We start from the raw sequence: 55,388 nt of genomic DNA, 5'->3' as shown, positions 1-55,388 counted from the left end.
CTGACCGACTCGCGGGTCATCCTCGACCAGCCCGGCGCGGAGAAGCTGATCGGCATGGGCGACGGGCTGTTCCTGCCGATGGGCGCGGGGAAGCCGACCCGCATGCAGGGCGCGTTCATCACCGACGAGGAGATCGCGGCCGTCGTCGACTTCACCAAGAATCAGGCCGAACCCGAATACACCGAGGGCGTCACCACCGCCAAGGCCGCCGAGAAGAAGGACGTCGACCCCGACATCGGCGACGACATGGACGTGCTGCTGCAGGCCGTCGAGCTGGTGGTGACCAGCCAGTTCGGATCCACGTCGATGCTGCAGCGCAAGCTGCGGGTCGGGTTCGCGAAGGCGGGGCGGTTGATGGACCTGATGGAGACCCGCGGCGTCGTCGGGCCGAGCGAGGGGTCGAAGGCGCGCGAGGTGCTGATCAAACCGGATGAACTGGACGGTCTGCTGTGGTCGATCCGCGGCGGCGACCCGGACGAATCCCCGTCCGACGACTGACCTGCTCGTTCGTGGCGAGCGGCCGATGCTGTGATTGAATGGGGAGGCTTTGGAGGGGAGTATCCCCGTGATCCGTGGCAACCTCGTCAACACGATCGGCGCCGTCGCCGCTCCGGGGTTGTCGGTCGATCGACCCGGGGCGGCACGCGGTGACGCGGCCGGCCGGTGACGTTCGGCGGGAGAGACCTCCGGTGTCCTGATCGACTACCGGAGGTCTACGAGTGCACATCACACCCCTGATCTGGATCGTCACCTGCGTGGTGATCCTTGGCCTGTTCGTCTTCGACTTCTTCGCGCACGTGCGGACACCGCACGCACCAACCCTGCGGGAGTCCGGCTTCTGGTCGGCCGTCTACATCGGCATCGCGATCCTGTTCGGCCTGTTCGTCATGTGGCAGTGGGGAACCGGCGCCGGCGGTGAGTATTTCGCCGGGTACATCACCGAGAAGGCGCTCTCGGTGGACAACCTGTTCGTGTTCGTCATCATCATGTCCAGCTTCGCGGTGCCCCGCGAATACCAGCAGAAGGTGCTGCTGATCGGCATCGTGATGGCGCTGGTGCTGCGCGGTGTGTTCATCGCCGTCGGCGCGGCCGCGATCAACGCCTACAGCTGGGTTTTCTACCTGTTCGGTTTCTTCCTCGTGTACACGGCGATCAAGCTGGTCAAGGACCACGGTGACGAGGCAGACGCGGAGGAAAAGCGCGAGAACCGGATGGTCTCGATCGTGCGCCGGTTCGTGCCGGTCAGCGAGGTGTACGACGGCGACAAGCTGGTCACCAAGATCGACGGCAGGCGTTTCGTCACCCCGCTGCTCCTTGCCCTCATCGCGATCGGCTTCACCGACATCCTGTTCGCGCTCGACTCGATTCCGGCGATCTACGGTCTGACCAAGGAGCCGTACATCGTCTTCACCGCGAACGCGTTCGCGCTGATGGGCCTGCGGCAGCTGTACTTCCTGATCGGTGGCCTGCTCGAACGGCTGGTGTACCTGTCCTACGGTCTGTCGATCATCCTGGCGTTCATCGGCGTCAAGCTCGTGCTGCACGCGCTGCACGAGAACACCCTGCCGTTCGTCAACGGCGGCGAGCACGTCACGGTCCCCGAGATCAGCATCGCGTTCTCGCTGACCGTGATCATCGGCGTGCTGATCGTCACGACCGTCGCCAGCCTGATCAAGACCCGTGGCGACAAGGACAAGGAGCCGACGACCACGGCGTGATCGCTTGTCCGCCCCGTCCCGCGTCCGCGGGGCGGGGCGCACCTGCGTCAGGCGAAGGCGCCCATCACCGGCGTCCACTCGGTGAACCGGGCACGGTCGACGAGGCCCGCCCGCCCGAACGGATCGTCGGCGAACAGGGCGCGGGCGGCGTCGACGTCCACGGCTCGGACGAGAATCAGCGCGCCGCTGCCGTCGGCGTACGGGCCGGTGCTCAGGACGGTGCCCGCGTCGACGAGGCCGGCGAGCCACCCGCGGTGGTCGGGGCGGATCTCGTCGCGGGCCGCCGCGGTCGCGGCGGCATAGCTGTATTCGACGGCGATGACGGGCATCGGAACTCGCTTTCGTTGGGGGAGGCAGGGGCGGGTCAGAGGGTCAGCAGCATGCGGGTGTTGCCGAGCGTGTTCGGCTTGACGTAGCTGAGGTCGAGGAACTCGGCGACACCGGTGTCGTAGGACCGGCACATCTCCGCGTACACCTCCGCGGTCACCGGGGTGCCCTCGATCTCGACGAAGCCGTGCCTGGCGAAGAAGTCGACCTCGAAGGTGAGCACGAAGACCCGCTCGAGTTCGAGTTGCCGCGCAACGCCGACCAATCGGGCGACAACGAGGTGGCCGACACCACGTCCCTTCACCGTCGGGTCGACCGCGACGGTCCGGATCTCACCCAGGTCGCCCCACAGCACGTGCAGCGCGCCGCAGCCGACGACCTCGCCGCCGATCTCGGCGACCCAGAACTCCTGCACCGCCTCGTACAGGGTCACCAGGTTCTTTTCCAGCAGGATGCGGCCGGCGTAGATGTCGATCAGGCGCTTGATGTCCGGGACGTCCGAGGTGCGTGCGCGGCGGACGAGCAGCGGGTCCGGGTCGGACTGGGCAACGCCTGAAGTCATGGGGTGAACAGTAGTCGGGGCACGAAACGATATTCTGGGCGATGTGCCGTCCCGTCTTATCTCCGCCCGCGTCGCTGACGCCTCGGGCGTGCGCCCCCGTTGCGCCGGTCGCGGAGCCCGAAAATGACCGCGCAGCAGCGGGCCTCGGACGGTCTCGCGGTGTCGTCGACCGAGGGCTCCGACGCGGCGGCTGGGCGCCCCGTCCCGGTGCTGAACATCGCGAACGTGCTGACGATGCTCCGGATCCTGCTGGTCCCGGTGTTCCTGCTTCTGCTGTTCGTCGGCGACGGGCACGAGACGCCGTGGCGGATCGCGGCGGCCGCGGTGTTCGCGATCGCGGCGATCACCGATCGGATCGACGGCCAGGTGGCCCGCAAGTACGGGCTGGTGACCGACTTCGGCAAACTCGCGGACCCGATCGCGGACAAGGCCCTGATCGGCGCGGCGCTCGTCGGCCTGTCGATCCTGGGTGACCTGAGCTGGTGGGTGACCGGCGTCATCGCCGCCCGCGAAATCGGCGTCACCGTCCTGCGGTTCGCGGTCCTGCGGCACGGGGTGATCCCGGCCAGCCGCGGCGGCAAGGTCAAGACGTTGGTGCAGTCCGTCGCGATCGGTCTGTATCTGCTGCCGCTGTCCGGTGCCGTGGCGACCGCGGCCGCCGTCCTGATGGGTGCCGCGGTGTTGCTCACCGTCGTTACCGGACTCGACTACGTGATTCAGTCGATCCGGCTGCGCGCGGGCGTGCACACCCGCCACCCGGCGCCATGACCGATCCGCTGACCGACGGCACCGAGGTCGTCGCGCTGGTTGCGGCGCTGACCGAACGACGGGAAACCGTCGCGACCGCCGAATCCCTGACCGCCGGGCTGCTTGCCGCGACGATCGCGGGCGTGCCCGGCGCCAGTGTTGTGCTGCGTGGCGGACTGATCGTGTACGCCACTGACCTGAAGGTAGGCCTGGCCGGGGTGTCGGCGGCGACGCTCGCCGCGGACGGCCCGGTCGCCGCGAGCACCGCCGCCGAACTCGCCACCGGGGCCGCCGCGCGCTGCGGCTCGGACTGGGGGATCGGGCTCACCGGTGTCGCCGGACCCGACCCGCAGGACAGCACCCCGGTCGGAACGGTGTTCCTCGGGGTCGCGGGCCGGGACGGGGTCGCCGTCCGGCGGCTGACGTTGCCGGGTGGTCGCTGGGAGATTCGCCGCGCGGCCGTCGCCGAGGCCGTGTCGGACGTCCTCGGTCGCGTGCGTTCCGGTGCGGCGGGATAGGGTCGGGAACCAACTCGACATGGCGGCTCGTTGAACCAACAGGACTCGTCGTACGACCCGTCGGGGGCAAGTGAAGGAGGTGCCAGATGACCGTGTTGTTGCGAGAAGCGCTCGGGGACAGTCTGCGGCGCACGAGGGTGGCCCAGAGCCGCACGCTGCGCGAGGTGTCGAGCTCGGCGCGTGTCAGCCTGGGATACCTTTCCGAAGTCGAACGGGGGCGGAAGGAGGCGTCGAGCGAACTGCTCGCCGCGATCTGCGACGCGCTCGACGTTCCGCTGTCGGACGTGCTCCACGACGTCAGCGAGACGCTGTCGGACGCGACCGCGGTACGTGCCGGGGCCGTCACCACCGAGACCGCGGGCTCCGCGATGCCCGAGGTCGTGCACGCGGCGGCGCCGCGCATCGACGGGGACACCCGGGTGGTGATTCCGGCGCCGCAGGCGACGGCATTGGCCGCCGCCTGACGGTCCGCTCGGGGGCGGTTCGGTCGGTCCGCTCGCTTCAGCCGGACCGGATTCGGGTCGGCGCGGATGGTTCGCGGTGGTGCCGGATCGCTGTAGATTCGACGAGGACAGTGGCGCAAGGCGGTGTGCGACGGTCGCGCACCGGGTCGCGGATGACGCGGCGCATCAGATGGAGGCAGGATCACACCCATGGCTAACCCGTTCGTCAAGGGCTGGAAGTACCTGATGGCGCTCTTCAACTCGAAAATCGACGAGAAGGCGGACCCGAAGGTTCAGATTCAGCAGGCAATCGAGGACGCGCAGCGCCAGCACCAGGCACTCTCGCAGCAGGCCGCATCGGTCATCGGCAACCAGCGCCAGCTGGAGATGAAGCTGAGCCGCCAGCTCGACGAGGTGGAGAAGCTCAACGCGAACGCTCGTCAGGCCGTCACCCTGGCGGACCAGGCCGCCACCGCGGGCGACAACGAGAAGGCGATCCAGTACACCAACGCCGCCGAGGCCTTCGCCGCACAGCTGGTGACGGCCGAACAGTCCGTCGAGGACCTGAAGGTGCTGCACGACCAGTCGCTGCAGGCGGCCGCGCAGGCGAAGAAGGCCGTCGAACAGAACGCGATGGCGTTGCAGGCCAAGGTCGCCGAGCGCACCAAGCTGCTCAGCCAGCTCGAGCAGGCCAAGATGCAGGAGAAGGTCAGCGACTCGCTGCGGTCGATGGACGCCACCCTGTCCGCGCCGGGCAACACCCCCAGCCTCGACGCGGTGCGCGACAAGATCGAACGCCGCTACGCGGACGCGCTCGGCTCCGCGGAGCTGGCTCAGAACTCCGTCCAGGGACGGATGATGGAGGTCCAGCAGGCCAGCGTGCAGATGGCAGGCCACAGTCGTCTCGAGCAGATCCGCGCCTCGATGAAGGGCGACGCGCTTCCGTCCGGGGGCGGTGCCACTCCGGCGGCAGCGCCGCAGACCCCGGCGGCTGCCCCGAAGACCGAGGGTCCCGCCGCGCAGTAGTTCCACACCGACGCCAGGCCCGGTCCGGACATCGTCCGGGCCGGGCCTGGCGTCGTTTTCCGACCCGCGTTCGTCAGTCGTCGACGCCGCGCGCGGCGAGGGCCTCGCCCATCGCGTCGGCCGTGCGGACGGCACCGATCACGACCGGGACGGCCAGGGCCCGCAGGGAGAAGCCGAGACCACGGGCCTTGCGGGCCTCGGTCACCTCGGCGACCAGCCCGGCAAGCAGCGGGATGCAGCGGATCGTCATCGCCAGCACCAGACCGACCCGGTTGGGGTCCACCCCGAACCGCCGGAACGGCCCGAGGATCCGGTGCAGCGCGTCGAGCATGTCCAGTACCCGGGTGGTCAGGGACACCAGTGCCGCGACGGCGACGGACAGCAGCAGCACCCCGCACACCACCAGCGCACGTCGCCACCCGGTGAAGACGACCTGAAACACCGCGATGAACGCGAGCATCCACAGCACCGGACGCAACTGGGCGAGCACCACCCGTGCGGGGATGCGGGCGATGCCGAACCCGGCGATCACCACGACCGCGGCGGGCGCCAGCTGCCACGGCTGCCGAACGAACGCCGCGAGCCCGATGAGGAACAGCACCAACCCGATCAGCTTCCCGCCCGCGGGCAGCCGGTGCAGCACGGACCGCCCCGGTCGGTACAGGCCGAGCGTCGTCACCCGGCGAGCCGTCGATAGAAGCCGATCGCCTCGGCGGGCGCGCCGTCGGCGGCGACGCCCCCGGAGTCGATGACGATGACCCGGTCGAAGTCCGCGAGCAGGTCCAGATGGTGGGTCACCGCGATCAGCTGCTGCGGCAGCGCCGCGAAGGTGTCCGAGACCAGCCGGGTGTTGCGCAGGTCCAGCAGCGTGGTCGGCTCGTCGGCGACGATCACCTCGGGCTCGGTGACCATGATCGCCGCGAGCGCCAGCAGCTGCTTCTGCCCGCCGGACAGCTGGTGGGTGGGGTGGTCGGCGTGCCCGGCGAGCCCGAACCGGCCGAGCACGCTGGCGACCCGCGCGTCCCGGGCGGCGGCGGGCAGCCCCGACCGCTTGAGGGAGAACGCGATGTCCTCGGCGACGGTCGGCATGATGATCTGATGGTCGGGGTCGGTGAACACGAACCCCACCTTGCGACGCACCTTCCTGCCGTCGCGGGCGGTGTCGAGTCCGTCGACGGTCACCGTCCCGGCGGTGGGGACCACCAGCCCGTTGATCATTCGTGCGAGTGTCGACTTGCCGCTGCCGTTGGCACCGACGATCCCGATGCGGGATTCGGTGAGGGTCAGGTCCACCTCGCGCAGGACGGCGCGTTCCCCGTAGCGGTGCGCGACGGACCGGAACCGGATCTCGGTCATCGGCGGGGTCAGGCGGCGTCGGCGGCGGGCGCCGCTGGCGCCCGGCAGCCGGTCAGCAGGGCGGGGTACGCCCGGTGCACCTGGGCGGCGACGACGGCGGCGACCACCGCCTTGATCGCGTCGCCGGGAAGGAAGGTCACGTTCGCCGACAGCGCGGCCACCAGCGTCAGGTCGGTGCGCAGCAGCATGCCCGCGATCCCGCAGGCGTACAGCACGACGATCCCGCCGAGCAGGTTGATCAGGGTCCCGACGATCGCGTTGTAGCGGGGCAGCGCCTTGACGGTCAGCCACCCGATCAGCGCGGCGGTCGGGATCCAGCCGATCAGGAAGCCCGCGGTCGGGCTGGCCAGCGCGGTCAGGGTGGTGCGCCCGCCTGCGAGGACGGGCAGGGCCATCCCGACCGCGATCACGGTCAGCACGGCCAGCGATCCCTTGCGGGCGCCGAGGAGCGCGCCCGCGACCATCACGCCGAGACTCTGCAGGGTGATCGGCACGCCGGAGGTGCCGATGGTGATGGTGCCGGGCAGGCCGAGGGCGATGATCAGCGCCGCGAAGACCGCGACCTGGGCGAGGTCGCGCGCGGTCAGTGCCGGGGCGCCGGAGATTCGGGAGGACACGGGTGGTGCAGAGCTCCTAGGTGGCGGGGACCGGTCGAGCTTATGTCAGGCGCGTCGGCCGATGGGCTCCTCCACCCGGTCCGGGCGGCCGCGGGGCATGGGGGTTCACCCTGATCTTTCCCTGATCTTGCCGTTGAGCTGGTGATTTACCGGCGCGATCCTGTCAGGCTGGACGGCAGCGGACCGCCAACTCGTGGTGGTTCGGCCCGCAAGAAACGGAGAACCATCGTGTTCTGGAAGATTCTCGGTGTCGTTGCGCTGGTGTGGATCGCACTGGCCCTGGTCGGGGTGCTGGTGAAGGGCCTGTTCTGGATCCTCGCCGTCAGCGCCGTGGTGTTCGGTGTGTACCTGCTGGTCAAGGCGTTCTCGGATTCGGACTCGCAGAAGGTCACGAAGATCTAGGCGTGCTGCCCGGGCGCGTCTCGCCACCCGAACCGGTATCCGGCGGCATGCTCGTTGGCATGGAGCCCACGATCGAACCGATTCCCGAGGACTGGCAGCGCGGCGTGGTGATCGTCGCGCATCCCGACGACATCGAATACGGCTGCGCGGCGGCCGTTGCCCGGTGGACCGCGCAGGGCAAGGACGTCCGCTACGTCCTCGTCACGCGGGGGGAGGCGGGGATCGAGGGGGTCCCGCCCGCCGAGTGCGGACCGCTGCGGGAGGCGGAGCAACTCCGGTCCGCCCGGGTCGTCGGGGTCACCGAGGTCGAGTTCCTCGGCCTCCGGGACGGCACCGTCGAGTACGGCCCGGCGCTGCGCGCCGCGATCGCCGGGGCGATCCGCAGGCACCGGCCCGAGATCGTCGTCACCCTGACTCATCACGAGGCCGTGGTCCCCGGACGCCGCAACAGCGCCGACCACCGGGCCGTCGGGTTGGCCGCACTGGACGCGATCGCGGACGCCGCGAACGAGTGGATCTTCCCGGACCTGCCCGAACCGCGCTGGTCGGGTGTGCGGTGGGCGGCGGTGACCGGGCCGTCCGGGCACACGCACGCCGCTGACGTGACGGCAACGGTCGACCTCGCGGTCGCGTCCCTTGCCGAGCATGCCCGCTACCTCGCCGCGCTCAGCGACGTCCCGGTCGCGGAGCAGGCCGCCGCGCAGGTGGAGATGGCAACCGGTCCGAAGCCCGGATTCCCGGCGCCGCGGGCGGTTGGGTTCGAGTTGTTCTCGTTCTGACCCGCCCGCCGCGATGCGGTGAATGGGGGTTCATGGCGCATTTCCGGCGGCACGGTGGCACCTGAACCCCCATTCAATCCTGGGGCGTGGGTCAGTGGACCGGAGCGCCGACGATGACGCGCCCGGCCCCCCGAACGGTCTGGACGTCGATCGGCAGCGGCGCGATCCGTTCCCCGTCCGCGTACGCGGTGATACCCGCCGCCTCCACCCGCACCGAGGCGGAGCGGAAGACCCGCACCTCGTCGAGCGACACGTGGGTCCCCTTGTAGACGGTGGGGAACAGCCGGACCAGCTTCCATCGGCTGCCCGGAGCGATGACGACGACGTCGAACAGTCCGTCGGTCAGGCTCGCGTCCGGCGCGATGAGCATCCCGCCGCCGTACGAGGTGCCGTTCCCGATCGAGACCATCGCCGCGTCCAGATCGAGGGTGCGGTCGTCGAGCACGATCCGATACGGGATCGCCCGCAGGCTCGCCAGTTCCGCGAGCATCGCGAGGTTGTAGCGCATCGGGCCCCGCGGCCAGCGCATCCGGTTCGCCCGTTCGGTGACGAGGGAATCGAAACCGCCGCACAGCACCGTGCCGAACCAGTGCGCGGCCGCGCCGACGGTGACCCGTCCGAGGTCGACGTCGGCCGTCTCGCCCTCGGCGACGATGTCCGCCGCCGCGACCGGGTCGTCGACCGGGATGTGGAACAGTCGGGCATGGTCGTTGCCGGTCCCGCCGGGGATGATGCCCAGCGGCACCCCGGATTCCGCGACCGCCTGCCAGGCGATGTTGATCAGCCCGTCGCCGCCGACCGCGACGAGGGCGTCGGTGCCTGCCTCGACCGCGGCGCGGGCCAGCTGCAGGGCCTCGGCAGGGGAGCCGCCCTCGATCGCGGTGATGTCGATGCCCCGCTCGCGCAGGCGCGCCGTCGCGGCCGCGGCCACCTCGTGCGGGTGTCCGCCGCCGGCGTGCGGGTTCGTCAGCACCGTCACCGATCTCATGGGATCAGCTTGCCGGGGTTGAGGATGCCGACGGGGTCGAGCGCGTCCTTGACCGCCTGCAGGACGCTCGCACCGAGCTCGCCGACCTCGTCCGCCATCCACGGGCGGTGATCCCGGCCGACGGCGTGATGGTGGGTGATCGTTCCGCCCGCCGCGACGATGGCATCGCCCGCGGCGCGCTTGGCCGCTGACCACTGGACCAGCGGATCCGCGGCCTGCGCGCACACGACCGTGAAGTACAGCGACGCGCCGGTCGGGTAGGTGTGCGAGATGTGGCACATCACGAGGGGCGCGGTGCCCTGCGCGGTCAGGGATTCGGTGAGGGCCGTGGTGACGGCGTCGCGGAGGGTCGCCAGGTTGGACCAGGTGGTCGCCGTCTCCAGGGTCTCGACGACCGCGCCCGCGTTCAGCAGTGCATCGCGCTGGTAGGGGGCGGAGAAGCGGCCGTGCTCCCAGGATCGGGCGGGCCCGTCGCCGAGGTCGGTTCCGCCTGCGGCGGCGAGCAGGGCGCCCGCCTCCTCGGAGCGGGCCCGCACGTGCGCCTCGGTGCCCTCGAACGTGGTGATGGCCAGGCATCCCGACGTGGGGCTCTCGCCACCGATGTCCCCGGCCAGCGCCAGGTTGATGCCGGTCTCCGCCTCATCCGACAGGCGCATCACCGTCGGTGCGGCGCCGGTCTGGACCACCGTCCGCAGTGCGTGCGCGCCGGTCTCGAAGTCGGGGAACGACCAGGCGCGGTAGGCGGTGGTCGCGGGCACCGGGTGCACCCGGACGGTGACCTCCGTGATGACGCCGAAGGTGCCCTCCGAGCCGACGAGCAGCTCGCGCAGGTCCGGTCCCGCGGCCGACGCCGGGCCGCGGCCGAGGCTGAGGGTGCCTGCCGGGGTCGCAACCCGCAGGTGCTGCACCATGTCGTCGAACCGGCCGTAGCCCGCGGACGCCTGCCCGGACGAGCGGGTCGCGGCGAATCCGCCGATCGTCGCGAACTGGAAGCTCTGCGGGAAGTGGCCGAGCGAAAAGCCGTGCACCCCGAGCAGTTCCTCCGCCTGCGGTCCGGTCACACCCGCCTGCAGGGTCGCGATCCCGGACACCGGATCGAGGTCGACGAGCGCGTTCAGGCGCCGCAGATCCACCGCGATCACCGTGTCGAAGCCGCCGCGGACCGGGTCGAGTCCGCCGACGACGCTGGTGCCGCCGCCGAACGGGACCACCGCGACCGTGTTCCTGGCACACCACTGCAGGAGGGCGAGGACGTTCTCGTGGGAGGCGGGCAGGACCACCGCGTCCGGGGCGTCCTGCGCCGCGGTGTCCTTGCGGCGCAACAGGTCGGGTGTGGACTTTCCGCCCGCGTGGCGGAGCCGGATCGCGGAGTCGGCGCGGACGTTGTCGGATCCGAGCAGGTCCTTGAGCGCGCGGCGGTGCGCGTCGGTGAGGGAGCTGGGCCGCAGCACGACGTCGGACTCGGCGGGGGCGGCGGCCTGCGCCGCGTCGACCCCGAGCGCCGCCCCGAGCAGGGACAGGACCTGCGGGGAGAGTTGCTTGCGGAACTCGCCGACTCCCCAGGCGTCCCACTCCATGACGGGGGCCTCGGTCGCCGGGTGCTCGGGTGCTGTGAAGTCGATCATGCGTTACAGTGTTACACACAATGTCTATTCGTAACGCTGATCTCGACCGGGGAAATGTGAACGCGTGAGCAGTGACACCGCGGCGGCCCGGTGCGTCGACGACCAGATCCTCGACGCGGCCCGGACCTGCGTCCTCGAGTTCGGCCTGCGGCGCACCACGCTCGCGGAGATCGCCCGGCGGGCCGGCGTGAGCAGGCCGACCGTCTACCGGCGCTGGCCCGACACCCGCGCAGTGGTGGGGGATCTGCTCACCCGCGAGATCGGGCTCGCGGTCCCGGCACCGTCCGGTGCTGGCCCGATGCGCGCCCAACTCGTTGCCGCGGTCGCGCAGATGGCGGACGCGGTGCGGCATCACCCCCTGTTTGTGAAGATCCTCCGATCCGACCCCGAACTGCTCATCACCTACATTGTCGAGCGGCTCGGCACCAGTCAGCGCGCGATCATCGACCATCTCGTCCCCGCGCTCGTTGCCGGCCAGGCGGACGGCTCGGTCCGGGCAGGCGACCCCGTCGCCCTCGCGACGATGCTGCTGTTGATGACGCAGTCGGCGGTCCAGTCCGCCGGAATGGTCGCCGACCTGCTCCCGCCCGACGCGCTGATCGGGGAGCTGACCGTCGCCGTCGACGCCTATCTGACCGCACCGTCCGTCTGACATCCCGGATCAGGAGTTCACCGTGCACCTCAACGCCCCGACCGCCCTCAATGCCGACCGCCGAGCGCGGGAACTGTCCGAGCTCGGTGACGGGGATCCGATCGACCTGCTGGTGATCGGCGGCGGGATCACCGGGGTCGGGGTCGCGCTGGACGCCGCGTCCCGCGGACTGCGGACCGTCCTCGTCGAACGCCGTGACCTGGCCTTCGGGACCAGTCGATGGAGTTCGAAGCTCGCGCACGGCGGACTCCGGTACCTCGCGAGCGGGAACGTTGGCATCGCCAGGGAGAGCGCCGTCGAACGCGGCATCCTGATGACCCGGACTGCGCCGCACCTGATCCGGGCGCTGCCGCAGCTGGTGCCGCTACTGCCGTCCGTCGGGCGATTCGAGAAGGCGCTGGTGCGGGCCGGATTCCTCGCCGGCGATGCGCTGCGGGCGACCGCCGGCACCCCCGCGTCGGTGCTGCCGCGCTCCCGGCGCGTCGGGTCGGCCGCGGCGATCGCCCTCGCGCCAGCGGTGCGCCGGGACGGCCTGCGCGGCGGCCTGCTCGCATACGACGGCCAGCTCGTCGACGACGCGCGACTGGTCGTCGCGATCGCCCGCACGGCGGCCGGGCACGGCGCGAAGATCCTTACCCGGGTCGGGGCGTACGACGTCACCGGTGATCGTGCGCGGCTCCGGGACGAGCTGACCGGGGAGGAGCTCACGGTGCGGGCCCGCGCGGTCGTCAATGCCGCCGGGGTGTGGGCCGGGCAGGTCGACCCCGACATCGCGCTCAAACCCAGCCGCGGCACCCACCTGGTGCTCTCCGCGGAGCGACTCGGGAACCCGACGGCGGCGCTCACCGTCCCCATTCCCGGCGAGACGAACCGCTTCGTGTTCGCGTTGCCCGCGCAGCTGGGTCGGGTCTACCTCGGGCTGACCGACGAGGCGGCACCGGGGGAGATCCCCGACGTCCCGGTGGCCACCGAGCCCGAGATCGACTTCCTGTTGACCACCGTCAACACTGCGCTGGGGGGCGACCTGACCCGCAGCGACGTGCTCGCCAGCTACGCGGGCCTGCGGCCCCTGCTCGACACCGGGGACGGTGCGACCGCGGACCTGTCCCGCAACCACGCGGTCCTCACCTCGGGCGCCGGGGTGATCAGTGTCGTCGGCGGGAAGCTGACCACCTATCGGAAGATGGCGCAGGACGCGGTCGATGCCGCGATCCTGGCCGGGGGCCTCGCGGCCGGGGCGTGTGTCACGAGGAATCTGCCGGTGGTCGGTGCGGGTGCGGCACCGACCGGGTTGCCCGCGTCGCTGATCGACCGGTACGGAGCCGAGGCGGGCAGCGTCGCCGCGGCCGGGCCCCTCGATCGGGTGGCCGACGGGATCGACGTCAGCCACGCCGAGTTGGTGTTCGCGGTCCGCAGCGAAGGGGCGCTGGACGTCGACGACCTCCTTGACCGCCGAACCCGGATCGGTCTGGTCCCCGCCGACCGGGACCGCGCACGGGACGCGGCGGTGGCCGCGCTCGGCTGAACATTGTCGGTGCGAGGTCGTACGGTGGGGCGTCCGGTTCGACACGGCTGTACCGACGTTCGGGAGCGACGCACACCATGACCACCGATCCGCAGAGCACTGCCACGACCGACATCCTCGACCTGCTCGCCGAGCAGCGCAGCACCTTCCTGATCACCTTCCGGGGCCTCGACGACGCGGGGGCCCGCACCCGGTCAACGGCCAGCGAGTTGACGCTGATCGCCCTGCTCAAGCACGTCACCGGCACCGAGCGCGGCTGGATTCGGACCCTGGTCGAGCGGGACGAGGCCGCCGAGTTCGACATGGACTCCGCGATGCAGTCGTGGACGGTCGGGTCGGACGAGACCCTTGAGGCGCTGCTCGCGGACTATGTCGTGGTGGCCCGTGAGACCGAGGCCGCGGTCCGCGACCTCGACCTCACCGAGCCGGTCCCGCTGCCGACCGCGCCGTGGGCGCCGCAGCGTCAATGGTGGAGTGGGCTGAAAATCCTCATGCACATCCTGCGGGAGACGGCCCAGCACGCCGGGCACGCCGACATCATCCGCGAGAGCCTCGACGGGGCGAACACCACCATGCAGATGGGCGCCGACGCGGGCATGGAGATCTAGCGTCGGCGACGACGAGGCGGGTGCCGCCGCCGAATCGCCTGCCACAGTCGGCCCACTCGTCACGGGCTGAGCGGGGCCTATGGCACCCTGGTCGGATGCGCGTCGCCGTCGTCGCCGGACCCGATCCCGGTCATGCCATCCCCGCCATCGCCCTGTGCCTGAAACTGATTGCCGCGGGCGATGATCCGGTGCTGTTCACCGGTGATCGCTGGCTGGACACCGCGCGCGCGGCGGGGATCTCGGCGCGCAGGCTCAAGGGTCTCGCGCCGCGGCCGGAGGACGACGACCTCGACGCGGGGGCGCGGATCCATACCCGGGCGGCGTACATCTCCACCGAGATCCTGCCCGAGCTGAGCGCGATGCTGCCCGAACTGGTGGTCTCCGACATCCTCACCGCGGGCGGCGGGATGGCCGCCGAACGGCTCGACGTGCCGTGGGTGGAGTTGTCACCGCATCCGCTGTACGCGCCGTCGACGGGCCTGCCGCCGATCGGCAGTGGCCTGGCGCCGGGGGAGGGGCTGCGTGGTCGGGCCCGCGACCGGCTGATGCGGGCGGCGACCGGCCGGTCGATCAAGCAGGGTCTGCGGCAGCGCTCCGAGGCGAGGGTCGGCGTCGGTCTGCCCGCCGAGGATCCGGGGCCGGTCGCGCGGCTGATCGCGACCCTGCCCGCCCTGGAGGTGCCCCGGCCGGACTGGCCAGACAACGCGCAGGTGGTCGGGCCGCTGCTGTGGGAGCCGACCGCGGACCTCCTCGCCCCGCCGCCCGGCGACGGGCCGTTGGTGATGATCGCGCCGTCGACCGCGCACACCGGAGCCGAGGGCATGCTCGAGATCGCGCTGGCGGCGCTCGACGGCACCGGGGTGCGGGTGGTCGCCTCCATGCTCGACACCCCTCCTGCGGACCTGCCGTCCTGGGCCAGCGCTGGGCTGGGGCGTCAGGACGCGCTGCTGGCCGACGCGTCGGTGGTGGTCTGCGGCGGCGGTCACGGCATGCTCGCCAAGACGCTCCTCGCCGGGGTGCCCGCGGTGACCGTTCCCGGCGGCGGGGACCAGTGGGAGCTGGCGAACCGTGCGGCCAGGCAGGGCAGCGCCCTGGTGGTGCGGCCGCTGTCGGGCGATGCCCTGCGCGGGGCGGTGCTGAGGATGCTGGACGACCCGTCGTTCGCGGCGGCGGCGGCCGCGGCCGCGGCGACCGCGGGCGAGGTTGCCGACCCGGTCGCGGTGTGCCGGGCGGCCGCCGCCGCTGGATCGACCCTGCCATGATCGCGCGGCGGGCGGGCGGGCCTGATGGCCGGACGGCGGCACGCGTTACCGTTGGTCCGTGCGACTGACCGAGTTCAATGAACTGGTACACGGCGAGTTCGGCCGACTCTACGGCGAATCCCTGCTGGTGGACCACGTGCTGCTCAGCCTGGGTGGCAGGACCGCCGCGCAGGCCATCGAGGCCGGTCGGGAACCGCGTGAGGTGTGGCGTGCGCTCTGCGTCGAGTTCGAGGTGCCACGAAGCCGCTGGTAGTTGCGGCGTTGGCGCCGACACGCCCATCCCGGGCCATTGACTCGAACAGGTGTTCCCCTATGCTGGGGGTGTGCTCGTCAGGTCGCGTCGGCAGAGTTTGTCGGTGTCCCCGTCTACGGTGACCACAACACAGTGAGACCCCGCTCGAACATCGGGCCGCCCGGAAATCGGGCCGCTCGACACGCGAGCTCCTGACGACACACGAGTTCCTGACTAAGGAGAACCGATGGCACCACAGGCACACGATCGCGACAAGGCGCTCGAGCTCGCACTGGCGCAGATCGACAAGAACTTCGGCAAGGGCTCGGTGATGCGTCTCGGTGAGGAGGCGCGCCAGCCCATCTCGGTGATCCCCACCGGGTCCATCGCCCTCGACGTCGCGCTCGGGATCGGCGGCCTGCCGCGCGGGCGCGTCGTCGAGATCTACGGCCCGGAGTCCTCGGGTAAGACGACCGTCGCGCTGCACGCGGTGGCGAACGCGCAGGCCGCAGGCGGTGTCGCGGCGTTCATCGACGCCGAGCACGCGCTCGACCCCGAGTACGCCCGCAAGCTCGGCGTCGACACCGACGCCCTGCTGGTCTCGCAGCCGGACACCGGTGAGCAGGCGCTGGAGATCGCGGACATGCTGATCCGCTCCGGCGCCCTCGACATCATCGTCGTCGACTCGGTGGCCGCGCTGGTGCCCCGCGCCGAGATCGAGGGCGAGATGGGCGACAGTCACGTCGGTCTGCAGGCCCGACTGATGAGCCAGGCGCTGCGGAAGATGACGGGTGCCCTGAACAACTCGGGCACCACCGCCATCTTCATCAACCAGCTGCGCGAGAAGATCGGTGTGATGTTCGGTTCGCCGGAGACCACCACCGGCGGCAAGGCGCTCAAGTTCTACTCGTCGGTGCGACTGGACGTGCGCCGTATCGAGACCCTCAAGGACGGCGGCGACGCGGTCGGCAACCGCACCCGCGTCAAGGTCGTCAAGAACAAGGTCTCGCCGCCGTTCAAGCAGGCCGAGTTCGACATCCTCTACGGCCAGGGCATCTCCAAGGAGGGCTCGCTGATCGACATGGGTGTCGAGCACGGCTTCATCCGCAAGTCGGGGTCGTGGTTCACCTACGAGGGTGACCAGCTGGGGCAGGGCAAGGAAAACGCCCGCAAGTTCCTGCTGGAGAACACCGACATCCGCGACGAGATCGAGAAGAAGATCAAGGAGAAGCTGGGCATCGGCGCCGACGTGACCGCCGAGGACGCGGGCGACGCACCCGCCGACTTCTAGGACACCGCCCATGGAACAGGACGACCGCCCGCGGGCGTCCCGTCGCCGGGCCGATGAGTCGCGACGATCCGGTGCCGGCGCGGCGAGACGCGCCGCCGCCGACGTGGGCTCCCGCAGTCCTGCCGAGCAGGAGGCGCAGGCGAAGGACCTGTGCCTGCGCCTCCTGACCGACCGCGCGCGCAGCCGCACGGAACTGGCCACCAAGCTCACCGACAAGGGCTACCACCCCGACGTGATCGTCGGGGTGCTCGACCGGCTCACCGAGGTGGGTCTCGTCGACGACGCCGCGTTCGCGGCGCAGTGGGTGCACTCCCGGCACACCTATTCCGGCAAGGGCAAGCGGGCGCTGGCGATGGAGTTGCGCACCAAGGGGGTCGCGCCGGACATCGCGGCGACCGCGCTCGACCGCATCGACGTCGACGACGAACGTAAACGGGCCACCGAACTGGTGCGGCGCAAGCTGCGCACCGCATCCCTCGACTTCGAGGTCGACGGACCGGGCGGTCGCAGCAGCGACCGCGACCGACTCGTCCGGCGGCTGGTGTCGATGCTCGCCCGCCGCGGCTATCCGCAGGGCATGTGCTTCGACGTGGTGAAGACCGAACTCGCGCGGGCCGGTTCGGATGACGAGGGTCTCGACGCCGGGTGACGGTCCACGCCGCGCGGGCCCGGCGGGCCGTCCCCGTCCGCCGGGTCAGAACCGGACCAGGGTGAGCGCCAGCCAGACCGCACCCAGGATCATCAACGCCCACCCGGCCAGCGCCACGAACGGGAAGTAGACGACCGGCGGCACGAACGCCCACAGGATCACCGCGCAGGCCGTCGCGACGAGCACCGACACCGCGGCGACGGTCGCCCGCCACCACCGCGGCGGGACCGGCCGCGCCGCACCTTCCCCGGTCATCACACCTTTGCGGTCAGGTCCATGCCCGGCGCGGCGGGCGGTACCGCAGGCGTGGCCGCCGGGCGCCCCTTCCGTCCGCTGCGCAACCGCCTCTCGACGTACGTCGCCAGTGCGGACAGCGCCGAGTTCAGCACGATCATGATCGCCGCGACCACCAGCAGTGCGGGCAGGTAGTTGCCGTAGAACGCGCCGAGCTGCTGGCCGGACCGGACCACCTCGACGTACCCGATGAGGTAGCCGAGCGCGGAATCCTTCAGCGCAACCACCATCTGCGAGATGATCGCGGGCAGCATCGCCGCGATCGCCTGCGGCAGCAGGATGCTCCGCATGATCAGGCTCTTGCGCATGCCCAGCGCCCGCGCGGCCTCCGACTGCCCCTTCGGGAGCGAGGCGATGCCCGCGCGCACGATCTCCGCGATCACCGACCCGTTGTAGAGGGTCAGGCCGGTGATGACCGCGGCCAGCGCCAGGTAGGTCGACTTGAACACCTGGTAGTCGGCGAACACCTGGTACGCGAAGATCATCAGGATCAGCACCGGGATTGCCCGGAACACTTCCACGATCACCCCGGAGACCACGCGGACCGCCCGATGTTCCGACAGTCGCCCGACGCCGAGCAGGACGCCGAGCAGCAGCGCCAGCACGATCGACACCGCCGCCGCGATCAGGGTGCCGCGGATGCCGGGGACGAGGTACGTCGTCCACGACGAGGACTCGAGGAACGGCTCCCACTTCTCCGCCGTCAACTGCCCCTTCCCGTCGAGGGCGCGGTACACGAGGTATCCGACGGCGACGAGCACCGCGGCGGCAACGACCGACCCGAGGCGGTGGAGCCTGCGGGCCCGGGGACCCGGCGCGTCGTAGAGGACCGTTGCCCCGGTGCTCATCGGGCCACCTCCAACCGCTTGCCGAGATACCCGAACAGCAGACCCATCGGCAGCGTCAGGATCACAAAGCCGAGCGCGAAGATGCCGCCGACGACGAAGATCGCGGCCTCGTTCTCGATCATCGTCTTCATCAGCAGCGAGGCCTCCGCGACGCCGATCACCGAGGCGATCGTGGTGTTCTTGGTCAGGGCGATCAGCACGCTGCCGAGCGGTGCGATCACCGCCCGGAACGCCTGCGGCAGCACGATCAGCCGCAGGTTCTGCCCGAACGTGAGACCGAGGGAGCGGCCCGCCTCGGCCTGCCCGACGTGGACGGTGTTGATGCCGGCGCGCAGCGACTCGCACACGAAGGCGGCGGTGTAGACGCTCAGGCCGAGCACCGCGAGCCGGAAGTTGTTGTCCACCAGGAAGGTCGGTGAGTTCTCCGGCGAGAGTCGAACACCCATCGTCTGATAGAGGCCGAACGAGCAGAAGATGACGATCAGCGTCAGCGGGGTGTTCCGGAACACGGTCACGTACGCGGCCCCGAGCCACCGCGCCACCGGCACCGGCGACACCCGCATCGCGGCCAGCACGGTGCCGATGACGAGGGCACCGATCGCGGCGAGCACGGTCAATTCGATCGTCGTCCAGAACGCGGAGATCAGCTGATCCCCGTACTTGGTGAGCAGGTTCACGGACGTTCCTTCTTCGTCCCCGCGCACCGTGCGTGATTTTTACCCCCATCGGGGTGAAACTCACGCACGGGCGCGGAGCGCCTCCTAGTAGCGGTCGACGGTCGGGGGCGCGGGGATCGGGTATCCGGACGGGCCGACGTTCTTTTCCAGCGCCGCCTGCCACGATCCGTCCGCGATCATCGCCTCGATCGCGTCGTTGATCCTGGCGCGGGTCTCGTCGTCGCCCTTGGCAAGGCCGATGCCGTAGTTCTCGGTGGTGAAGGTGTCACCGACCACCTTCAGCTGGCCCGGGTACTGGGCGGCGTAGCCGGCGAGAATGATCGCGTCGGTGGTCACCGCGTCGACGGCGCCGTTGCGCAGGGCCTCCACGCACGCCGAGTACGTGTCGAACTCCTGCAACTGCACCTCGTTGGCGTAGGTGTCCTTGACGTTCTGCGCCGGGGTGGAGCCGGTGACCGAGCACAGCTTCTTGCCGCCGTTGAGCGAGTCGGGCCCGGTGATGTCGGTGTTGTCGGCGCGCACCAGCAGGGACTGCCCGGTGGTCAGGTAGGGCCCGGCGAAGTCGACCTTCTCCTTGCGGGCGTCGGTGATCGAGTAGGTCGCGACCACGTAGTCGACCTCGCCGTTCTGGATCAGCGTCTCCCGCTGCGCGGACGGGGACTCCTTGAACGTGATCCCGGACGGCTGCACACCGAGCTTGCCGGCAACATAGGTGGCGACGTCGACGTCGAAGCCGCTGAACGTGCCGTCCGGGTTGCGCAGGCCGAGGCCGGGCTGGTCGAACTTGATGCCGACCGTGAGCGTGCCGGACTCGGCGCTCTGCACGGCGCTCCTCTGCTCGTCGCCGCCGCAGGCGGTCGCGACGGCGGCGACGGCGAGCACGCCGACCCCGACTCGCAGCGCACGGGTGATCCTCATGTGTTCCTCTCCTTCGGGTCGGGCAACGGGAAGTGCGGTCGGGTGCTCGGTCCGTGCTGTCAGTGACCGAGGATCTTGCCGAGGAAGTCCTTGGCGCGGGCCGATGACGGTGCGGTGAAGAACGTGTCCGGGTCGGTGTCCTCCACGATCTGGCCGTCCGCCATGAACAGCACCCGGTCGCCCGCCTTGCGGGCGAAGCCCATCTCGTGGGTGACGACGAGCATCGTCATGCCCTCCTTCGCGAGGCTGGTCATCACGTCGAGGACCTCGCTGACCATCTCGGGATCCAACGCCGAGGTCGGTTCGTCGAACAGCATCACCTTCGGGTTCATCGCCAGGGCCCTGGCGATCGCCACCCGTTGCTGTTGGCCACCCGACAGCTGGGCCGGGTACTTGTCGGCCTGGTTGCCGATGCCGACCCGGTCGAGCAGTTCGACGGCCCTGGCCCGCGCATCGGACTTGCTCATCTTCCGGACCTTGACCGGGGCGAGCATGACGTTCTCGAGGATCGTCTTGTGCGCGAACAGGTTGAACGACTGGAAGACCATCCCGACGTCGGCGCGCAGCGCGGCAAGCGCCTTGCCCTCCTCGGGCAGTTCGCGACCGTCGACGGCGATGACCCCCTCGTCGACGGGTTCGAGCCGGTTGATCGTGCGGCACAGGGTCGACTTCCCGGAGCCGGACGGCCCGACCACGATCACCACCTGCCCGGTGGGGACCTCGAGGTCGATATCGCGCAGCACGTGCAGATCACCGAAGTGCTTCTGCACCCCGGACATCGAGATCATGGCCCGTGCGGTGGCGGTGGGTGCGCCCGCGCCCGATTCACCCGCGTTCGTCATAGTCGTCGACCCTAGGTGCTGGGCAGGCGGAATCCGGGTGTTTGCGTGACGTCGGCCCGTCGACGTAACGGAACCTTTACCAAGGCAACGGATTGGTGGGGCTGCGCGAAATCCGGCCCCGAAGCCGGGTGGGGATCGCCGGACGGGTGTTTACTGGATCGGTACGACCACGGCCTGCCGAGGGGGCTTCATGACGTACGCGTACCCGAGTTCCGATCGACTCCGCCGGGCGGGGCGGCGGCGATGACCGCGGTGTCCCCGACGCCGGGTGTCGCGGCGTCCCGGCCGTTCCCGGCCCGCCTGGGGCCCAAGGGGTCCTATGTCTACCGGATGATCACCACCACCGACCCGAAGATGCTCGGCGTCATGTACCTGGTGACGTCGTTCGCCTTCTTCCTCGCCGGCGGCCTGATGGCGCTGCTGATGCGCACCGAGTTGGCCTTGCCCGGCATGCAGTTCCTGTCGAACGAGCAGTTCAACCAGCTGTTCACGATGCACGGCACGGTGATGCTGCTGCTGTATGCGACGCCGATCGTGTTCGGTTTCGCGAACTACATCCTGCCGCTGCAGATCGGCGCCCCCGACGTCGCGTTCCCGCGACTGAACGCGCTGAGTTACTGGCTGTACCTGTTCGGCGCGTTGGTCGTGATGGCCGGCTTCGTGACTCCCGGCGGTGCCGCCGACTTCGGCTGGACCGCATACAGCCCGCTGACCGACGCGGTGCACTCGCCCGGTGTCGGCGCGGACCTGTGGATCATGGGTCTCGCGGTCGCGGGTGTTGGCACCATTCTCGGCGGCGTCAACATGATCACCACCGTGGTCTGCCTGCGCGCCCCCGGCATGACGATGTTCCGGTTGCCGATCTTCACCTGGAACATCCTCATCACGATGATCCTGGTGTTGCTCGCGTTCCCGATCCTGACCGCGGCGTTGCTCGGGGTGTTCGTGGACCGGCATCTCGGTGCCCACCTGTTCGATCCGGCTAATGGCGGGAACCTGCTGTGGCAGCACCTGTTCTGGTTCTTCGGGCATCCCGAGGTGTACATCGTTGCGCTGCCGTTCTTTGGGATCATCACCGAGGTGATCCCGGTGTTCAGCCGCAAACCGCTGTTCGGGTACACCGGGATGGTGTTCGCGACGATGTCGATCGCGGCACTGTCGATGGCGGTGTGGGCGCACCACATGTATGCCACCGGCGCGGTGCTGCTGCCGTTCTTCTCGTTCATGACGTTCCTGATCGCGATCCCGACCGGCGTGAAGTTCTTCAACTGGATCGGCACCATGTGGAAGGGGCAGTTGACGTTCGAATCGCCGATGCTGTTCTCCGTCGGCTTCATCGTCACGTTCCTGTTCGGCGGCCTGTCCGGGGTCCTGCTCGCCAGCCCGCCGCTCGACTTCCACGTCACCGACTCGTACTTCGTGGTCGCGCACTTCCACTACGTGCTGTTCGGCACCATCGTGTTCGCCACCTACGCGGGCATCTACTTCTGGTTCCCGAAGATGACCGGCCGGATGCTCGACGAGCGCCTCGGCAAGTGGCACTTCTGGCTGACCTTCCTCGGCTTCCACGCCACCTTCCTGGTGCAGCACTGGCTCGGCAATGAGGGCATGCCGCGTCGCTACGCGGACTACCTGCCGTCGGACGGCTTCACGACACTGAACACGATCTCGACGCTCGGCGCGTTCGTGCTCGGCGCCTCGACGCTGCCCTTCCTGTGGAACGTGTTCAAGAGCTACCGCTATGGCGAGGTCGTCACGGTCGACGACCCGTGGGGCTACGGCAACTCCCTCGAATGGGCGACGACCTGCCCGCCGCCGCGGCACAACTTCACCGAGCTGCCCCGGATCCGCTCGGAGCGGCCCGCGTTCGAGTTGCACTACCCGCACATGTCCGACCGGATGCGCGCCGAGTCCCACGCCGGTGTCCGGCACCGGACGTCGGCGTCAGAGGTCGAGCGCAGTCGCGCGTGAGGGGGCACCGATGCAGGGAAATCTGCCGAACCTGCCGTACATGGGATCGGACTGGGAGTTCTCCTTCCCCACGAATCTGTACATAGTGTTCATCCGCTGGTGGAATCCGTTCTGACGAGCGGGCACGGTGACGGCGGCCAGCATCGTGAAGGGGGAGTGCCGTGCGCGCGGACATCGCTGACCGAGCCGACATCGGCACCCTGCTGCGCCGATTCTACGGCCGTGCCCTCGTCGACGAGTTGCTCGCGGAACCATTCACCGAGGTGCGGGAGCAGGGGCTTGAGTCGCATCTGCCGGTGATGTGCGATTTCTGGGAGACGCTGCTGTTCGCGGCGGGCACCTACCGGGGCAGCCTGTTCCGGATCCATCAGAACGCGCATGACCGGCACCCGTTCGGGGCCGAGCACTTCGACCGTTGGCTCCAGTTGTGGCACGAGTCCGTCGACGAGGCGTTCACCGGGCCGATCGCGGACCGGGCGAAGCAGCAGGGCGAGCGGATCGCGGTGGCCATGCACCGGCGAATGACGCACGCCCCGAGCCTGGCCGCGGAGGCCGTCCGCACCGGCGTTGCGGCGGCGCCGACGATGCGGCAGGGCGGAGCCGGGTCGGCCTGACGGTGCCGTTCGGTGCGGCCCGCGCGGGCCCGTACCCTGGACTGGTGGACACGATCGACCAAGACACCCCCGCATCGCGCAGCTATGAGGTCCGCACCTTCGGCTGCCAGATGAACGTGCACGACTCGGAGCGGCTGTCCGGTCTGCTCGAGGACGCCGGGTACACCAAGGCCGCGCCCGGCTCGGACCCCGACCTGCTCGTGTTCAACACGTGCGCGGTCCGCGAGAACGCCGACAACAAGCTGTACGGCACCCTCGGCCACCTGCGCCCGACGAAGGACGCGCACCCGGGCATGCAGATCGCGGTCGGCGGCTGCCTCGCGCAGAAGGACCGCGACACCGTGGTCAAGAAGGCGCCCTGGGTGGATGTGGTGTTCGGCACCCACAATATCGGGTCGCTGCCGGTGCTGCTGGAACGCGCCCGCCACAACGACGAGGCGCAGGTCGAGATCATCGACTCGCTCGAGGCGTTCCCGTCCACGCTGCCCGCCAAGCGGGACTCCGCCTACTCCGGCTGGGTGTCGATCTCCGTCGGCTGCAACAACACCTGCACCTTCTGCATCGTGCCCGCGCTGCGCGGCAAGGAGGTGGACCGCCGCCCCGGCGACATTCTCGCCGAGGTGCAGGCGCTGGTGAACGAGGGCGTCCTCGAGGTCACCCTGCTCGGCCAGAACGTCAATGCGTACGGCGTCTCCTTCGCCGACCTGGAGATCCCCCGGGATCGGGGCGCGTTCGCGAAGCTGCTGCGCGCCTGCGGCGAGATCGACGGCCTCGAGCGGGTCCGGTTCACCTCCCCGCACCCGGCCGAGTTCACCGACGACGTGATCGAGGCGATGGCGGCGACCCCGAACGTGTGCCCGCAGCTGCACATGCCGCTGCAGTCCGGGTCGGATCGCGTCCTCAAGGCGATGCGCCGCTCGTACCGCGCCGCCAAGTTCCTCGGCATCATCGAGAAGGTGCGGGCCGCGATGCCGCACGCCGCGATCACCACCGACATCATCGTCGGGTTCCCCGGTGAGACGGAGGAGGACTTCCAGGCCACCCTCGACGTCGTCCGGCAGGCGCGGTTCACCAGCGCATTCACGTTCCAGTACTCGAAGCGGCCCGGCACCCCGGCCGCCGAGATGGACGGGCAGCTGCCGAAGGCGGTCGTGCAGGAACGCTACGACCGGTTGATCGCACTGCAGGAGCAGATCACGCTCGAGGAGAACCGCAAACTGGTCGGCACCGAGGTCGAGCTGCTCGTGGCGGCAGGCGAGGGCCGCAAGAACGCCGAGACACAGCGGATGAGCGGCCGCGCCCGCGACGGCAGGCTGGTGCACTTCCGGCCGGACGGCAACCTCGACGGCGGAATCCGTCCCGGTGACGTCGTCACGGTCGCCGTCACCGGGGCCGCACCCCATCACCTGGTCGCCGACGACGCCGTCCTCACCCATCGGCGCACCCGTGCCGGCGACTCGCACGAACGTGGCATCACCCCCAAGACCCCGCCGATCGGTATCGGATTGGGGCTCCCGCAGATCGGTGCGCCCGCACCGCTGCCGACCGTGACCGGATGTGGAGCATGAGCGACAACCAGCCCGCCGACCCCAGCGAACAGTTCCGGAAGGACATCGACGCCGCCGAGAGGAAGGTGGCCCGCGAGATCGACCCCGGCATGCGGGCCCTGGTCGTCGCCGTCGGCGTCCTGCTGCTCGCGGGTACGTTCGCGCTCCCGCACACCGGTGCCGCGAAGGGATGGGACGTCCTCGCGGGGAACGAGGTGGCCCTCGCCGAGGACATTGCGCTGCCGTCGCGGGTCTTCGTGTGGTTGACGCTGGTGTTCGGCGTGGTGTTCGCGATGCTCGCACTGGCCACCCGCCGCTGGGCGCTGGCCTGGGTCGCGGTCGCCGGATCTGCCGTCGCGAGCGTGTTCGGGATGTTGGCGATCTGGTCCAGGCAGACCCTGGACGCGAACTCACCCGGCGCCGGTCCCGGGATCGGGCTGATCCTCGGCTGGATCCTGATCATGGTGCTGACGTTCCACTGGGTGCACGTGGTGTGGCAGCGCACCGCGATCCAGCTGGCCGCAGAGGAGGAGCGCAGGCGGCAGACCGCGGAGCGCGGCGACCAACTGCTGTGGGGCGATCGCTGACCCCGAGCGGGAGCGGCGACCCGACACGGCGCGGCGCGCGTCAGTCATTCGGTCCGGCCGACGACGGTGAGTCGTCGGCCGGACGCGTGACCTATTGGCAGGCGCCGTCTATCGGTCGCTGACGGCGGTGCCGTCTATCGGTCGCTGACGGCGGTGCCGTCTATCTGTCGCTGACGGCGCCCTCGGCGGCGTCGGCCCATTCGCGCCACTGCTTGGCCTGGGCGAGGGCCTTCTCCGCGTCCTTGGCCTTGCCTGCGGCCGTCGCCTTCGCTGCCTGCTCCTCGAACTGGGCGACCCGCTCCCGGAACTGGGCGGCGCGGGCCATCGCCTCGGGGTCGGTGCGCCGCCACTGGGAGTCGGCGGCGTCGCGGACCGTCTTCTCGATGGCGTGCAGTCGACCTTCGAGGTCGTGCATCTTCTCGCGGGGGACCTTGCCGATCTCGTCCCACTTCTCCTGCAGGTCCCGGAGCGCGGAGCGGGCGGCGTCGAGGCCCTTACTCGGATCGATGTGCACGCCCTTGAGCAGGTCCTCCTTCGCGGCCGCGTTGCCTTCGAACTCGGCGTCCCGCTCGGACGCGGCGGCGTTGCGATTGCCGAAGAACACGTCCTGCGCGGCCTTGAACCGCTTCCACAACGCGTCGTCGGCCTCCCGCGGGGCGCGTCCGGATGCCTTCCATTCGGCGAGCAGGTCACGGAAGGCGGCCGCCGTCGGGCCCCAGTCGGTCGACTCCTGCAGGTCCTCGGCGCGCTGGCAGAGTTCCTCCTTGCGGGTCTTGGCGGCGGCGCGTTCGCGGTCGAGTTCGGCGAAGTGGGCCCCGCGGCGCCGGTTGAACGCCTCCCGTGCCTTCGAGTACCGCTTCCACAGGGCATCGTCGAGTTTGCGGTCGACACCGCGGATCGACTTCCACTCGTCGAGGATCTCGCGGAGTCGGTCGCCCGCGGCCTTCCACTGGGTGGACTCGGCGCCGATGCGTTCCGCCTCGGCGGCCAACTCCTCCTTCCGGTGGGCGTGCTCCTCGCGATCGCGATCGCGTTCGGCCTTCTCCGCCTCGGCGGCCTCCTGCGATCCGGCGATGACGGCGTCGAGGCGGGTCGCGAGGGCGTCGATGTCCCCGATGACGGCGGCGGTCGGCAGGGTCTCCGCCAGGGCGACGGCGGCGGTCCGGGTGCGGCGGGCGTCGCCGGTGCCGGAGGTCAGGCGGGCCTCGAGCAGTCCGACCTCGGTGGCCAGGTCGTCGTACCGGCGGCCGAAGTGGGCCAGCCCCTCGGCGGCGTCGCCTGCCTGCCAGGACCCGATCTGGCGTTCGCCGTCGGCGGTGGTGACCCACGCGGTGCCGTCCTCGTCGACCCGCCCGAATCGACTCGGGTCGCTCGGGGGTGTTGCGGCCGGGGCGTGCACGGCGGCGTGGGCAGCGATGTTCGCGGGACCGGGTTTGGCCGCACCGGGCTTGGGCGTGCCCGGCTTCGGGGCGCCCGGCTTGGGCGTGCCCGGCTTCGGGGCGCCGGGCTTGGGTGCGCTGGTGTCGGTCATGACTCCTCATCTCTGCCGCGCGTCACGGCTGCCGCTGCCTCGCTCGTCGCACGCCGATCCGCTCGTCGGTGCGCGCTGGTTCCATTCAACCCGGAACGAGGTGTCTACGACCATTGAAACAGTTCGGACCGCGAGAGTCGGGATTGTGCGGCGGTGCGGGGTCGATCTGGTCGCGGACCGTCGACACGGGGCGACTACCTTGGGCGGTGTGTTCACCGCCGCCGCACTGGTTTCCTCGCCGCCCCTGCTGCTTCCCGAACTGGCGGGCGCGGCGGCCGCGGAGACCGCCGACCTCCGGGCCGCGAGCGTCGCCGTCGCTGGCGAGCTGGGGAGACTGGCGGCGGTGTGGACGGTGATCGGGGTCGGGGACACGGACACCGAGGTCGCGGCGGGGGTGCGGGGAACCTTTCGCGGCTACGGCGCTGACGTGCGGGTGGCGTCGGGGGCGGCAGGCGAGCATGGCGTCGCGGACCCGACCCTGCCCCTCGCGACGCTGACGGCGGGATGGCTGCGCGGCAGGGCGGCACCCGACGCGGAGTTCGACACGGTCGTCCTCAGCGCGGACACCCCACCGGCGTCCTGCGTCGACTTTGGCCGCCGGTTGCGGGCCCGGCTGGACGCGGATCCCCGGCCGCGGGGCGTGCTGGTGGTCGCCGACGGTGCGGCAACGTTGACCGCGAAGGCGCCCGGCTCCTTCGACGACCGTGCCCCCGCCGCGCAGGCCGACCTCGACCGCGCGCTCCGCTCCGGCGACGTCGACCATCTCGCCGCACTGGACCCGGTCATCTGCACCGGCCTCGGGATCGCGGGCCGCCCGGCGTGGCAGGCGCTGGCCGCGCTGTTCGGTGGCCCACCCGCCCGGTGCCGCACCGACTACCAGGGCGCCCCCTACGGGGTCGGCTATCACGTGGGGATGTGGCTGCCGTGACGGGAAGCGTGCGCCCGATCGCGGTGCTCGGCCCGACCGCGACCGGCAAGTCCGACCTCGGGCTCGCGCTGGCCGAGCGGCTCGGCGGCGAGATCGTGAACATCGACGCGATGCAGCAGTACCGCGGGATGGACATTGGCACCGCGAAGCTGCCGGTCGCGGAGCGGCGGGGCATCCCGCACCATCAGCTCGACGTCCTCGACGTCACCGAGACCGCGACGGTGGCCCGATACCAGCTGGCCGCGCGGGCCGACGTGGAGGCGATCGCCGCGCGGGGGGCCGTGCCGGTGATCGTCGGCGGGTCGATGATGTATGTGCAGTCGCTGCTCGACGACTGGGAGTTCCCGGCGACGGATCCGCGGGTGCGGGCCCGGTGGGAGGCGGTGCTCGCGGAGCAGGGGGTCGCCGGTGTGCACGCGGAGCTGACCCGCGTCGACCCGGCTGCCGCCGCCACGATCCTGCCGACCGACGGCCGCCGCATGGTCCGCGCGCTGGAGGTGGTCGAACTGACCGGGCGGCCGTTCGCGGCGTCCGCGCCGACGATCGGTGAGCCGCGGTGGGGGACGGTCGTCCTCGGCGTCGACCGCGACACCGCCGAACTGGACGAGCGGATCGACCAGCGGACCAGGGCGATGTTCGCGTCCGGTCTCGTGGACGAGGTGGCGGAGTTGGTGGCGGGAGGGCTCCGGGTCGGGGTCACCGCGCGCCGCGCGATCGGGTACGCGCAGGTGCTCGCCGCGGTGGACGGCGAGTACGACCTCGACGAGGCCCGCGAGCGGACCCTGATCGGAACCCGGCGGTACGTGCGCAGGCAGCGGTCCTGGTTCCGACGGGATCGCCGGGTGCAGTGGCTCGACGCGGCCCGACCCGACCTGATCGATGCGGCCCTGACGATTGTCGAGAAGCAGACGGAGATGCAGTGACGAAGAAGACCACCCCCCGGGCGGCGGGGGGACCGCCGCGCAGCGGAGCCCGCGACGCGACCGGGATGCGCAAGGTGACGGTGCGCAACGCCAGCTTCCAACAGTGGCAGTCGTACCTGACCACCCGCGCGAAGCGGACGAAGGCGGGCCGATTCCTGATCCAGGGCGTCCGTCCGCTGACCCTCGCCCTCGACAACGACTGGCCGATCGAGACGCTGCTGTACCGGGTGGACGGGCCGCCGCTGTCGGAATGGGCCAGGGGCGTCCTCGCCGGATGGGCCGGGGACTCGGTCGGGGTCGCGGGGGAGCTGCTCGCCGAGTTGGGGGAGCGGGCCGAGTCGGCGCCGGAGCTGATCGCGGTCGGGAAGACCCGGACCCGCCCGGTGTCGACGCTGACCGTGACCCGGTCCGAGCGGGCCCCGCTGATCGTGGTGTTCGACCGGCCGTCGTCACCGGGCAACCTGGGTACCCTGATCCGCAGCGCCGACGCGTTCGGGGCGGACGCGGTGGTGGTCACCGGGCACGCCGCGGACCCGTTCGATCCGCAGAGTGTGCGCGCGTCCACCGGTTCGCTGTTCGCGATGCCGGTGTACACCGCCGCAGATCCTGACGAGGTGGTCGCGTTCCGTGACCGCCAGAAGATGGAGTTGCAGATCGTGGGCACCGACGAGCACGGCGGTGTCACGATCGCCGACCACGACCTGAGAGGTGGAACGATCCTGGTGATCGGCAACGAGACCCGTGGCATGAGCGCGGCCTGGCGCGGCGCCTGCGACGTCACCGCCAGCATCCCGATCGGCGGTGCCGCGAGTTCGCTTGGCGCGCCGTCGGCCGGCGCGGTGTGTCTGTACGAGATCACGCGGCAGCGAACCGCTGCCGCGAGCGGTCGCGGTGCGGCCCGTCACGACCGGGAGGGCATCCGATGAACATCGCCGACCACCTGGCCGCCCGGATGAGCCTGTTCGGCGCCGCCGCATCGATGACCGCGGTCGCCCCGACCACCGCCATGCAGTTCAGCAAGGGGCACGGCACCGAGAACGATTTCGTGCTGCTGCCCGACCTGGAGGCGACGATCGACCTTGGCCCGGCCCGGGTGTCGGCGCTGTGCGACCGGCGCCGGGGACTCGGCGCCGACGGGGTGCTGCGCGTCGCGCGCGCCGGGGTGCTCAAGGAGGCGGGCGTGCTCGACGCCCTGCCGAAGGGCGTCGGGGTCGACGACTGGTTCATGGATTACCGGAACGCGGACGGATCGATCGCCGAGATGTGCGGCAACGGGGTCCGGGTCTTCGCGCATTTCCTGCGGGCGTCGGGCCTCGAACTTGCCGACGAGTTCGTCGTCGGATCCCGGGCCGGGGCACGCCCGGTGGTGGTGCACCGCCTCGCGGGGGCGACCGCCCAGGTGACCGTCGACATGGGTCTGGTCCGGGAACTGGGACCCTCGACGGCGACCGTCGACGGCACCGAGTTCACCGGGCTCGGCATCGACGTCGGCAACCCGCACCTGGCGTGCGTGGTGAAGGACCTGACCGCGGAGTCGCTTGCCGCGCTCGACCTGACCGCGCCGCCGCAGTTCGATGCCGCGTTCTTTGCCGACGGGGTGAATGTCGAGATCCTCACCCCGCTCGCCGACGGCGCCGTCGACATGCGCGTGCACGAACGCGGGGTGGGGGAGACCCGGTCCTGCGGCACCGGCACCGTCGCCGCGGCGATGGCCGCGCTGCGGGCAGCCGGCCGATCCGACGGGGAGGTGCGGGTCCGGGTCCCCGGCGGGGAGGTCGTCGTCGACATCGACGCGGGCAAGGCGACCCTGCGCGGGCCGTCCGTCCTGGTGGCATCCGGCAGCATCGACGAGACCTGGTGGTCGTCGCTGTAATCCGGATGCGTCGCGGTCGTCGGGCGTGGGACGATTGGGGTGTATGACGAACTCAGACGACATGACCCCCCGCACCGACCACCGCGATCACCCGATCAACGGCCACCACGACCCGTCGGTCGGCGAGATGCAGCTCGACGAACGCAGCGCCCTGCGCCGCGTCACGGGCCTGTCCACCGAACTGACCGACATCACCGAGGTCGAGTACCGGCAGCTCCGGCTCGAGCGGGTCGTGCTGGTCGGGGTGTGGACCTCCGGCACCGCCGACCAGGCCGACGCCAGCATGACCGAACTGGCCGCGCTCGCCGAGACCGCGGGCTCGGAGGTCCTTGAGGGCCTCGTGCAGCGCCGCGACAAGCCGGACGCCGCCACCTACATCGGTTCCGGCAAGGCCGAGGAACTGCGGGAGGTGGTCCTCGCGACCGGCGCGGACACGGTGATCTGCGACGGCGAGCTGACCCCCGCCCAGCTGACGGCGCTGGAGAAGGTCGTCAAGGTCAAGGTGATCGACCGCACCGCGCTGATCCTGGACATCTTTGCCCAACACGCCACCTCCAGCGAAGGCAAGGCGCAGGTCGCGCTGGCGCAGATGGAGTACATGCTCCCGCGCCTGCGCGGCTGGGGTGAATCGATGTCACGGCAGGCGGGCGGCCGGGCAGGCAGCAACGGCGGTGTCGGTCTGCGAGGTCCCGGTGAGACGAAGATCGAGACCGACCGCCGCCGGATCCGGGAACGGATGGCGAAGCTGCGCCGCGAGATCAAGGGGATGAAGGCGGCCCGCGACACCAAACGCACCCGGCGGCTGCGCAGCGACGTCCCGTCGGTCGCGATCGTCGGCTACACCAACGCGGGCAAGTCCAGCCTCCTCAATGCGCTCACCGGCGCCGGGGTTCTGGTGCAGGACGCGCTGTTCGCGACCCTGGACCCGACCACCAGGAAGGCCGAATTCGCCGACGGCCGCCAGTACGTGCTCACCGACACCGTCGGGTTCGTGCGGCACCTGCCCACCCAGCTGGTCGAGGCCTTCCGGTCCACGCTCGAGGAGGTCGCCGACGCGGATCTGCTGCTGCATGTCGTCGACGGCTCCGACCCGCTGCCCACCGACCAGATCAAGGCGGTGCGGGAGGTGATCACCGACGTCCTGCGCGAATCGGACGCCCCGGCCCCGCCGGAACTCCTGGTGGTCAACAAGATCGATGCCGCGGACCCGATCACCCTCACCCAACTTCGGGGTCTGCTGACGGGCGCGAGGTTCGTCTCGGCACGGACCGGCGAGGGCATCGCGGATCTGCGGGCCACCCTCGCCGAGATGGTCAGCCCACCCGAGGTGGAGGTCGAGGTCCTGCTGCCGTACACCCGCGGCGACCTGGTGGCCCGGATTCATGCGGACGGGCGGATTCTCGAGTCGGCGCACGAAGCGGAGGGCACCCTGGTCCGGGCGAAGGTGCCGCAGGCGCTGGCCTCCGCCCTGGACGGGTTCCGGCGCAGCGCCGTCTGACGCCGAGGAGCAGCCCGACCATGCCAGGAATGAGCGCTGCCGTGCGGACCCGACTGGCCGTGGTCGCCGCCGCGGTGTGCGGGATGGCCGGGGTGTCGGCCGTCCCCGCTCTCGCGCAGGGCGGCCCATCGGCCGCACCCTCGAGCGGTGCGGCCGTGGTCGATGCGCCGCTGGAGACCCTGTGCACGCCAACGGATCCCGGGCTCGCGGAGCTGTCCGGTCTGGCGTCGGACGGTGACCGGATGTTCGCGATCGGGGACAGCGGCACCGACCGGACGCTCTGGGTTCTCGGCCCCGACTGTGCGGTGACCGGGGCGCTGCCGGTGCCCGCGACCCCCACCGATGTCGAGGACCTGGCGCTGGTCGACGGTCGGCTGTGGCTGTCGGACACCGGCGACAACGCCCGGGTCCGGTCGTCGGTGGCGCTGACCGTCCTGGATCCCGGCACCGGGTCCGGCTCGACCCACCTGCTCGGCTACCCGGACGGTGCGCACGACGCCGAGGCCCTCCTCGTCGGGCGGGACGGCCGCCCGGTGATCGTGACGAAGGAGGTGCTCGCGCCGTCGGGGATCTACACCACCGACCTTCCCCTCGACGAGCTCCCGGCCGGACCGACACCGCTTCGTCGTGTCGGCCAGCTCACCGTCGCGCCCACCGACACCCCGGGCGGCCCGCTGCCCGTCGCGTCGTCGGTCCTGGTGACCGGGGGCGCGGTCAGCGGTGACGGCCGGGTGGTGGCGGTCCGCACGTACACCGACCTCTACCTGTATCCGGCGGCGGACGGTGATGTCGTCGCGGCGTTGACCGGTGCGACACCGGTCCGGGTGCCGATGCCGCATCAGCCGCAGGGCGAGGCCATCGCGTTCACCCCGGACGGCGACCTGGTGAGCGGGTCGGAGGCCGCGGACGGCCCGATGCCCCCGATTCAGGTCCTGCGGGGCGCCGCCGCGCTGGTCCCCCTGCCGGATCCCACTCCCGTCGACGAACCGCTCGCCGGACGTACCGGATCGGCTGCGGTCGCGGCCGCGCTGGTCGGGGTGGGCGCGGTGGTCATCGCCGCGGCCGGCGCCGCGGTCGTACGGTTCCGGTCGCGCCGGCGCTGACCGAACGGACCATCTGCTCGATCTGATCGACTGAACGGAAGCGTTCACTCGACCAGATCGACCGAATGTGCCGTTCGCTCGGCTCGTTCTCGGTGGAGGAACGGCGGTCGATGGCCCACGATGGAGGGCATGGACCCGGTCGAGGCATTGCGGGAGATCGCCTTCTGGCTCGAGCGCGGGCGGGCCGAGACGCATCGGGTCCGCGCGTATCGGCGCGCGGCGGACGTCGTGGACGCGTTGACCCCGGAGCAGCGGGACCGGCTCGGCCGCACCGAGACGTGGACGGCGCTGACCGGGATCGGGCCGAAGACGGCGACCGTGATCGGCCAGGCCTGGTCCGGGCGGGTCCCCGACTACCTGATCGAGGTCAAGGCGGCGGCCGGACGGATCGGGGAGGGGGGACGCGAACTGCTCGCCGCGCTGCGTGGGGACCTGCACACGCACTCGGACTGGTCCGACGGCGGCAGCCCGATCGCCGAGATGATGCGCCGTGCCGCGCTGATCGGGCACGAGTACTGCGCGCTGACCGACCATTCGCCGCGGCTGACGGTGGCGAACGGGTTGAGCGCGGATCGGTTGCGCAGGCAGCTCGATGTGGTCGCCGAACTCAACGCGGACCTGGCACCGTTCCGGGTCCTGACCGGCATCGAGGTCGACATCCTCGACGACGGCAGCCTCGATCAGGATCCCGAGCTGCTCGCCGAGCTCGACGTGGTGGTCGCGAGCGTGCACTCGAAGCTGGCGATGGACCACGACGCGATGACGCGGAGGATGGTGCGCGCGGTCGCGAATCCCCTGGTCGACGTGCTCGGGCACTGCACCGGCCGGCTGGTCGAGGGTGGCCGCGGCACCCGCCGCGAGTCCACGTTCAATGCCGAGGTGGTGTTCGAGGCGTGCCGCCGGTTCGGGACCGCGGTCGAAATCAACAGCAGACCCGAACGCCGTGACCCGCCGTCGCGGCTGATCCGGACCGCACTCGACCGGGGCTGCGTGTTTGCGATCGACACCGACGCCCACGCGCCCGGTCAGCTCGACTTCCAGGGCTACGGATGTGAACGGGCGCAGGCGTGCGGGGTGCCCGCCGACCGGGTGGTCAACACGTGGCCGGTGGGCGAGCTGCTGGCCTGGGCGGCGGGGTGACGGTCGGATCGGGCACCGCCCGGCACGGTGCGGCCGCGGGTGGGAGTGCCGTTGACCGAGCCGCACGGCCGTGTCTAGTGTCCGTGTCGGCTCAGGAGCGCGACGCGACCGTGCGTCCGGTGCGTGGCCGCGCGACCCTCGCGCGCCGGAAGGGCCGCCGACGCGAAGGAACACACACGTGAGCGCACATCGCTTGACTACTCGACTCGCTGCCGTTGGGCTCGGCGCCGCCCTTGCCGCTGGCGTCCTCGCCGTCGGAGCCACGGCGACGGCCGCCACCCCGGCCGCGGGCACCGTCGTCGCGAGCGAGCCACTGCCGCAGGATCTCTGGTACCCGGGCACGGCGCGGGCGGAACGCCTCACCTACTGGACCAGCCTCGCGAACGGGCAGCCTGCGCTGAGCACCGGCACCGTGTTCGTGCCGGAGGGGACGCCCCCGGACGGCGGCTGGCCGGTGCTGTCGTGGGCGCACGGCACCGTCGGTCTCGGTGACGACTGTGCGCCGTCGGTGGTCGGGCCCGGCGCCCGCGACCGCGACTTCGCGTACCTCGGTACCTGGCTCGATCAGGGCTACGCCATCGTCGCGAGCGACTACGCCGGACTCGGCACGCCCGGGGTGATGCCGTACCTGGACGGCCGGGCCGAGGCGCACAGCGTGGTGGACATGGTGAAGGCCGGGCGCAGCGTCGAACCCGACCTGTCGAACGCCTGGGTGGCGATCGGCCAGTCGCAGGGGGGCGGCGCCGCCATCACCACGGCGCGCTACGCCACCGAGCTGGGCGGCCCGACCCTCGACTACCGCGGCGCGGTCGGCACCGGGGTCCCGGCATACATCGAAAACATTGTTGCGCAGGCCGGTCCGGGCTTCCCGCCGGTCGCGCTGCCCGCCGGTCTGACCGTCTACGCCCTGTACATTCTCGCGGGCCTGAATGCCGCGCATCCGGAACTCGGCGTCCCCGGCCTGCTGAACGAGACGGGTCTCGGCCTGTTGGGGAAGGCCGAGACCCTCTGCTATGGCGACCTCAAGGACGAGGTGGCCGGCCTGGTCCTCGGCACGGTGTTCGCGAAGCCGCTGTCGTCGATCCCGAACGTGCACGGTGTGCTGACCGACTACATGGGCATTCCCGAAACCGGTTACGACAAGCCGTTCTTCATCGGTCAGGGCCTCAAGGACACGGACATCATCATGCCGTCGACGCTGCTGCTCGGCGGGACGCTCGCCCGCAACGGGGAGCCGGTGACCTTCAGGACCTACCCGACCGACCACAGCGGAACCATGGCCGCCTCGCTGGTGGACACGGTCCCGTTCGTGCGGGACCTGTTCGACGGCCGCACCCCCGAGTCGGGCGCCGGCAGCTGAGCCTCCGACCGGCGTGACGGTGTCGCGCCGGTCACAGTTTGTGCTCGTTCGGGTCATCGACCGGGCCGTCGGCCGGGCCTAGCCTGGGCGAATGGAACGCACTCTCTTCGAGCCCGAGCACGAACTCTTCCGTGAGTCCTACCGGAAGTTCCTCGACCAGGAGGTCGCTCCCTTCCACGACCAGTGGGAGGAGGACAACATCGTCGACCGCGAGGTCTGGAAGAAGGCGGGCGCGCAGGGCTTCCTCGGCATGGCGGTGCCCGAGGAGTACGGCGGCGGGGGAGTCAAGGACTTCCGCTACAACACGATCGTCACCGAGGAGACCACCCGCGGTGGGTTCGGTGGCCCCGGCTTCATGCTGCACAACGACGTCGTTGCGCCGTACCTGATCGACCTCGCCACCGAGGAGCAGAAGCAGCGCTGGCTGCCCGGATTCTGTTCCGGCGAGATCATCACCGCGATCGCGATGACCGAGCCGGGCACCGGGTCGGATCTGCAGGGCATCAAGACCCGCGCGGTTCGCGACGGGGACCACTGGATCCTCAACGGCTCCAAGACGTTCATCACCAACGGCATCAACGCGGACCTCGTCATCGTCGTTGCGCAGACCGACCCCGACAAGGGTGCGCAGGGCTTCTCGCTTCTCGTCGTCGAGCGCGGCATGGCGGGCTTCGAGCGGGGACGCAACCTCGACAAGATCGGTCTCAAGGCGCAGGACACCGCCGAGCTGAGCTTCACCGACGTGCGGGTCCCGGCGACGAACCTGCTCGGTGAGGAGGGGATGGGCTTCATCTACCTGATGAAGAACCTTCCGCAGGAACGGCTGTCGATCGCGGTGGTCGCGGTCGCGGCCATGGAGTCGGTCCTGGAGTCGACGATCCAGTACTGCCGGGACCGCAAGGCGTTCGGCAAGTCGATCGGCAGCTTCCAGAACAGCCGGTTCGTGCTTGCCGAACTCGCCACCGAAACCCAGATCGCGAGGGTGTTCGTCGACCGGTCCATCGAGCTGCTCAACGAGGGCAAGCTGACCGTCCAGGAGGCCGCGATGGCCAAGTGGTGGACCACCGAGAAGCAGGTCGAGCTCGTCGACCGGTGCCTGCAGTTGCACGGCGGCTACGGCTACATGCGCGAGTACCCGATCGCGAAGGCGTACCTGGATTCTCGGGTGCAGCGGATTTACGGTGGCACCACCGAGATCATGAAGGAGATCATCGGCAGGGGACTGAACCTCTAGGGATTGCGCTGCCCGGGTCTACCCGGCCGAGGGGTGCCGACGGGGCCGTGACGACTGAACGTCACGGCCCCGTCGGCATGTCCGTCCGCTAGACCTTGCGCATCACCGTGACGACCTTGCCGAGGATCTGCGCGTCGTTGCCCGGAATCGGCTCGAAGTGCTCGTTGTGCGGCATCAGCCACACCTCGCCCCTGGTCCGCTTGAAGGTCTTCACCGTGGCCTCCCCGTCGATCATCGCGGCAACGATGTCGCCGTTGTCCGCGACCGACTGCTGCCGCACGACCACCCAGTCGCCGTCGCAGATCGCGGCATCGATCATCGACTCACCGACGACCTTGAGCAGGAACAGCGAGCCCTGACCGACCAGCTCGCGGGGCAGCGGGAAGACATCCTCGACGGCCTCCTCCGCGAGAATGGGGCCGCCCGCGGCGATCCGGCCGAGCACCGGCACCAGGGCCGGCTTCGGTGCCCCAGCGTCGGTCGCGTCGCCGGCCGCGGCCTGCTCGAACCCGGCCTGTGGGTCGGTGGCCGGTACCGGCTCGTTGAGGCCCCGAACGTCCACGGCGCGGGGGCGGTTCGGATCGCGGCGCAGGAATCCCTTCCGTTCGAGGGTGCGCAGCTGGTGGGCCACCGAGGACGTCGATGTCAACCCGACCGCGTCACCGATCTCCCGGATGCTGGGGGGATACCCGCGTTCGCTGACGGACGCGCGGATCACCTCCAGTACGCGACGCTGCCGGTCGGTGAGCCCCGCCGTCAGGTCGGGCAGGCCGGGGGCGGCCGCCGTACCTGCGCGGGAGCTGTCGTCCTTCATGGAGGGCCTCCTTGGAGTGGGAGCGGTGTGGGTCTCGGTGCGGGTGATGCGGCAGGCGGGTCGGGTGGGACGCCTGGGTGTGTTGTGGCTTCTGACACGAATCTAGACCCAAAAGCCGTGGGCATCAAACGTTTGTTCGACATTTCTCGCATCAATGCGAGACATTGCTGGCGATGCGTGGTAGAAATCGAACATGCGTTCCCTCGAACGGGTGATCGAATCGGCGGGCTCCCTCGAATTGGCGGGCTCGAATTGGCGGGCTCGAATTGGCGGGCTCCCCGACAGTCCGCTTCCGGCGGACGACGAACCCGGCCGATCGCGAGGAGCGTGCGAACTAGTCCGAATACCCTGTACGACCAGGTAGAAAGCGGTGGTTCTCATGAGCGTGGCGATGGATGTCGACGGCGGTGCGGACGGCGAGGGGGCGGGTAACCGACTCGGGGTCGGCGGGAACAGGGCAGCCGGGAGCAGGGCAGCGGGGATTCGAACGGCGGGCGGCCCAGCGTTGACCGTGCGCCCCGCCCGTCCGCCGAGGGCGCCGCGCCGCGCCGCACGCCGGTACGGGACATCCCGCCGGCCCGGCGGCCGCCCGCTGTCGTACGGCCCGGCCGGCACCGGCGTCTCGCGGGCGGCGCACCCCCGGCCCGGCGGCGACACCGGGTGGGGCACCGTCGTGGTCGTCGCCCTGACCACCGCCCTCGCGATCGTCGCGTTCGGTGCGCTCGCGCAGTGGCAGTCCGGTGACGCGGTGCCGGACCGGACCGGTGTGGTGCAGGTGCGGGCTGGGGAGTCGCTCGGGGAGGTCGCCGAACGGTCGGCTCCGGGGGTGCCGGTCGAGCGGGCAGTGGAACGGATCGTGGAATTGAATGCACTCGACGGCACCGGAGTGCATCCGGGGCAGGCGCTGATTGTGCCGGTGTCCGCGGGCTGACGCGGGGGAAGTGAACGGTCATGGCCGAGCCGACGGTATTGTCGATCCTTGTTGGTTCCACCACATCCAGTGGATCGCACGAGCTCGGACCGCTCGGGATGCATGACGACCTCGGGTTTCGCGGTTCGTGCGTCCGCAGGCACGGTCCAGACGAAGGATTCGCCATGCATTGCCCGTTCTGCCGGCATCCCGATTCGCGCGTCGTCGATTCGCGGGAGGCGGACGAGGGTCAGGCGATTCGCCGTCGTCGATCCTGCCCCGAATGCGGCCGCCGCTTCACCACCGTCGAGACCGCGGTCATGTCGGTCGTCAAGCGCAGCGGCGTGACGGAGCCGTTCAGCCGCGAGAAGGTCGTCCGCGGTGTCCGTCGCGCCTGTCAGGGTCGCGATGTCGCGGACGACGCGCTGTACCAGCTGGCGCAGAAGGTCGAGGAGACCGTCCGGGCCAGCGGGTCAGCCGAGATCCCGAGCAACGAGATCGGGCTCGCGATCCTCGGCCCGCTGCGGGACCTGGACGAGGTGGCCTACCTCCGGTTCGCCTCGGTGTACCGGTCCTTCTCCTCCGCAGAGGATTTCGAGCGGGAGATCAAGGACCTCCGGGTGCATCGCGAGGAGGCAGCGGCGGAGGCGGACAGCGACGCTCCGGCGTAGCCTCCGGTCCCCTCAGTCGCGCAGCTCCCAGACCAGGTCGCCGTCCGTGATCCGCGGGTACCACAGCCGGTCGAACACGCCGCCACTCTCGAGGCTGTCGGCGAGATCGGTCAGCATGGCGCTCACCGACTTCCATCGCGGGCCCACCTCGTCGGCGCCGTCGCGGGAGAACTCGAGCACGCAACCGTGCATCGGTCCGGGCCGGGTGTCGACGACGAGGTAGTACCCGTCGAGCCCGGCGAACGGGACGTACTCGCGAATGAACGTGAAGGCCGGTGTCCCCGCCTGCTCCGACACCACCTGCCCGTCGCCGGGTTCGGATCCGTCCTCGTCGGCATCGATCTCGGACCAGATGTCCACCATCATCGCGTGGTCGTCGAGCATCTGGTCGAGGGAGAGGACAGCATGCGAGGGAAACAGTCGGTGCGGGTGGTCCTGTCGCGCCGCGGTGACGAAGTCGATCAACTCGTCGGGCCACGCGACGCCGGTCCGGGTCACCGCCGCCGCGACGGCCTCCGGCGTGGCGGTGAGACCCGCGGGGGTGGCGGCGGGCAGGTTGCGGTCGAGCCACGAGGAGACGCGATCCCACTGTGCGCGAACGGACCCGGGCGGCGTTGGGCTCAGCGTCGGGGCGTCGCCGAGGAGCGCTGCGGATTCCTCGGTGCGCCGCATCATCTCGTCCTGCTCCCTGGCGTAGGCGGCGATGGCCGCCTCGGTCCGGGCGACGAGCTCCTCCACCGGAAGATCGGGGTCGGTGGCGCCGAGCACCGTTCCCAGTTCGGTGTCTGCCCGGTACTGCACCACGTGGATGGTGGCGCGGTCGTCGACCGGGCCGGAGTGAGCGGCGACGAAGTCCCTGATCGCGGTCAGGGCGTCGACGATCGCCTGCGGCCGGGATTCCGAACTTCCCTGGAGGAAGGCTCTTTCCCGGCGGCCGGGGCCGTAGTTGAACGCCGCGCGCCAGATCCGTCCGTCGTCTTCCACGGTGTCTCCTCGTACTTGGTGGACCGGATGGGGTTCGTCCCCCGCCCCACGGGGTGTCGCGGCAGCTGGCCGGGGTGTTACCGGGCGATCGCCGCGATGGCCTTGCGGATTCGCTTGTCCGACACCGGGTACGGGGTGCCGAGCGACTGCGCGAACAGCCCGACCCGTAGCTCCTCGATCATCCAGCGGATCGCGTCGACGTCGGGGTCGTGGTGTCGCCGCGGATCCAGGCGCGCCAGCAGTGTGCCGTACGCGTCGAACACGCCGTCCACCACGGCGAGGTTCTGGCGGTCGCGGACCGCCGACGCAGGCAACGCCTCCAGTCGCTGGATCGCCGCGTCCAGGTAGCGGGGCAGCTCGCGGAGACGGGCCGCGCCGGTGTCGGCGACGAAACCCGGATACACCAGGGAGTCGAGCTGCTCGCGGACATCATCGGCGGCGTCGCCGCTGGCGCCGTCGAGCAGCACCCGCAGCTGCTGGGCGCGCGCCAGGGCCGGGACGACGAGGCGCACCAGCACCGCCACCTCGCGGGGCAGTTCGGCCCGCACCGCCGCGGCGAGGGCGTCGAAGCCGTCGGGGGTGCGCGGTGGGCCGCCGTGTCGATCGATCAGGGCGTCGACGGCGCAGGTGCGTGCATCCTCGACGAGCGCGTCCACGCCGCCGTGCGGATTCTGGCTCAGCGCCAACCGATCCCGGGTTCCGAGGCCGCCGATCGCGGCCTTTGTCGGTGTCGGAACCGCGGCAAGCAGCAGCGTCCGGGTGCCCTCGCGCATCGCGCGCCGCTGCTCGGCCGGCGTGGCAAGGACGCGCACCGCGACACCGCCGGGCTCGGGGACCAGCGCCGGATAGCCGACGACCTTCTGCCCGCCGAGATTCCGGGTGACCGTGGCGGGCACGGTGCCGAGGGTCTCCGACGTCCACACCGCCGCGGCCGCCCGCTCGGTGGTGGACGCGGCCTTCGACACCGCCGCCGCGACCCGCGGTGCCTGCCCGGCGCGCAGGTCGTCAAGACTCTTGCTGCGGCCGAGCACCGCGCCAGCGGGGTCGACCGCGGCGAACGTCATCCGCAGGTGATCGGGGACCGCGGTCAGGTCGAAGTCGGTCGGGGCGATCGGGGTGCCCGCCATCCGGGTCAGCTCCCGCGCGATCGCGACCGGCAGCGGCTCGGTCCGCGGCTTGACCGCCGACAACGCGGCCCGCGCATAGTCGGGGGCGGGAACAACGGTGCGGCGCAACGTCTTCGGTAGCGTCTTGATCAGGGCGGTGACCAACTCCTCCCGCATTCCGGGGACGAGCCATTCGAAGCCGACGCCGCGCACCTGCGCGAGCAGGGCCACCGGGATGCGGGCCGTGACACCGTCGTCCTCGGTTCCCGGCTCGAACTGATAGGTCAGCGGGAAGGAGATGTCGCCCTGCCGCCAGGTGTTCGGGTAGTCGCCGCCGAGCACGGCGGTCGCCTCCGGGTTGACGACGTGCGCTGCCGTGAAGGTCAGCATGTCCGGGTCGGAGCGCCGCGCCTTCTTCCACCAGGTGTCGAAGTGCCTGGCGGACACCGCTTCCTGGCCGACACGCTGGTCGTAGAACTCGTACAGCGCCTCGTCGTCGACGAGGATGTCCCGTCGCCTTGCCCGGGTCTCCATCTCCTCGACGTCGTCGAGCAATGCCCGGTTGGCGTGGAAGAACGTGTGCTGGGTCTGCCACTCGCCCTGGACCAGGGCGTGCCGGAGGAACAGCTCCCGTGACGCCTCGGGGTCGATCGACGAGTAGGTGACCGCGCGCTTCGCGACCAGCGGGATGCCGTACAGCGTGACCCGCTCGTACGCCATCGCACAGGCCCGCTTGGTGGACCAGTGCGGCTCCGAGTAGGTGCGCTTGACCAGGTGCGGGGCCAGCTTCTCGGCCCACTCCGGCTCGATGCCCGCCGCCATCCGGCCCCACAGCCGGGACGTCTCGACGAGTTCGGCGGCCATCACCCAGCGCGGGGGCTTCTTGAACAGCGACGAGCCGGGGAAGATCGCGAACCGGGCGCCCCTGGCGCCAAGGAAGTCCCGCTTGTCGCCCTCGCGCAACCCGATGTGGGAGAGCAGCCCGGCGAGCAGCGCCTGGTGCACCGCATCCGGGGACGACTCGGTGTCGGCGACCGACCAGCCGAGCGAACGGGTGATCTGCGACAGCTGCCCGTGCAGGTCCTGCCATTCTCGGATGCGCAGCCAGTGCAGGTACTCGTTCTTGCACATCTTCCGGAACTGGCTCGACGACAGTTCCTTCCGTTGGGTACGGAGGTATTCCCAGAGCGTGGTGTATGCGAGGAAGTCGGAACCGGTGACGGCGAACCGGGCGTGCTTCTCGTCGGCGGCCTGCTGGTGTTCGGCGGGACGTTCCCGGATGTCCTGAATGGACAGCGCGGAGACGATCACGAGCATCTCGCGGAGGCAGCCGGTGTGGTTGGCCTGCGCGAGCATCCGTGCCATCCGCGGGTCGACCGGGATCTGCGCGAGTTCCCGACCAATCGGGGTGAGCTCGGCTGCGGCGTCCTTGCGGGCCGGAACCAGCGCGCCGAGCTCCTCGAGCAGCGCGATGCCGTCGCGCACCGCCCGCGGGTCGGGCTTCTCGACGAACGGGAACGCCTCGATGTCGCCGAGTCCGAGCGCCGTCATCTGCAACACCACCGACGCCAGGTTGGTGCGCAGGATCTCCGGCTCGGTGAACTCCGGCCGCGCGTCGAAGTCCTCCTCCGAGTACAGCCGGATGCAGATGCCGTCGGCGACGCGGCCGCACCGTCCCGCGCGCTGTCGTGCGGAGGCCTGCGAAATCTCCTCGATCGGCAGCCGCTGCACCTTGGTGCGGACCGAATACCTGGAGATGCGGGCGGTGCCGGGGTCGATGACGTACCGGATGCCGGGGACGGTCAGCGAGGTCTCGGCGACGTTGGTGGACAACACCACCCGCCGGCCGGTGTGCCGTTCGAAGACCCGATGCTGCTCGGCCGCGGACAGTCGCGCGTACAGCGGCAGGATGTCGAGGCCGCGGATCCTGCGGTCCCGCAACGCGTCCGCGGTGTCCCGGATCTCCCGCTCGCCGGACAGGAACACCAGGATGTCGCCGTCGCCCTCGGCCAGCAGTTCCTCGACGGCCTCGCCGACCGCGTCCACCGGGTCCCGATCGATGGTCTGCTCGCCAACGTGGACGGTCAACGGGCGGTACCGCATCTCGACGGGGAACGTGCGGCCCGAGACCTCGACGATCGGGGCGGGCACCCCGTCGACCGCGAAGTGCTCGGCGAACCGTTCGGGGTCGATCGTCGCGGAGGTGATGATGATCTTCAGGTCGGGCCTGCGGGGGAGCAGCTGCTTGAGGTAGCCGAGGATGAAGTCGATGTTGAGGCTGCGTTCGTGCGCCTCATCGATGATCAGCGTGTCGTAGCGGCGCAGCAGCCGGTCGCGTTGGATCTCGGCGAGCAGGATGCCGTCGGTCATCAGCTTGATCAGCGTGCCGTCGGAGACCTGATCGGTGAACCGCACGGTGTAGCCGACGGCGTCGCCGAGGTCGGACTCGAGCTCCTCGGCGATCCGTTCGGCGACGGTGCGGGCGGCGAGCCTGCGCGGCTGGGTGTGGCCGATCAGGCCGCGGATGCCGCGGCCGAGGTCGAGGCAGATCTTCGGGATCTGGGTGGTCTTGCCGGAGCCGGTCTCACCGGCGACGATCACCACCTGGTGGGCCTGGATCGCGGCGGCGATGTCGTCGCGGCGGGCACTGACCGGCAGCGCCTCCGGGTAGGTCGTCGCGGGCACCCGGGACCGGCGGGTCGCGATCCGGGCCTGCGCCTGGCCGACCTCCCGGCCGAGCGCTGCGAGGGCCTCCGGGCTGCGGGCACGGTCGAGTTTGCGCCGCAACCGGTGCTCGTCGCGGAGGGTGAGGTCGGGGAGGAGTCGCGTGATCTCGCGCCGGTCGAGGCCTGGCTGCGCGGCGGGTGGTGTGGTGGACATGCTGCGCACAGCCTATCGAAGGCCGCGCCGCCGGATCGGTCCGGCGCATGCGCGTCGCACCCCGCCGCGCCCGCCCGGCGTGCGACGATCTGCCGGTGAGTGACGTCGCCGCGCAGTCGGCCTACCCCCACACGCGTCCCTCCGTCCGCGTCCTGCGGCTCGCGTTCGCAGTTCTCGGCGTTGTCGCGCTGGCCTGGATTCCGCTCCGCAACGTGGGTGATGCCGCGTTCTCGGTGGCGAACTACTTCAGCTACTTCACCGTGCTGAGCAACGTGCTCGGGGTGATCGCCCTGCTCGTCGGCGGCCTGGTCGACCCGCAGTCGACACGGTGGCAGCTCTTCCGCGGCGCCGCGACCCTGTACATGGTCATCACCGGAATCATCTACGCGGTACTGCTGTCGAACATCGACGTCACCTTGAACGACAAGTGGATCAACGACACGATGCACCGGTACCTTCCGCTGGTGTTGCTGTTGGACTGGGTGCTCAACCCACCGCGAGGGCGGATCTCCGACAGGCAGGCACTGACCTGGCTGTGGTTCCCCCTGGTCTACGGCGTGTACACCCTGGTCCGGGGTCCGTTCGTGGACTGGTACCCGTACCCATTCATCGACCCGCGCGCGCAGGGCTACCTGCAGATGGCGGTGGGGCTGGTGGTGTTGCTGCTGGCGTTCGTGCTGATGGCGTTGGCGGTCAACGTGTCCGGGCGCCTGGCCGGGCGCTGGCGCACCGGTGACGACGTGCCTCGGTCGACCTCGGACGAGATCGGGAGCAACGAAACCACGGAGTCGGCATGACGACCGCAAGTCACGGCACGGCCAGCTCGACGCCGCGGCCTGCCTGCCCCCACACGCCTCCCGCGGTCCGAGTCCTGCGCGTCGCCCTCGCCGTGCTCGGCGCGGTGGCCCTCGCGTGGCTGCCGATCCACGAGGCGGGCGAACCCGATTTCGACCTGGTCAGCTACTTCAGCTACTTCACCGTCCTGAGCAACGTGTTGGCCGTGGTCGTCCTTGCGGTCGGCGCGGTGATCGACCCGCAGGGCGAACGCTGGCAGTCATTCCGCGGCGCCGTCACCGTCTACATGGTCATCACCGGCATCGTGTACGCGGTGCTGCTGGCGAACGTCGACGTCGGTGGCCAGGGGCAGTGGACGAACGACGTCGTGCACCGGGTCATGCCCCTGGTGATCCTCCTCGACTGGGTGGTGTTTCCGGCGCGCAGGCGGATCAGCGACGCGACGGCGATGACGTGGGTGTGGTTCCCGGTCCTCTACGGGGTGTACACGCTGATCCGCGGCCCGATCGTGGCCTGGTATCCGTACCCGTTCATCGACCCGCGCCAGCAGGGCCCGCTGCAGATGGCGATCGGACTGGTCGTCCTGGTGGTGGCGTTCCTGCTCATCAGCCTTGCCGTCAACGTCGCCGGGCGGCTCGGCGCCCGCTGGCGATACGGTGATCGAACGGTCCCGGCATCCGACGCGGGAGTCGACAGGAAGGTCGAGCAATGAGTACGAGCGGTTCGCTGTGGCATGGGTTCGCGGACATGGGGGCGGTGCACCGGGACGGGGCCTTCGTGGTCAGTCGTGGTGAGGGCGCGTACATCTGGGACGCCGAGGGCAACCGGTACCTCGATGCGACGGCGGGCCTGTGGTTCACCAACGTCGGACACGGGCGCACCGAGATTGCGGACGCGGTCGCGGCACAGTTGTCGACGGTGGCGCACTTTTCGAACTTCGGCGACTTCGCGCCGGAGACGACGATCGCCCTTGCGGACAAGCTCGCCGAGATCGCCCCGGTGCCCGGCAGCAAGGTCTTCTTCACCTCGGGCGGATCCGATTCGGTGGACACCGCGGCGAAGCTCGCCCGCCGCTACTGGCACGAGCTGGGCAGGCCCGGCAAGCGGATCGTCGTCGGCAGGCAGAAGGCCTACCACGGCATGCACGTCGCGGGGACCGCGCTGGCCGGCATCCCGGTCAACCGCGAGAACTACGGCGAGCTGATGCCCGACGCCCGCACCGTCGGCTGGGACGACGCGAAGAGTCTGCTCGAGCTGATCGAGCGGGAGGGCGAGGACACGATCGCGGCCTTCTTCTGCGAGCCGATCATCGGTGCGGGCGGCATCTATCTGCCGCCGGACGGCTACCTCGCCGAGGTGCGGGAGATCTGCCGCGACCACGACATTCTGTTCGTCGTCGACGAGGTGGTCACCGGCTTCGGCCGGATCGGCGGATCCTGGTTTGCGTCCACCCGGTTCGACCTGCAGCCGGACCTGATCACCACCGCGAAGGGCTTGACGTCCGGGTACGTGCCGATGGGGGCGGTCCTCGTTGCGCCCCGCGTCGCCGAGCCGTTCTTCGCGGGCGGGGTGTGGTGGCGGCACGGCTACACCTACGGCGGGCACGCGGGGGCGGCCGCCGCGGCGCTGGCGAACCTGGAGATCATCGAGCGGGAGAACCTGCTCGCCGAGTCGAAGCGGCTGGAGGTCTCGCTGCACGAGCACCTCGCGCCGCTCGCCGACCATCCGCGGGTGCAGGAGGTGCGCAGCGGGCTCGGTGCCGTCGCCGCAGTTCAGCTCGCGGACCCGGCGGAGGCGTTGCCGTTCGTGAAGACGCTCCGCGAGCACGGCATCTCCGGGCGCGCCGCCGGGGTCGGTGCCATGCAGTTCTCCCCGTCGTTCGTGATGACCGACGAGCAGGTCGCGGAAATGGCGGCCGGCGTCCGCTCCGCCCTGGGGTAGGCGGCTCCGCCGCCTGTGAGTACTTCTGGTCCGTCTGGGGGCCAGAAGTACTCACAGGCGCCGCAGGCGCCTCAGGCGTTGGCGGAGAGTGGATTTGACGGGGGCGAGCTCAACCTTCGGGCGCCGGTCGGCGTCCCCGGCGGCCTGCGCGAACCGGGTGTGTAGCCGGGCCCGCACCTCGTCGGGGGTGTAGGCGCGGCGCTTGCGTTCGGCGCGGACGGTGAGGGCGCCGGTCGCCGCGACGCCGACCACACCGGCGAGGCCGACGAGCTTCCACAGGTGGCGCGGGTTCATCGCTCTAACCTAGGGGGATGAGTCGGCGGATGCACGAATCGCAGGTCAGCCTCGACGTGGCGGTCGACGCCACCCGCACCGGGGACATCTGGATCTTTCGGGGCCGCGCCGGCGCGGACCGCGCCATCCAGACGCTGACAAACAGCCCGGTCAATCATGTCGGGATGTCCGTCGTCCTCGATGACCTGCCGCCACTGATGTGGCACGCCGAGTTGGGGCATTCGCTGCAGGACATGTGGACGGGCCGGTACCAGCGTGGGGTGCAACTGCACGACCTGCGCGCCGCGGTGCAGGTGTGGGGCGCGCGGTACGGGCAGCGGGGGTGGCTGCGTCAGCTGGAGACCCCGGTGACGCGGGAGCAGGAGAACGAGCTCCTGCGGACGATCGCCCGACTGAACGGGGCGTCCTTCCCGTCGACGGCGCGGCTGGCGTCCCGGTGGGTCGGGGGCCGCCTGCCTGCGCTCCGCAGGCCGACCCGCCGTGCCGGTCAGCGAGCGGCGGCCGGGATCGAGAGCGCGTACTGCGCGGAGGTCGTCGCGCAGACCTACGAGTCGATGGGTCTGCTCACCGATCGGCGGCGGACCAACTGGTACGACCCCGGGAAGTTCTGGAGCGGGGATCGGCTGCCCCTCGCCGACGGGGTGCGGCTGGGCGACGAGATCGCGGTGTCCCTCAGCGCGGCGGATCTGGCCGCGGGGGCGGCGCGCACGCCCTGACCCGGGTCGCGAATCGGACATTTTGAGTGACGCGGGTCACTTTCTGTGCGTGTCGGTCGCCACACTCCGCGGGTGGACCGACCGGTTGGTTCTGGTTGAAATCTGCACGATGCCCTGCGGGGAACGCGTTCTATAGCAGCAATTGTGTCAGATGTGGCGGCAACACGCGGGCCGTGACCTTCTTGTGATCGTCGCCTACGGTCATCTCAGCTCGAATCAACCGGGCTACCGCCGACCCGCTACCGCCAGATCCTGTCCCGCGGGTCGGACGCCACCAACTTCCCCGGGACAGGAGCGGGCCGGACACACACTCGCGGGGCGCCGATGACGGCGCGCGAGTCCGGACCCCGGCGGCAAGGAGAGGATTCACCCGAATGACTCGCTTCACCCCCAAGCGCGCCCTCGGCGCCGTCGCCGCCACCGCCGCCCTCGCCGCCGTTCCGATGGCGCTGAGCGCGGGCACCGCCTCGGCAGCCACCCACAACTGGGACGGCGTCGCGCAGTGCGAGAGCGGCGGCAACTGGTCGATCAACACCGGCAACGGCTACTACGGCGGCCTGCAGTTCTCGCAGAGCACCTGGAACGCCTACGGCGGCGCGGGCAGCGCCAACAACGCCAGCAAGGCCGAGCAGATCCGCGTCGCGGAGAACGTGCTCGCCGGGCAGGGCGTCGGCGCCTGGCCGGTGTGCGGCCAGTACCTGACCACGGGTGTCTCGGACGTCGCCGAGCCCGTCCAGGAGGCCCCGGTCCAGGAGACGCCCGCCCCGAGCCCGGTTCAGCAGGTCGCGGCGCAGATCGCCGAGTCCGCGCCGGTGCAGACGCTCGGGGCGTCGACCTACGTCGTCCAGGTCGGTGACACCCTCTCGCAGATCGCCGCCGAGCACGGGGTCGACCTGTCGGTCTTCGCCGAGCAGGTGCAGAACCTCGACCTGATCTTCCCGGGGCAGACCCTCACGCTGTCCTGATCCGGCGGGGCGGCGCGACCGCCCACCGAGCATCGACCGCCCGGCGACCGTTCACACGGTCACCGGGCGGTCGCGCTGCACCCGGCCGCCGACCTCGATCCAGCCGTCCGGGCTGCGCCGGGTGACGATCTTCGACCCCCGCCCCTGCGTGATGTGCAGGCCCCTCCGCAGGTGCTCGGTGATGCGGACCGCGGCGGCGCCGGTGGCCTCGTCCTCGGGAACGCCGAGCGCGGGGGCGAACATGCGCGCGTGGATCGCGCCCTCGCCCGCCCACGCCCAGACGTAGTGGTGGCCGTCGCCGAAGCTCGATGCGGCGACGGCGTGGACGGCGGCGCTGTCCGGCTGGCAGTGCAGGGTGAACTCCGGTGCCCAGTCGGGCTTCGCCCGCACCCACGTGTACCCGTCGGCGGTGCGGGTGGCGACCGGCCCGGCCCGCACCTCGAGGGTGTCCACCGGGAGTCCGCGTTCGCGCAGCCACCACGACAGCCCTACGGTCGGGTGACCCGCGAAGGGGATTTCGGCTGCCGGGGTGAAGATCTGGGCGGTCGCGGAGGTGGCCGTCGGGTCGGGCAGATCGACGAAGATCGTCTCGCTGAACCCGAGGTCGGCGGCCACCCGCTGTCTGTCCGGTGGCGGTACCGCGGCCGCGTCGACGATACCGAGCGGATTCCCGTGGCGCCCATCGGGATCGGTGAACACCCGGACCACATCTACCTGAATGCTCATTGTCAAACGATACCGCCGGATGGGACGACGAAAGGTGCCCTTCGCGTAACGGTCCACGCGAAGGGCACCTTTCGTGGTGCGGGGGAGACTAGGCGGTCGTCCCGGCCAGGGACTCGGAGACCGCGACGGCCTGCGCGACACCCTGGAGGGTCGCGGCGACCTTGACGGCCTCGAAGACCTGCTCCTTGGTCAGCCCCTCCTTGCGCACGACGGCGTCGTGCGCAACGGTGCAGTGCTCGCAACCGTTGATCGTGGAGACCGCGAGGCTCCACAGCTCGAAGTCGACCTTGTCGACACCGGGGTTGCCGATGATGTTCATCCGCAGACCCATCCGCACCTGGGCGTAGTCGTCGCCCAGGTAGCCCTTGGCCCGGTAGGCGACGTTGTTCATGCCCATGATCGACGCGGCACCGAGCGCGGCGTTGTACGCCTCCGCCGACAGCACGTCGGCGGCCTCCTCGGCGACCTCACGCAACACGGTCGCCGACTTGGTTGCCGCGGCCGCCGCGAGGAACGTGCCCCACAGCTGCTGCTCGGTGAGCTCGGTCGAGCGTGCGAGCGAGCCCAGGTTGAGCTTGAGATCCTTGGCGTACTCGGGGAGGGAGTTCTTCAGGTTCTCGATGCTCATGGTCAGACGCCCTCGGTCATCAGGGCGCCGGCGTCGATGGTCGGGTCGCCCTTCTTCCAGTTGCAGGCGCACAGCTCGTCGGACTGCAGGGCGTCGAGGACGCGCAGGACCTCGTCGACGTTGCGGCCGACGGACCCGGCGGTCACGGACACAAACTGGATCTCGTTGTTCGGGTCGATGATGAAGGTGGCGCGGTCCGCGACGCCGTCGGCGTTCAGGACGCCGGTGGCCTCGGCCAGCTCACGCTTGAGATCCGAGAGCATCGGGAAGGGGAGGGTCTTGAGGTCCTCGTGCTGTGCGCGCCACTGGAAGTGCACGAACTCGTTGTCGACGGAGGCGCCGAGCACCTGCGCGTCGCGGTCCGCGAACTCCTCGTTGAGCTTGCCGAAGGCGGCGATCTCGGTGGGGCAGACGAAGGTGAAGTCCTTCGGCCAGAAGAAGACGATCCGCCACTTGCCCGCGTAGTCGTCGCTCGTGATCTGGGTGAAGTAGTCGTCGGGCTGCTGCGCGTCGACCTTGGACAGGTCGCCGCCGATGACGGCCTTGAGGTTGTACGCCGGGAACTGGTCGCCGATGGTCAGCAGAGCCATGTGTGTTCTGTCCTCCTGTGCTGGATTTCGTCCGCGATCGAGCGCGTTTTTCTGGGGTGACTCCAGTCTGCCCGAAACCCTTCAAAAGGTAAAGGCGATAGAAGTCACTACACTGATAGGCGTGCCCGATCAGACTTATCAACCGACACTGTCGCAGCTGCGTGCCTTCGTCGCGGTCGCCGAATGTCGCCACTTCGGCACCGCCGCAACCCGACTCGGTGTGAGTCAGCCCACACTCTCGCAGGCGCTGGCGGCGCTCGAGAACGGTCTCGGTGTGCAGCTCATCGAACGCAGCACCCGCCGGGTCCTGGTCACCCCCGCGGGGGAGACCCTGCTCGCGCAGGCCAAGCAGATCCTGGACGCCGCCGACGGATTCGTCGCGACGGCAGCCGGGGTCGGTCACGCGTTGTCCGGACCGTTGCGGATCGGGCTGATTCCGACGATCGCCCCCTACGTGCTGCCCGCCCTGCTGCCCGCGCTGCGTGCCGAACTGCCCGCGGTCACCCCGCAGGTGGTCGAGGACCAGACCGCCCGCCTTCTCGACGCCCTCCGCTCCGGTGACCTCGACGTCGCCGTCCTCGCACTACCGTCGGAGGCGTCCGGGATGGCCGAGATGCCGCTGTACACCGAGGAATTCGTGTTGGTGGTGCCGCCGGGGCACGAGCTGGCCGGGCGCGCCGACCTGGCACCGGGGGCGCTCGACGAGTTGCCCCTGCTGCTGCTCGACGAGGGCCACTGCCTGCGCGATCAGACCCTCGACCTGTGCCGCTCGGTGGACGCCCACCCGATCGCGGGGGACACCCGCGCCACCTCGCTGACCACCGTCGTGCAGTGCGTGGCGGGCGGTCTCGGTGTCACCCTGGTGCCCGCGTCGGCGGTGGCGGTCGAGGCCGCCCGCGGCGGCCTCGCGACCGCGCGATTCGCCGCCCCCGCCCCCGGCCGCACCGTCGGCCTGGTGTTCCGGGCGTCGAGCAGTCGGGTCGAGGCATACGAGCGGCTCGCGGACCTGATCACCTCGATCGCGCCCGCCGGGATCCGCTTCTGACGGCGCCCCCGCCGCGGACCGTGATCGACGGGCGGTGGCAGGCGCCCGCGGGTGCGACGCGGATGGAAGGATGGACGAAGCACGCGCGTGACGTGCGGCGCTCGGGTCGGCGACGGCTTCGAGGGAGCGACGAAGGAGAGAACAGGCGTGAGCACCAGTGTCATCGTTGCGGGGGCGCGGACCCCGATCGGCAAGCTGTCCGGCGCGTTGGCGTCGCTGACGGCGGCGGACCTCGGCGGCCGAGCGATCGCCGCCGCGATCGAGCGTGCGGGCGTCGGAACCGACGGCGTCGACGCCGTGGTCATGGGCACCGTCGTGCAGGCCGGTGTCGGCCCCAACCCGGCGCGGCAGGCGGCGGTCGCCGCGGGCCTGCCGATGACCGTGCCCGCCACCACCGTGAACAACCTGTGCCTGTCCGGGCTTGAGGCCATCATGCAGGCCGACCGGCTGATCGCGACCGGCGCCGCGGACGTCGTCGTCGCCGGCGGCATGGAATCGATGACCAACGCCCCCTACCTGGTGCGCGGCGCCCGTCAGGGCCTGAAGTACGGTTCCACCGGCTTTGAGGACGCCCTCGACCGCGACGCGCTCGTGTGCGCGTTCGACGGGGTCTCGATGGGCGCCTCCACCGAGAGCTACCAGGCGTCGGAGAACATCACCCGCGCCGAGCAGGACGAGTTCGCGGCCCGCTCACACCGCCTCGCCGCCGAGGCCACCGCCTCCGGCGCGTTCGCCGCCGAGATTGCGCCGGTGGAGATCGCCTCCCGCAAGGGCACCGTCACCGTGTCCGCCGACGAGGGCATCCGCGAGGCGACCACCGTCGAGTCCCTCGGCAAGCTGCGCCCGGCGTTCGCGAAGGACGGCACCATCACCGCGGGCGCGTCGTCGCAGCTGTCCGACGGCGCCGCCGCCGTCGTGGTCATGCGCAAGGACGTCGCCGAGGCCCGCGGCATCGAATGGCTCGCCGAGATCCGGGCGCACGCACTGGTCGCAGGACCGGACACCTCGCTGCTGCACCAGCCGGCGAACGCGATCGAGGCCGCGCTCAAGCGGGACGGCGAGACCACGGTCGCGGACCTCGACCTGCTGGAGATCAACGAGGCGTTCGCCGGTGTGTCGATCGCGTCGATCCGTCAGCTCGGTGTCGACGCCGACAAGGTGAACATCCACGGCGGCGCGATCGCGGTCGGGCACCCGGTCGGCATGTCCGGTGCCCGGATCGCGCTGTCGCTGGCGCATTCGCTCAAGGCCGCCGGGGGCGGTGTCGGCGCCGCGGCCCTCTGCGGCGGCGGCGGCCAGGGCATCGCGATGATCCTGTCCGTGTAGGCGCCTGCGGCGCCCGTGAGTCTTTTCGGTCCCGGTGTGGGCCAGAAGGACTCACGGGCGCGTCAGCGCCTGCCGCGCTTCGGCTTCTGCTTCGGCTTCGGCTTCTGCGGCGGGACTTTGCCCGCCGCGACCCGGGCGGCCTGCTTGGCCGCGGACTTCTGCGACGCGGTGCGCTTCGGTGCCGGCTCGGGTGCGCCGCGGCCACGCGAGCTGTTGACGCTGCGGCCGCGGACGATGCCGACGAACTCCTCGACCAGGTCCGTCGTCCGGGCGGCGGGCCAGGCCAGCGCGACGGGGGAGACCGGCGCGTCGGTGACCGTCCGGTACGTCAGATCCTTGCGATGGTGCAGCCGCGCCAGGGACTGCGGCACCACCAGCACGCCGACACCGGCCGCGACCAGTTCGACCGCATCGGCGATGGTGTCGGGACGGTGCCCGGCCGCCGTCCCCGGCCGCACCGCCCACTCGAGCATGTCGTCGAGCGGATGCAGCACGATCTCATCGGTCAGGTCCGCGGTCGACACCGCGTCGGCGGCGGTGACCACGTGGTCCTTCGGCACCACCACGACCGGTGTCTCCTCGTACAGCGCGATCACGCTGAGCTCGCCGCTGTCGATCGGCAACCGCACCAGGGCCGCGTCCGCGCCACCGTCCCGGAGCAGCGTCGGGGCGGCGGACTCGGTCGCCGCGACCAGTTCGAGGCGGACGTCCGGCATGCGTTCGCCCCAGATCCGCACCCACTTGGCGGGGGTGACGCCGGGCACGTACGCGAGCCGGAACGGGGCGGAGGGGGCGGGCTCGGTCATTCCGCCAGATTACCGGTCGATACCCTTGACCCATGAGTGCGCAGAAGACACCCCAGACGATGAAGCCGGCGACAGCCGCGAAGAAGCTGGACGTGTACCTCGAGGCGACCCCCGCCGAGTTCCGTGACGGCGTCGTCTCCCGCGAGGAGCTCGCAGACCTGCGGGCGAACCCGCCGCAGTGGCTGCAGGACCTGCGTGCCGACGGCCCGCACCCGAAGAATGTCGTCGCCGCGAAGCTCGGTGTCACGATCGCCGGACTCACGCGCGGCGGCGTCGCCGAGGCGTTGACCACCGAGCAGATCGACGCGCTGCTGGCCGACCAGCCGGACTGGCTGGTCGCCGAGCGCGCCAACCTCGTCGAGGTCCGCAAGGAGGACAAGCGGATTCGCGAGCAGCAGGCGGCGCAGCGGGAGGCGTCGAACCGTCAGCAGCGGCGCGCGAAGCCGATCCTGCACCCGCAGGACTGACCTTTCGGCGAGTAACACGCCCCGGCAGGGGGCCGATGTAGCCGTCCGTGCCCGGGAGCACCCGGTCACGTCCGAAGTGAGACCGTCACCAGTGATGAGGAGCTCCACCCGTGTCGAACCCGCATGACATGAGTTCGGATCCAACCGAGGTGATTCCGCGCGTGGATGCCGCGCAGCCGGTGCCGACGAGCCAGATGCCGACGAGCCATGTGCCGACGAGCGACGTGCCGACCAGCTACGCGCCGACGAGCGACGTGCCGACCAACTACGTGCCGACGAGTGACCTGCCGACCACCCAGGCGCAGGCTGCCCCGATCCCGGCTGCCCCGGCCCCGGCTGCGTCGGCGACCGCGGCGCCGGAACCGGGCAGCGGGTCACGGCGGCGCGCGGCGGTGCTCGCTGGCGCCTCGGTGGCCGCGCTGGTCGTCGGTGCGTTCGCCGGCTACCTCGTCGGGTCCGGCGGGTCGGGATCCGCGCCCGCGCCCGCCGCCGCGGCGGCCGCTCCGACG

Annotated in this window: 59 protein-coding genes and 1 pseudogene (1 of these 60 only partly in view); 39 read left to right on the top strand and 21 right to left on the bottom strand. The window is 70.6% G+C overall.

Annotated elements, in window-relative coordinates:
• Together ACWF62_RS09710 and ACWF62_RS09705 are read left to right on the top strand one after the other, a co-directional pair.
• Positions 1-498, top strand: the 3' end of a protein-coding gene (locus ACWF62_RS09710) for a DNA translocase FtsK (protein ID WP_378508815.1). Its footprint begins 2,271 nt before the window's first position; 498 of the gene's 2,769 nt are visible here — the last part of the coding sequence; its start codon lies off the left edge, out of view; its stop codon occupies positions 496-498.
• A 221-nt stretch (positions 499-719) separates the two neighbouring features.
• Positions 720-1,718 carry a TerC family protein gene (locus ACWF62_RS09705; RefSeq protein WP_378508814.1) on the top strand — a complete coding sequence of 333 codons (999 nt, stop codon included), beginning with the start codon at positions 720-722 and terminating at the stop codon, positions 1,716-1,718.
• A gap of 47 nt (positions 1,719-1,765) precedes the next feature.
• Here the strand turns inward: ACWF62_RS09705 and ACWF62_RS09700 are convergent, their stop codons facing one another.
• Positions 1,766-2,047, bottom strand: coding sequence for a YciI family protein (locus ACWF62_RS09700; RefSeq protein ID WP_378508813.1), 282 nt, complete (start codon positions 2,045-2,047; stop codon positions 1,766-1,768).
• 35 nt (positions 2,048-2,082) lie between these two features.
• Positions 2,083-2,607 (bottom strand): amino-acid N-acetyltransferase, encoded by a 525-nt coding sequence (locus ACWF62_RS09695; protein ID WP_378508812.1) that lies wholly within the window; start codon positions 2,605-2,607, stop codon positions 2,083-2,085.
• A gap of 123 nt (positions 2,608-2,730) precedes the next feature.
• On the opposite strand from ACWF62_RS09695, the gene pgsA reads away from it, so the two are divergent.
• From pgsA to ACWF62_RS09675, 4 genes are all read left to right on the top strand, one after another.
• Positions 2,731-3,375: a CDP-diacylglycerol--glycerol-3-phosphate 3-phosphatidyltransferase gene (gene pgsA, locus ACWF62_RS09690; protein WP_378508811.1), complete on the top strand. Its 645-nt coding sequence runs from the start codon at positions 2,731-2,733 to the stop codon at positions 3,373-3,375.
• On the top strand, positions 3,372-3,872 hold the full coding sequence (locus ACWF62_RS09685; protein ID WP_452629945.1) for a CinA family protein: 501 nt from the start codon (positions 3,372-3,374) through the stop codon (positions 3,870-3,872). Before pgsA ends, ACWF62_RS09685 begins: the two co-directional genes overlap by 4 nt.
• A gap of 86 nt (positions 3,873-3,958) precedes the next feature.
• A complete protein-coding gene (locus ACWF62_RS09680) occupies positions 3,959-4,336 on the top strand; it encodes a helix-turn-helix domain-containing protein (RefSeq protein ID WP_452629944.1) in 378 nt (125 codons plus the stop codon).
• A 189-nt stretch (positions 4,337-4,525) separates the two neighbouring features.
• Complete coding sequence (locus tag ACWF62_RS09675; protein WP_378508808.1) at positions 4,526-5,341, top strand: PspA/IM30 family protein; 816 nt, start codon at positions 4,526-4,528, stop codon at positions 5,339-5,341.
• Positions 5,342-5,414: 73 nt separating this feature from the next.
• On the opposite strand, the gene ACWF62_RS09670 is transcribed toward ACWF62_RS09675, so the two are convergent.
• Genes ACWF62_RS09670 through ACWF62_RS09660 form a run of 3 tightly spaced genes read right to left on the bottom strand, consistent with a single transcriptional unit; the run spans position 5,415 to position 7,314 of the window.
• Positions 5,415-6,020: an energy-coupling factor transporter transmembrane component T family protein gene (locus ACWF62_RS09670; protein WP_378508807.1), complete on the bottom strand. Its 606-nt coding sequence runs from the start codon at positions 6,018-6,020 to the stop codon at positions 5,415-5,417.
• Positions 6,017-6,697, bottom strand: coding sequence for an energy-coupling factor ABC transporter ATP-binding protein (locus tag ACWF62_RS09665; RefSeq protein ID WP_452629943.1), 681 nt, complete (start codon positions 6,695-6,697; stop codon positions 6,017-6,019). The genes ACWF62_RS09670 and ACWF62_RS09665 overlap by 4 nt, the downstream gene beginning before the upstream one ends.
• 8 nt (positions 6,698-6,705) lie before the next feature.
• Complete coding sequence (locus ACWF62_RS09660) at positions 6,706-7,314, bottom strand: biotin transporter BioY (protein WP_452629942.1); 609 nt, start codon at positions 7,312-7,314, stop codon at positions 6,706-6,708.
• 228 nt (positions 7,315-7,542) lie between these two features.
• Between ACWF62_RS09660 and ACWF62_RS09655 the strand changes: the two genes are divergently transcribed.
• Positions 7,543-7,716, top strand: a complete 174-nt coding sequence (locus ACWF62_RS09655) for a hypothetical protein (protein ID WP_378508804.1) — start codon at positions 7,543-7,545, stop codon at positions 7,714-7,716.
• A 71-nt stretch (positions 7,717-7,787) separates the two neighbouring features.
• Entirely contained in the window at positions 7,788-8,495 is a 708-nt protein-coding gene (locus tag ACWF62_RS09650) for a PIG-L deacetylase family protein (RefSeq protein WP_378508860.1), read from the top strand.
• A gap of 91 nt (positions 8,496-8,586) precedes the next feature.
• On the opposite strand, the gene ACWF62_RS09645 is transcribed toward ACWF62_RS09650, so the two are convergent.
• Together ACWF62_RS09645 and ACWF62_RS09640 are read right to left on the bottom strand one after the other, a co-directional pair.
• Entirely contained in the window at positions 8,587-9,483 is an 897-nt protein-coding gene (locus ACWF62_RS09645; protein ID WP_378508803.1) for a diacylglycerol kinase, read from the bottom strand.
• Complete coding sequence (locus ACWF62_RS09640) at positions 9,480-11,108, bottom strand: FAD-binding oxidoreductase (RefSeq protein WP_452629941.1); 1,629 nt, start codon at positions 11,106-11,108, stop codon at positions 9,480-9,482. The genes ACWF62_RS09645 and ACWF62_RS09640 overlap by 4 nt, the downstream gene beginning before the upstream one ends.
• A 64-nt stretch (positions 11,109-11,172) precedes the next feature.
• Between ACWF62_RS09640 and ACWF62_RS09635 the strand changes: the two genes are divergently transcribed.
• The 7 genes from ACWF62_RS09635 to recX all read left to right on the top strand — a co-directional run bounded on the left by ACWF62_RS09635 (position 11,173) and on the right by recX (position 17,327).
• A complete protein-coding gene (locus tag ACWF62_RS09635; RefSeq protein ID WP_378508801.1) occupies positions 11,173-11,760 on the top strand; it encodes a TetR/AcrR family transcriptional regulator in 588 nt (195 codons plus the stop codon).
• 22 nt (positions 11,761-11,782) lie between these two features.
• Complete coding sequence (locus ACWF62_RS09630) at positions 11,783-13,285, top strand: glycerol-3-phosphate dehydrogenase/oxidase (RefSeq protein WP_452629940.1); 1,503 nt, start codon at positions 11,783-11,785, stop codon at positions 13,283-13,285.
• A 77-nt stretch (positions 13,286-13,362) separates the two neighbouring features.
• The gene (locus ACWF62_RS09625) at positions 13,363-13,893 is read left to right on the top strand and encodes a DinB family protein (RefSeq protein ID WP_378508799.1); all 531 of its coding nucleotides are present in this window, start codon (positions 13,363-13,365) and stop codon (positions 13,891-13,893) included.
• Positions 13,894-13,988: 95 nt separating this feature from the next.
• Positions 13,989-15,155 carry a glycosyltransferase gene (locus tag ACWF62_RS09620; protein WP_452629939.1) on the top strand — a complete coding sequence of 389 codons (1,167 nt, stop codon included), beginning with the start codon at positions 13,989-13,991 and terminating at the stop codon, positions 15,153-15,155.
• A 58-nt stretch (positions 15,156-15,213) separates the two neighbouring features.
• The gene (locus ACWF62_RS09615; RefSeq protein WP_378508797.1) at positions 15,214-15,408 is read left to right on the top strand and encodes a DUF3046 domain-containing protein; all 195 of its coding nucleotides are present in this window, start codon (positions 15,214-15,216) and stop codon (positions 15,406-15,408) included.
• A 226-nt stretch (positions 15,409-15,634) separates the two neighbouring features.
• Positions 15,635-16,678 carry a recombinase RecA gene (recA, locus tag ACWF62_RS09610; RefSeq protein ID WP_378508796.1) on the top strand — a complete coding sequence of 348 codons (1,044 nt, stop codon included), beginning with the start codon at positions 15,635-15,637 and terminating at the stop codon, positions 16,676-16,678.
• 10 nt (positions 16,679-16,688) lie between these two features.
• Entirely contained in the window at positions 16,689-17,327 is a 639-nt protein-coding gene (recX, locus tag ACWF62_RS09605; protein WP_378508795.1) for a recombination regulator RecX, read from the top strand.
• 45 nt (positions 17,328-17,372) lie between these two features.
• Here recX and ACWF62_RS09600 read toward each other — a convergent pair whose 3' ends face one another.
• From ACWF62_RS09600 to gluA, 5 genes are all read right to left on the bottom strand, one after another.
• Positions 17,373-17,582, bottom strand: a complete 210-nt coding sequence (locus ACWF62_RS09600; RefSeq protein WP_378508794.1) for a hypothetical protein — start codon at positions 17,580-17,582, stop codon at positions 17,373-17,375.
• The gene (locus tag ACWF62_RS09595; RefSeq protein WP_378508793.1) at positions 17,582-18,469 is read right to left on the bottom strand and encodes an amino acid ABC transporter permease; all 888 of its coding nucleotides are present in this window, start codon (positions 18,467-18,469) and stop codon (positions 17,582-17,584) included. Before ACWF62_RS09595 ends, ACWF62_RS09600 begins: the two co-directional genes overlap by 1 nt.
• Entirely contained in the window at positions 18,466-19,146 is a 681-nt protein-coding gene (locus tag ACWF62_RS09590; protein ID WP_378508792.1) for an amino acid ABC transporter permease, read from the bottom strand. The genes ACWF62_RS09595 and ACWF62_RS09590 overlap by 4 nt, the downstream gene beginning before the upstream one ends.
• Positions 19,147-19,230: 84 nt before the next feature.
• Positions 19,231-20,064 (bottom strand): glutamate ABC transporter substrate-binding protein, encoded by an 834-nt coding sequence (locus ACWF62_RS09585; protein ID WP_378508791.1) that lies wholly within the window; start codon positions 20,062-20,064, stop codon positions 19,231-19,233.
• A gap of 59 nt (positions 20,065-20,123) precedes the next feature.
• Positions 20,124-20,852, bottom strand: coding sequence for a glutamate ABC transporter ATP-binding protein GluA (gene gluA / locus ACWF62_RS09580; RefSeq protein ID WP_378508859.1), 729 nt, complete (start codon positions 20,850-20,852; stop codon positions 20,124-20,126).
• Between the two features lie 297 nt (positions 20,853-21,149).
• Between gluA and ctaD the strand changes: the two genes are divergently transcribed.
• From ctaD to ACWF62_RS09560, 4 genes are all read left to right on the top strand, one after another.
• A complete protein-coding gene (gene ctaD, locus ACWF62_RS09575) occupies positions 21,150-22,877 on the top strand; it encodes an aa3-type cytochrome oxidase subunit I (protein WP_378508790.1) in 1,728 nt (575 codons plus the stop codon).
• 161 nt (positions 22,878-23,038) lie between these two features.
• Complete coding sequence (locus ACWF62_RS09570) at positions 23,039-23,491, top strand: group III truncated hemoglobin (protein WP_378508789.1); 453 nt, start codon at positions 23,039-23,041, stop codon at positions 23,489-23,491.
• A 44-nt stretch (positions 23,492-23,535) separates the two neighbouring features.
• On the top strand, positions 23,536-25,059 hold the full coding sequence (miaB, locus tag ACWF62_RS09565) for a tRNA (N6-isopentenyl adenosine(37)-C2)-methylthiotransferase MiaB (protein ID WP_378508788.1): 1,524 nt from the start codon (positions 23,536-23,538) through the stop codon (positions 25,057-25,059).
• Positions 25,056-25,625 (top strand): Rv2732c family membrane protein, encoded by a 570-nt coding sequence (locus tag ACWF62_RS09560; protein WP_378508787.1) that lies wholly within the window; start codon positions 25,056-25,058, stop codon positions 25,623-25,625. Before miaB ends, ACWF62_RS09560 begins: the two co-directional genes overlap by 4 nt.
• Positions 25,626-25,785: 160 nt before the next feature.
• Here ACWF62_RS09560 and ACWF62_RS09555 read toward each other — a convergent pair whose 3' ends face one another.
• Positions 25,786-27,156 carry a DUF349 domain-containing protein gene (locus ACWF62_RS09555; RefSeq protein WP_452629937.1) on the bottom strand — a complete coding sequence of 457 codons (1,371 nt, stop codon included), beginning with the start codon at positions 27,154-27,156 and terminating at the stop codon, positions 25,786-25,788.
• A gap of 208 nt (positions 27,157-27,364) precedes the next feature.
• Between ACWF62_RS09555 and ACWF62_RS09550 the strand changes: the two genes are divergently transcribed.
• The 9 genes from ACWF62_RS09550 (at position 27,365) to ACWF62_RS09510 (ending at position 37,215) form a co-directional block, all read left to right on the top strand.
• The gene (locus ACWF62_RS09550) at positions 27,365-28,084 is read left to right on the top strand and encodes a hypothetical protein (protein WP_452629936.1); all 720 of its coding nucleotides are present in this window, start codon (positions 27,365-27,367) and stop codon (positions 28,082-28,084) included.
• Positions 28,072-29,007, top strand: a complete 936-nt coding sequence (miaA, locus tag ACWF62_RS09545) for a tRNA (adenosine(37)-N6)-dimethylallyltransferase MiaA (RefSeq protein WP_378508784.1) — start codon at positions 28,072-28,074, stop codon at positions 29,005-29,007. Before ACWF62_RS09550 ends, miaA begins: the two co-directional genes overlap by 13 nt.
• A 65-nt stretch (positions 29,008-29,072) precedes the next feature.
• Positions 29,073-29,933 carry a TrmH family RNA methyltransferase gene (locus tag ACWF62_RS09540; RefSeq protein ID WP_378508858.1) on the top strand — a complete coding sequence of 287 codons (861 nt, stop codon included), beginning with the start codon at positions 29,073-29,075 and terminating at the stop codon, positions 29,931-29,933.
• 80 nt (positions 29,934-30,013) lie between these two features.
• Positions 30,014-30,880, top strand: a complete 867-nt coding sequence (gene dapF, locus ACWF62_RS09535) for a diaminopimelate epimerase (RefSeq protein ID WP_378508857.1) — start codon at positions 30,014-30,016, stop codon at positions 30,878-30,880.
• A 61-nt stretch (positions 30,881-30,941) separates the two neighbouring features.
• Positions 30,942-32,378 carry a GTPase HflX gene (gene hflX, locus ACWF62_RS09530; protein ID WP_378508856.1) on the top strand — a complete coding sequence of 479 codons (1,437 nt, stop codon included), beginning with the start codon at positions 30,942-30,944 and terminating at the stop codon, positions 32,376-32,378.
• A 29-nt stretch (positions 32,379-32,407) separates the two neighbouring features.
• Positions 32,408-33,481, top strand: a complete 1,074-nt coding sequence (locus ACWF62_RS09525) for a hypothetical protein (RefSeq protein WP_452629935.1) — start codon at positions 32,408-32,410, stop codon at positions 33,479-33,481.
• 129 nt (positions 33,482-33,610) lie between these two features.
• The gene (locus ACWF62_RS09520; RefSeq protein ID WP_452629934.1) at positions 33,611-34,621 is read left to right on the top strand and encodes a PHP domain-containing protein; all 1,011 of its coding nucleotides are present in this window, start codon (positions 33,611-33,613) and stop codon (positions 34,619-34,621) included.
• 178 nt (positions 34,622-34,799) lie between these two features.
• Positions 34,800-35,981, top strand: coding sequence for a lipase family protein (locus ACWF62_RS09515; RefSeq protein WP_378508781.1), 1,182 nt, complete (start codon positions 34,800-34,802; stop codon positions 35,979-35,981).
• A gap of 91 nt (positions 35,982-36,072) precedes the next feature.
• The gene (locus tag ACWF62_RS09510) at positions 36,073-37,215 is read left to right on the top strand and encodes an acyl-CoA dehydrogenase family protein (protein ID WP_378508780.1); all 1,143 of its coding nucleotides are present in this window, start codon (positions 36,073-36,075) and stop codon (positions 37,213-37,215) included.
• Positions 37,216-37,303: 88 nt separating this feature from the next.
• Here ACWF62_RS09510 and lexA read toward each other — a convergent pair whose 3' ends face one another.
• Positions 37,304-38,029, bottom strand: coding sequence for a transcriptional repressor LexA (gene lexA, locus ACWF62_RS09505; protein WP_378508779.1), 726 nt, complete (start codon positions 38,027-38,029; stop codon positions 37,304-37,306).
• A 379-nt stretch (positions 38,030-38,408) separates the two neighbouring features.
• Between lexA and ACWF62_RS09500 the strand changes: the two genes are divergently transcribed.
• Together ACWF62_RS09500 and nrdR are read left to right on the top strand one after the other, a co-directional pair.
• Positions 38,409-38,960, top strand: a complete 552-nt coding sequence (locus ACWF62_RS09500) for a LysM peptidoglycan-binding domain-containing protein (RefSeq protein ID WP_452629933.1) — start codon at positions 38,409-38,411, stop codon at positions 38,958-38,960.
• A 164-nt stretch (positions 38,961-39,124) separates the two neighbouring features.
• Positions 39,125-39,610: a transcriptional regulator NrdR gene (nrdR, locus tag ACWF62_RS09495; protein WP_378508777.1), complete on the top strand. Its 486-nt coding sequence runs from the start codon at positions 39,125-39,127 to the stop codon at positions 39,608-39,610.
• Between the two features lie 12 nt (positions 39,611-39,622).
• Here the strand turns inward: nrdR and ACWF62_RS09490 are convergent, their stop codons facing one another.
• Positions 39,623-40,594 carry an SMI1/KNR4 family protein gene (locus tag ACWF62_RS09490; RefSeq protein ID WP_452629932.1) on the bottom strand — a complete coding sequence of 324 codons (972 nt, stop codon included), beginning with the start codon at positions 40,592-40,594 and terminating at the stop codon, positions 39,623-39,625.
• 77 nt (positions 40,595-40,671) lie between these two features.
• Positions 40,672-44,580: an ATP-dependent RNA helicase HrpA gene (gene hrpA / locus ACWF62_RS09485; RefSeq protein WP_378570104.1), complete on the bottom strand. Its 3,909-nt coding sequence runs from the start codon at positions 44,578-44,580 to the stop codon at positions 40,672-40,674.
• 95 nt (positions 44,581-44,675) lie between these two features.
• On the opposite strand from hrpA, the gene ACWF62_RS09480 reads away from it, so the two are divergent.
• Genes ACWF62_RS09480 through ACWF62_RS09470 form a run of 3 tightly spaced genes read left to right on the top strand, consistent with a single transcriptional unit; the run spans position 44,676 to position 47,316 of the window.
• Complete coding sequence (locus ACWF62_RS09480) at positions 44,676-45,377, top strand: Pr6Pr family membrane protein (RefSeq protein ID WP_452629931.1); 702 nt, start codon at positions 44,676-44,678, stop codon at positions 45,375-45,377.
• Positions 45,374-46,087 carry a Pr6Pr family membrane protein gene (locus tag ACWF62_RS09475; protein WP_378508773.1) on the top strand — a complete coding sequence of 238 codons (714 nt, stop codon included), beginning with the start codon at positions 45,374-45,376 and terminating at the stop codon, positions 46,085-46,087. The genes ACWF62_RS09480 and ACWF62_RS09475 overlap by 4 nt, the downstream gene beginning before the upstream one ends.
• Entirely contained in the window at positions 46,084-47,316 is a 1,233-nt protein-coding gene (locus ACWF62_RS09470) for an aminotransferase family protein (RefSeq protein WP_452629930.1), read from the top strand. Before ACWF62_RS09475 ends, ACWF62_RS09470 begins: the two co-directional genes overlap by 4 nt.
• A 51-nt stretch (positions 47,317-47,367) precedes the next feature.
• Here ACWF62_RS09470 and ACWF62_RS09465 read toward each other — a convergent pair whose 3' ends face one another.
• Positions 47,368-47,610, bottom strand: a complete 243-nt coding sequence (locus tag ACWF62_RS09465) for a hypothetical protein (RefSeq protein ID WP_452629929.1) — start codon at positions 47,608-47,610, stop codon at positions 47,368-47,370.
• Positions 47,611-47,627: 17 nt separating this feature from the next.
• On the opposite strand from ACWF62_RS09465, the gene ACWF62_RS09460 reads away from it, so the two are divergent.
• The gene (locus ACWF62_RS09460) at positions 47,628-48,326 is read left to right on the top strand and encodes a hypothetical protein (RefSeq protein ID WP_378508770.1); all 699 of its coding nucleotides are present in this window, start codon (positions 47,628-47,630) and stop codon (positions 48,324-48,326) included.
• Positions 48,327-48,700: 374 nt separating this feature from the next.
• Entirely contained in the window at positions 48,701-49,291 is a 591-nt protein-coding gene (locus ACWF62_RS09455; RefSeq protein ID WP_452629928.1) for a LysM peptidoglycan-binding domain-containing protein, read from the top strand.
• Between the two features lie 51 nt (positions 49,292-49,342).
• On the opposite strand, the gene ACWF62_RS09450 is transcribed toward ACWF62_RS09455, so the two are convergent.
• The 3 genes from ACWF62_RS09450 to ACWF62_RS09440 all read right to left on the bottom strand — a co-directional run bounded on the left by ACWF62_RS09450 (position 49,343) and on the right by ACWF62_RS09440 (position 51,235).
• Positions 49,343-50,017 (bottom strand): PhzF family phenazine biosynthesis protein, encoded by a 675-nt coding sequence (locus ACWF62_RS09450; RefSeq protein WP_378508768.1) that lies wholly within the window; start codon positions 50,015-50,017, stop codon positions 49,343-49,345.
• Between the two features lie 88 nt (positions 50,018-50,105).
• Positions 50,106-50,645: a carboxymuconolactone decarboxylase family protein gene (locus ACWF62_RS09445; RefSeq protein WP_378508767.1), complete on the bottom strand. Its 540-nt coding sequence runs from the start codon at positions 50,643-50,645 to the stop codon at positions 50,106-50,108.
• A gap of 2 nt (positions 50,646-50,647) precedes the next feature.
• Entirely contained in the window at positions 50,648-51,235 is a 588-nt protein-coding gene (locus ACWF62_RS09440; protein WP_378508766.1) for a peroxiredoxin, read from the bottom strand.
• Between the two features lie 121 nt (positions 51,236-51,356).
• Between ACWF62_RS09440 and ACWF62_RS09435 the strand changes: the two genes are divergently transcribed.
• Entirely contained in the window at positions 51,357-52,280 is a 924-nt protein-coding gene (locus ACWF62_RS09435) for a LysR substrate-binding domain-containing protein (protein ID WP_378508765.1), read from the top strand.
• A gap of 147 nt (positions 52,281-52,427) precedes the next feature.
• Positions 52,428-53,606 carry an acetyl-CoA C-acyltransferase gene (locus ACWF62_RS09430; RefSeq protein ID WP_378508764.1) on the top strand — a complete coding sequence of 393 codons (1,179 nt, stop codon included), beginning with the start codon at positions 52,428-52,430 and terminating at the stop codon, positions 53,604-53,606.
• Between the two features lie 62 nt (positions 53,607-53,668).
• On the opposite strand, the gene ACWF62_RS09425 is transcribed toward ACWF62_RS09430, so the two are convergent.
• On the bottom strand, positions 53,669-54,412 hold the full coding sequence (locus ACWF62_RS09425) for a LysR substrate-binding domain-containing protein (RefSeq protein WP_378508763.1): 744 nt from the start codon (positions 54,410-54,412) through the stop codon (positions 53,669-53,671).
• A gap of 32 nt (positions 54,413-54,444) precedes the next feature.
• Between ACWF62_RS09425 and ACWF62_RS09420 the strand changes: the two genes are divergently transcribed.
• Positions 54,445-54,879 (top strand): DUF5997 family protein, encoded by a 435-nt coding sequence (locus ACWF62_RS09420; RefSeq protein WP_378508762.1) that lies wholly within the window; start codon positions 54,445-54,447, stop codon positions 54,877-54,879.
• A gap of 128 nt (positions 54,880-55,007) precedes the next feature.
• Positions 55,008-55,388: pseudogene (locus ACWF62_RS09415) on the top strand (hypothetical protein); the annotation flags it as partial.

The organism is Rhodococcus sp. NPDC054953 (assembly GCF_053609225.1).
The sequence above is the reverse complement of the archived record's forward strand: the minus strand, read 5'-3'. Positions and strand labels throughout refer to the sequence as shown.

Coding starts and splice junctions, on each gene's coding strand:
- ACWF62_RS09700 (WP_378508813.1), bottom strand. CDS start 2,047: ATGCCCGTCATCGCCGTCGAATACAGCTATGCCGCCGCGACCGCGGCG.
- ACWF62_RS09695 (WP_378508812.1), bottom strand. CDS start 2,607: ATGACTTCAGGCGTTGCCCAGTCCGACCCGGACCCGCTGCTCGTCCGC.
- pgsA (WP_378508811.1), top strand. CDS start 2,731: ATGACCGCGCAGCAGCGGGCCTCGGACGGTCTCGCGGTGTCGTCGACC.
- ACWF62_RS09685 (WP_452629945.1), top strand. CDS start 3,372: ATGACCGATCCGCTGACCGACGGCACCGAGGTCGTCGCGCTGGTTGCG.
- ACWF62_RS09680 (WP_452629944.1), top strand. CDS start 3,959: ATGACCGTGTTGTTGCGAGAAGCGCTCGGGGACAGTCTGCGGCGCACG.
- ACWF62_RS09675 (WP_378508808.1), top strand. CDS start 4,526: ATGGCTAACCCGTTCGTCAAGGGCTGGAAGTACCTGATGGCGCTCTTC.
- ACWF62_RS09665 (WP_452629943.1), bottom strand. CDS start 6,697: ATGACCGAGATCCGGTTCCGGTCCGTCGCGCACCGCTACGGGGAACGC.
- ACWF62_RS09645 (WP_378508803.1), bottom strand. CDS start 9,483: ATGAGATCGGTGACGGTGCTGACGAACCCGCACGCCGGCGGCGGACAC.
- ACWF62_RS09640 (WP_452629941.1), bottom strand. CDS start 11,108: ATGATCGACTTCACAGCACCCGAGCACCCGGCGACCGAGGCCCCCGTC.
- ACWF62_RS09625 (WP_378508799.1), top strand. CDS start 13,363: ATGACCACCGATCCGCAGAGCACTGCCACGACCGACATCCTCGACCTG.
- ACWF62_RS09620 (WP_452629939.1), top strand. CDS start 13,989: ATGCGCGTCGCCGTCGTCGCCGGACCCGATCCCGGTCATGCCATCCCC.
- recA (WP_378508796.1), top strand. CDS start 15,635: ATGGCACCACAGGCACACGATCGCGACAAGGCGCTCGAGCTCGCACTG.
- recX (WP_378508795.1), top strand. CDS start 16,689: ATGGAACAGGACGACCGCCCGCGGGCGTCCCGTCGCCGGGCCGATGAG.
- ACWF62_RS09600 (WP_378508794.1), bottom strand. CDS start 17,582: ATGACCGGGGAAGGTGCGGCGCGGCCGGTCCCGCCGCGGTGGTGGCGG.
- ACWF62_RS09595 (WP_378508793.1), bottom strand. CDS start 18,469: ATGAGCACCGGGGCAACGGTCCTCTACGACGCGCCGGGTCCCCGGGCC.
- ACWF62_RS09585 (WP_378508791.1), bottom strand. CDS start 20,064: ATGAGGATCACCCGTGCGCTGCGAGTCGGGGTCGGCGTGCTCGCCGTC.
- gluA (WP_378508859.1), bottom strand. CDS start 20,852: ATGATCTCGATGTCCGGGGTGCAGAAGCACTTCGGTGATCTGCACGTG.
- ctaD (WP_378508790.1), top strand. CDS start 21,150: ATGACCGCGGTGTCCCCGACGCCGGGTGTCGCGGCGTCCCGGCCGTTC.
- ACWF62_RS09560 (WP_378508787.1), top strand. CDS start 25,056: ATGAGCGACAACCAGCCCGCCGACCCCAGCGAACAGTTCCGGAAGGAC.
- ACWF62_RS09555 (WP_452629937.1), bottom strand. CDS start 27,156: ATGACCGACACCAGCGCACCCAAGCCCGGCGCCCCGAAGCCGGGCACG.
- ACWF62_RS09540 (WP_378508858.1), top strand. CDS start 29,073: ATGCGCAAGGTGACGGTGCGCAACGCCAGCTTCCAACAGTGGCAGTCG.
- dapF (WP_378508857.1), top strand. CDS start 30,014: ATGCAGTTCAGCAAGGGGCACGGCACCGAGAACGATTTCGTGCTGCTG.
- hflX (WP_378508856.1), top strand. CDS start 30,942: ATGACCCCCCGCACCGACCACCGCGATCACCCGATCAACGGCCACCAC.
- ACWF62_RS09525 (WP_452629935.1), top strand. CDS start 32,408: ATGAGCGCTGCCGTGCGGACCCGACTGGCCGTGGTCGCCGCCGCGGTG.
- ACWF62_RS09520 (WP_452629934.1), top strand. CDS start 33,611: ATGGACCCGGTCGAGGCATTGCGGGAGATCGCCTTCTGGCTCGAGCGC.
- ACWF62_RS09510 (WP_378508780.1), top strand. CDS start 36,073: ATGGAACGCACTCTCTTCGAGCCCGAGCACGAACTCTTCCGTGAGTCC.
- lexA (WP_378508779.1), bottom strand. CDS start 38,029: ATGAAGGACGACAGCTCCCGCGCAGGTACGGCGGCCGCCCCCGGCCTG.
- ACWF62_RS09500 (WP_452629933.1), top strand. CDS start 38,409: ATGAGCGTGGCGATGGATGTCGACGGCGGTGCGGACGGCGAGGGGGCG.
- nrdR (WP_378508777.1), top strand. CDS start 39,125: ATGCATTGCCCGTTCTGCCGGCATCCCGATTCGCGCGTCGTCGATTCG.
- hrpA (WP_378570104.1), bottom strand. CDS start 44,580: ATGTCCACCACACCACCCGCCGCGCAGCCAGGCCTCGACCGGCGCGAG.
- ACWF62_RS09475 (WP_378508773.1), top strand. CDS start 45,374: ATGACGACCGCAAGTCACGGCACGGCCAGCTCGACGCCGCGGCCTGCC.
- ACWF62_RS09470 (WP_452629930.1), top strand. CDS start 46,084: ATGAGTACGAGCGGTTCGCTGTGGCATGGGTTCGCGGACATGGGGGCG.
- ACWF62_RS09465 (WP_452629929.1), bottom strand. CDS start 47,610: ATGAACCCGCGCCACCTGTGGAAGCTCGTCGGCCTCGCCGGTGTGGTC.
- ACWF62_RS09460 (WP_378508770.1), top strand. CDS start 47,628: ATGAGTCGGCGGATGCACGAATCGCAGGTCAGCCTCGACGTGGCGGTC.
- ACWF62_RS09455 (WP_452629928.1), top strand. CDS start 48,701: ATGACTCGCTTCACCCCCAAGCGCGCCCTCGGCGCCGTCGCCGCCACC.
- ACWF62_RS09450 (WP_378508768.1), bottom strand. CDS start 50,017: ATGAGCATTCAGGTAGATGTGGTCCGGGTGTTCACCGATCCCGATGGG.
- ACWF62_RS09445 (WP_378508767.1), bottom strand. CDS start 50,645: ATGAGCATCGAGAACCTGAAGAACTCCCTCCCCGAGTACGCCAAGGAT.
- ACWF62_RS09440 (WP_378508766.1), bottom strand. CDS start 51,235: ATGGCTCTGCTGACCATCGGCGACCAGTTCCCGGCGTACAACCTCAAG.
- ACWF62_RS09425 (WP_378508763.1), bottom strand. CDS start 54,412: ATGACCGAGCCCGCCCCCTCCGCCCCGTTCCGGCTCGCGTACGTGCCC.
- ACWF62_RS09420 (WP_378508762.1), top strand. CDS start 54,445: ATGAGTGCGCAGAAGACACCCCAGACGATGAAGCCGGCGACAGCCGCG.